This window comes from Ruminococcus sp., assembly GCF_019423705.1.
Classification (GTDB): domain Bacteria; phylum Bacillota; class Clostridia; order Oscillospirales; family Ruminococcaceae; genus Hominimerdicola.
Genome location: NZ_JAHZAX010000002.1, coordinates 230,685 through 284,164 on the forward strand (window position 1 = coordinate 230,685; position 53,480 = coordinate 284,164).

A 53,480-nucleotide genomic window follows, 5' to 3' on the forward strand; every position below is an offset into this window, starting at 1 on the left:
TACAGCCGGCAGCATTTACCTCGCCCAGCGCCTTGAGCATATCCTTTTCATTCTCAACAACTGTTGGACATTCGTAAATTTCGCCGTAATTCTTTGTATACTCCTGACAGACTTTGATACGTCTAGACTCAGAAAGAGACATTGGGAAACAGTCTCTTGAAACGGCAACGATGCCCAGTTTTACACTTGGTATATTTTTCACATTTCTAACCTCCGATTTTCATATTTTTATATCAACGATTATAACACATTCAAAGCAAATTTTCAATATCTTTTTGTGCAAATTTCGGGCGATATCCGCACAATTTGTGCAAACATCGCCCGATAAAAATATCAATTGCCGAAAACAAAGAAATGGGTCAGCCCCAGCCATTCCCTCACCCAATAGGTGAAAAGATATCGTGGTTCAGTATAAGCCGAATAGGCTGTGATATTCTCTACACCCTGCGCCTTTGCGATAAGGCTTGCACGATACTGGTGAAAGCCGTCGGTGACAATGGTCATATCGTGGCTCATTCCACGCTGGTCGAGGATATCAAGAGTGTGCTTTATGTTCTCATAAGTAGAGGTAGACTTGTCCTCCATAATTATCCTGTCGCTGTCAATGCCCTTGTCCACAAGATAAGTGTACATAGCCTGCGCTTCGCTTATCTTTTCGTTGCTTCCCTGCCCGCCCGAAACAATACACAAAGTTTCGGGATTTTCGTTGAGAGCTTCATATGCAGCGTCAAGACGTCTGCGCAGCATTCTTGACGGCCTTTCACCATTGACCTTGCAGCCCAGCACAACGATAACATTAGGCTTTTCGGGACGATTTTCCTGCGCTTTATACATCAATATCGAAAGTGTGGTGACATAAGCTATGCCTGCGACGATGATCGCACCAACGGCTATAAGTCCTACTTTGCCTGCACCGTGGCTCCATATCGCCGAAATTATACTACAAAACTTGCCCCAGTTTGCGGTTATTATCATAAGTATTAGCGAAACGATAATGCCGAACAGGTTGCCAGAACATATTATAGGAAGCGGCACAAGAAACAGAAAAAGCAGCAGCGTTTCCAGCGCCAGCAGAATTATCCGTCCATTCATCTTTATATCTCCTTGTTTTTTCTACATTATAACACATCTTAGTGATAGGCACAAGTGAAAATTTTCTTAATGTTTCTTAATATTATCGACACAAAGAAAAATGCACCGAGGGAGAACCCTTCGGTGCTGTCTTTTAAATCCTTAAACAAATAAAAGTAAAATATAACCTCAAAAGAATACTATAAAACCTCTAATCTAACTGATCTTCTTTAAGCAATGAAATCACCGAACTTTTCGAGGAAAATCTTCTTGTCCCCGTTTTTTGTAACAAGTGCCGCTGTTTTCTTTGTGCCTATGCCGAAAATGCCAAGCAATGACTTTGGATCGACCCTTATCGCACCCGATTCGAGCACCAGGTCAAACTGGCAGTCCTTTGCAGCATTATGCAGTCTGCTTATGTCATCAAGCGTATCAAGTCTGATATATGCTTTTACCATAACGATCCCTCCGTTTAATCCATTTTAAATATCTATTGTCTTAAACAAAGTACACCTTATAGTATTCTTAAATACATTGTACAATTAATATTCTATTCAATATACAGAAAATGTGTTACGTTCTCAGAAAAATTTCGTTAATTTAATTAAGTTTTCTGAGTGAAACAATCTTTGTTAATACATTATACATTTGATAAGTAAAATATGCACAAATACACAGTCACACTCTTGTGCAAAAGCACACAAAAAAGGCACAGAGCCCGAAGCTCTATGCCTTTCACCCGATAGATCGGAGTTTGAATCAATATTAGTCAACAATAAATTCTTTGATCTCGTCAAGGAACTTGTCTGCGTCATCTGTATGTGCGACCAGCTGGATAGGACTTGAAAGATCAAGGCTGAAAATACCCATAATCGACTTAGCGTCAACTGCGTATCTGCCCGACGCAAGATCCACATCAAAGTCGTACATTGATACAACGCTTACAAACTTCTTTACTGCTGCGATTGAGTCAAGCTGAATTTTTACCTTTTTCATAGTAATTCCTCCTTACGGAACAGTCGGCTGATCTTACATTCTCTTCCCGACTTCTTCCCCACTATAATATATATTGTAGATCTTTTTCTCTACAACTTATATTATATACGTTTTTTCGCATTTGTCAATGGATATTTGCAAAAAAAAATAAAATATGATACAATAATCAAGAGTGACAGATAAGGAAGCTGAAATTTGTGCATATTTAACACAATATATAATTTCTTTTGTACAATATAAACATTTAAGTAATGAAAGGAAATCAATTATGAAATCGTTTTATTATACATTTGGCTGCAAAGTCAATCAGTATGAAACTGAAAATATAAAGGAAGCTATGCTCTCACAAGGCTATGAAGCGACCGACGATCACGCCGAAGCAGAGGTCTGTATAATAAACACCTGCACGGTGACGGCTCAGTCCGACTCAAAGTGCCGCCAGCTTATCCACAAGATTCGCAAGGACAATCCCGAATGTCTTATCGTCCTAGCTGGTTGCTTTCCTCAGGCTTTTGAAAAGCAGGCGACGGAAATGAGTGAATGTGATATAATCGTCGGAACGGGTGCAAAGAAAGAGATACCCCAGCTTATCAAAGAATACATAACTCACGGTGAGCGGATAGTCAAGATCGTGCCGAGAGAAAAGGGCAAAGCCTTCGAGAAGATGACTAACTCAGGCGCCGACAGCAAGACCCGTGCTTACATAAAGATACAGGACGGCTGCGATCAATACTGCACTTACTGCATTATCCCGAGAGCAAGGGGGCATATCTGCTCAAAGCCGCTGGAAGATATCGCTCCCGAAGTGCAGCAGCTTGTCGATTCGGGTCACAAGGAGATAATCCTAACGGGGATAAATCTTTGCTGTTATGGTCGTGACTTCAAGGACGGCATAAGGCTTATCGACGCCATCGAAAGAGCTTGCAGCTGTGAGGGCGATTTCAGAGTGCGCATTGGTTCTATTGAGCCAGAGCTTATTTCTGACAGCGATATCCAGCGAATGGCGAAGCTTAAAAAGCTTTGTCCTCACTTTCATCTTTCCCTGCAAAGCGGCTGCGACGAAACTTTGAAGCGTATGAATCGCCATTACGATACGTCAGAATATGAAACGCTTTGCAAAAAACTTCGTGAAAATTTTCCGAATTGCGCCATAACGACGGACATAATGGTGGGCTTTGCGCAGGAGACTGAGGAAGAGTTCCAGCAGTCTCTTGATTTTGCAAAGAGGATAGCCTTTGCGGAGGCGCATATTTTCCCATATTCACGCCGACCCGGGACAGTCGCCGACAGAATGAGCGGTCAGCTTGACAGAAAGACTAAACACCGCCGTGCAGCTCAAATGGCTGAGGTCTGCAATGAGACAAAAGCGGCTTATCTGCAAAGCCTTGTGGGAACTGTACAGGAGGTGCTCTTTGAAAAGGAGACATCACCCAAGTATCATCAAGGTCACGCACCAAATTATGTTACAGTAAAGATACCGAGAGAAAGCGAAAATATTTCGCTGCGCAGACAGCTTATCAAGGTAAAAATTACATCTGCGGACGACGAATTTTGCTATGGCGATACCATCATATAATGTATAACGTGAGGACGGCAAAAGCTGTCCCCTTTTTGCTTGCACCAGCGCATTTCGATAAAATAATAAAAATTTTCACAAAGTCAGACAATATAAACTCGCTTTAAATTATATGCCCTGCCAAATAATAAGAATTATATTGACAAATAAGCGAGAAATGTTGTATAATAAGACTATCTATTATAAGGAGATGTAGCTATGTCTGTTTACCGTATTTACGTTGAAAAAAAGCCTGAATTTGCCGTTGAAGCAAATTCTCTTATCAGCGGTATCAAATCAGCCCTTGGTCTTGAGAACCTTGCAGGTCTGAGAGTTATAAACCGCTATGACGCAGAGGGTCTCTCAAGAGAGGATTTTGACCTTGCAACACCTGTTGTATTCTCAGAGCCTGCCGTTGATGTGACCTACGATCACCTTCCTGCAGTTAAAGTTGACGAGTTCGTTTTCGCTGTTGAGTATCTTCCAGGTCAGTTCGATCAGAGAGCCGACTCCTGCGCACAATGTATCTCCCTTCTCACAGGTGGAAAGAGACCTACTATCAAGTCCGCAAGAATCTACATTGTTTCTGGCAAGCTGACTGATGAAGAGCTTGTACAGATCAAGCACTATATGATAAACCCTGTTGAGTCAAGAGAGGCTTCATTTGACTGCTTCGATACTCTTGATATCAAGTACACTATTCCAACAACTGTAAACACAGTCGAGGGCTTTATCTATTCCACAGACGACGATCTGAAATTTATGCTCACAGACCTTGGTCTTGCAATGGACTTTGACGATATCAAGTTCTGTCAGGATTATTTCAAGAACGTTGAAAAGAGAAACCCAACTATCACAGAGATCAGAATGATCGACACATACTGGTCAGATCATTGCCGTCACACTACATTCTCCACTATAGTTGATAATGTAAACATAGATTCTGATTATATCGCTGCAACATTTGCAGATTACATCAACACAAGAAAAGACCTTTATGCAGGCAGAACTGACAAGCCTGTCACACTTATGGATCTTGCTTGTATCGGCGCAAAGCAGCTTAAAAAGGCAGGTCTGCTCAAGGATCTTGACGAGAGCGAGGAGATCAACGCTTGCTCTGTAAAGATCACAGTTGACGTTGACGGCAATCCTGAGGACTGGCTGCTTATGTTCAAGAACGAGACACACAATCACCCTACTGAGATCGAACCATTCGGCGGTGCGGCAACTTGTCTCGGCGGCGCTATCAGAGACCCTCTGTCGGGACGTTCTTACGTTTATCAGGCAATGAGAGTTACCGGCGCCGGCAATCCTCTCGTTCCGGTCGAGGACACTATCACGGGCAAGCTTCCACAGAGAAAGATCGTTGTGGGCGCTGCAAACGGCTATTCATCATACGGCAATCAGATCGGACTTGCAACAGGTCACGTTCACGAAATTTATCACCCTGGCTATGTTGCAAAGAGAATGGAGATCGGCGCTGTTGTTGGTGCTGCTCCTGCTTCAAATGTTAGACGTGAAAGACCTGAGCCTGAGGATATCGTAATTCTTCTCGGCGGCAGAACTGGCCGTGACGGCTGCGGCGGTGCAACAGGTTCTTCAAAGTCACACACGCTCCACTCTCTCGAGAGCTGCGGTGCTGAAGTTCAGAAGGGTAATGCGCCTGAGGAAAGAAAGCTTCAGAGACTGTTCAGAAATCCTGAAGTCACATCAATGATCAAGCGCTGCAACGACTTTGGCGCAGGCGGTGTTTCCGTTGCTATCGGCGAGCTTGCTGACGGACTTTCTATCAACCTTGACGCTGTTACAAAGAAGTATGACGGCCTTGACGGCACAGAGCTTGCTATATCTGAGTCACAGGAGAGAATGGCCGTTGTTATCGCAAAGAGCGATCTTGAAAAGTTTATGGCTGAGGCTGCAAAAGAAAACCTTGAAGCAACAATGGTGGCAAGAGTTACAGCTGAACCAAGACTCAAGATGAACTGGTGCGGCAACACTATCGTTGATCTTACAAGAGAGTTCCTTAATTCAAACGGCGCTGAAAAGCATACTGACATCGTTATCCCTGCACCTGTTTTCGCAAATGACGACAGCAACGAAGATACTGCTGACCGCTGGGAAGCTATGATCTCAAACCTCAACATCTGCTCACAGAAGGGTCTTGTTGAGAGATTTGACTCAACTATCGGCGCAGGCACAGTTCTTATGCCTTACGGCGGTAAATATCAGAACACACCAACACAGGCAATGGCTGCAAAGATACCTGTACTTCACGGAAATACAAAGACAACATCTATTATGGGCTGGGGTTATGATCCTTTCCTTTCATCCATCAGCCCATATCACGGCGCAATGAGCGCAGTTGTTGAGTCTATCGCAAAGGTAGTGGCAACAGGCGGTACATATGAAAAGTGCTGGCTCACATTCCAAGAATATTTTGAGAGAACTCAGAACAATCCTGAGCGTTGGGGCAAGCCAATGGCTGCTTTACTGGGTGCTTACAAGGCACAGATCGCACTTGGCTGCGGTTCTATCGGCGGCAAGGACTCAATGTCGGGTACATTTGAGGAGATCGACGTTCCGCCGACACTTGTTTCATTCGCTGTTTCAGTCGGCGAGTCTGACAAGATAATCTCACAGGAATTTAAGAAGACCGGTTCAAAGGTAATTCTTATCAAGCCTGCATATGACGACAACAAGCTTGTTGATTTCGATTCACTCAAGGCTGTATTTGAAAAGGTCGAAAATCTTATCGCCGAGGGCAAGGTTCTTTCCTGCTGGGCCGTTTCATACGGCGGCGTTTCGGAAGCTGTTGCAAAAATGGCATTCGGTAACAAGATCGGCTTTAAGTTCACAGACAAGCTTACCGCTGAGGAGCTTTACAGAGCTTGCTATGGCGCATTTGTTATCGAACTTGCAGAGGGCGTTGAGACTGACGAGAGAGTTATCGGTGAAACAACTGAAAGCTATGAGATCGAGTCCGACAGCTATACAATAAGCCTTGACAAGCTCCAGTCACTTTGGGAGGGCAAGCTTGAGCCTGTATATCCTGTTCACGTTAACGAGCCTGCTGAAAAGCCTGAAAAATACAGCTTTAAGGCAGAAAAAAGAGTTGCACCTGCTATCAAGGTGGCAAAGCCAAAGATACTTATCCCTGTATTCCCCGGCACGAACTGCGAATATGATACAGCAAGAGCATTTGAAAAGGCTGGCGCTGAGGCTGACATTTTCGTTGTAAGAAACCTTACCGAAACAGCTATCAAGGAATCCGTTGACGCAATGGAAAAGAAGATCAAGGAATCACAGATCGTAATGCTTCCGGGCGGATTCAGCGGCGGTGACGAGCCTGACGGTTCGGGCAAGTTCATCGTTTCGTTCCTCAGAAACCCAAGACTTACAGACGCTATCCACGATCTGCTCAAGAACAGAGACGGACTTATGCTTGGTATCTGCAACGGCTTTCAAGCTCTTATCAAGCTGGGTCTTGTACCATACGGCGAGATCAGAGATATGAGAGACGATTCACCTACACTTACATTCAACACCATTGCAAGACACCAGTCCAAGATGGTAAATACAAGGATCGCTTCAAACAAGTCGCCTTGGCTTGCAGGCTGCGAAGTTGGCGATGTCCACAATGTTGCGATTTCACACGGTGAAGGCCGTTTCGTTGCAACAGCTGAAGAGATCGCACAGCTTGCTGCAAACGGACAGATCGCTACGCAATACGTTGACTTTGACGGCGAGCCTACATTCGATATCCAATGCAACCCGAACACATCGTTCCAAGCTATCGAGGGTATCACATCACCTGACGGCCGTGTATTCGGTAAAATGGGTCACTCAGAGCGTAAGGGCTGCTGCATTTCAAAGAACGTTCCCGGTGAAAAGGATCAGAAGATATTTGAAAGCGGCGTAGCTTACTTCAAGTAATCAAAGCAAAATACTTAAAGGGCGGAAAAATCTCCGCCCTTTGTTATATCAAAATGGTGAAACTATGCAGAACATAAAATATGTTATCATCTACCTTGCGGCGATGAGCCTTGTGACATTCATACTTTTCGGCGCAGACAAGCACAAGGCTAAAGCCCACAAGTGGCGTATCCCCGAGAAAACGCTCCTTGGTATCAGTTTGCTGGGTGGATTTGTTGGCGGCTTTATAGGAATGGAATTTTTCCGCCACAAGACAAAGCATTGGTATTTTTACGCCGTAATGCTTGTCTCCCTTATCCTATGGGCGTTTGTTTTATACAAGCTTATCAGGGCATAAAATTAGGAGAGTATCTTGATTGATACTCTCCTTTTTGTTTACTTATTCTTCCGCTGCGATAAGACCCATAATATCGCCGATCATTGACTGCGGCAGCTGATATCTTTCTCTTTCGCCGTCCTCATTTGCTACAACGAAATTGTGGACTTCTCTGCCGTCGGCACTTTCCCAGCCGTACTGTGTAATGTCTATTATACAGATAGGTTCGGCATTTTCATTATCGTCCCACTTTTCTTTATAAATCTCGTAAGCGTTTCCACCGCCATATTCTAAGCCATCAATGTATGGATAGTCCTTGTAAACTGCCATTGCATTGTCTATCCATTGATCTATTAGGTCGATCGTCTCAGGGTCTGTTATCTCAACAGGCTCTTGATTATCATACTCAGTTGGTGATTGACCATAATAATGATAAATATAATATGGCTGAACGTCAGTTTCGATCGCTGTATCGCCACTTGAAACATCATCGACCGCAGAGCTATTATTGTCCACAGGGCTGATATTCAAATTGTATAGCACGATATTCTTAACGTTGTTATAGTCGATAGGAAATTGCGCCGTGTCATAATATGCCGTGTATGAACCATCATCGTTGGCTTTGAGATTGAATCTAGTGAAATTAATAGCTTTCTCCGTGCCGTCTGACATTATCAGCTTGATAGGATCATAATTCTTGTTAGGGTCATAATCATCAAATTCTTTTTTTCGAGTCTCTTCATCTAAAATTATAACAGACGGGTCAATGGCTTCTCTCAATGTGTCGATATCGGCGTCTGAGGTAAAAGTAACGTCCAGACCGGAAGCATTAAAGCTTACGTTTTGGATATCCAGCTTAAATGGGTCAACGCCGCAGGTATACCATTGTGTCTCGCCGTTTTCGACTGATATTCCCGTATATTCACCATCTGTCCATAAAGTCATCATAGCGGTATAATTAAGCTCATATGCTGTTTGGCCAATATGAAAACTTGAAACATAGACGTCGTAATTTGTATTTGCAACATAGCGATCTATTGCGGTGCCGTCATCAGCTACGGTGAGAAATGAACAGCTCAGAAAAGCGACGGCATAATCGCCGCAATTATAAGCGTAGCTCCAAGCCATATCGTAGGGATTTGAATAATAATCCGGCATATCAGTATAGCCCGGTTCGAAATTTACAGTCAGATCTTCATTTTCCGCACCGTCAAGCTCGCCGTTTTTCGGGATAAACACAAACGCCACGGTCGCATATGGGTCGTGGTCGATAACGCCTGCCACACGGACTTCAAAATTATCGTTCTCGTCATAGTTGCCGACTTTTTTATCAAGTATCGTCAACTGGCTTCCCAGCGTGGAGATATCGTATCCCTTGTCATCGTAGACTTTTTTGAGATACTGATAATTCTCTTCATAAACCTCAGTATGCACGGGCTCGACCTGTGGATCTGCACCTTCTGATTTTGCTTCTGTATTTGATTCTGAATTTGCAGCCGAACCTGTTTCAATATTATTGCCCTGCCCATAAAGAAACGCTCCGCCGCCGATACAGATAGCAAGCGCCGCCGCAGCCGCAATAAATCCGCCACGCTTTTTCACCTTTGCAGGCTTCACGTTCGCCACGATCTTTTCTTCTCTTTTGTCCTCGATAATTGCGTTATTGTTTTTCATATTCTCCGCCCCCTTCAAAGCGTCAAAAATGCGTTTCTTTCCAACGTCGGAGCATTTCACAGCACTGAATTTTTCTTTTATGATATTCTCAAATTCTCTGTCAGTCATAGCTGTTCCTCCAATCGCTTTTTAAGCCTCTTTCGTCCTCTGTGAAGATATGAAAATACCGTTGACTCCCTGCACTTTAAAAGCCTCGCTATCTCAGCCCCCGAGTAGCCCTCATAATAATGAAGATATATGGCTGTTTTCTCTTTTTCGGGCAGCTTCATAATCTCCTCCATTATGCTGTCGGGCTTGTCCTCTGCGGCGATGTTTTCTGCTTCTGACAAGCTCAGATGTTTGCGATAGACACGGCGCAGCATACTTTTGCATACGTTCTGTGCCGTGATGATGAGCCAAGCTTTTTCGTGCTGGGCGCTGTCAAATTCGCCGCCAAACTCTATGTACTTCAAAAACACTTGTTGGCAGGCGTCCTCGCTGTCCGCCCTGTTACCATTAAAATACAGATAGCAAATGCGATAGACCATATCGAAATACGCCTCATAAACCGCAGAAATATTCTTCTCCTTCACTAAACCACCCCTTATGAAGTGCCGCCGAAGGGGACGGCGACGCTTTTATTTGGTTTCATATATAAAACGCATCACAGCCCCAAAACCTTGCAGCCGCCACATATTTTTTCACATCTTATAACTTTTTGTCGTAATACTCCTGCGACCCTTTAAGAAATTTCTCCGCCTGCCGCCTTGAATTAAAGCGTATCACCTTTACATGAGGGTATTTCTCAAGAAGTTTTTCAGTCCTCTCTGCATTATCATTTTCAAAGCCTGCTATAAACCTTACAAAGTCCAAATCAAATCTCTCGCTGCACCCCTCTGCCATATCAATGCGTTTCTTTCCCAATTTGCCCTTTATCAAACGTGAAAAATATCCGTATAAACAAGCTGCTGTACTGAGCCTAAATCTGAAAACGACTTGAGCCTTTTCCAAACGTTTCTCCATTGTCCTTGAATAATTTCCGTCAATTATCCAGCTATCCTTTTTAAGCACCTCGTCAAGCTGTCTGTCAAATTCATTGCGGCTGACCTCTTTCCAGCCTGCTCTCCAATTAAGCCTATCAAGGTGTGTGACTTCTATTCCTGTTATTCTCGCAAGTTCTAACGCAAAAGTTGATTTTCCCGACCCCGAGCAGCCTATTACCATTATTCTTTTCATTCTTCCTCCAATTCCTGATCTCATATAAGCAACGCAGACCTAAAGTATACCACAATTTGCAAACCAAAACAACCCTGTCGTTCAAATTTGTTGATATGCCTAATCTGAGCCAATGCCATTTGTATATTCTGACAGAACGATATTACACAGTTCTTACACCCGATACTTGCGTTTTTGACGGTGTTGTGCTATAATATATTATGTATATGTATGATTCGATGACCAAAGGAGGCTATTTTATGGATCAGCTTATCAAATTACTGAAAAATAACGCAAGGATCACAAACAGCGAGCTTGCCGTGCTTCTTGACAAATCAGAAGAGCAGGTCGCCGCTGATATCGCTAAGCTTGAAGCAGAAGGCGTTATAAAGGGCTATTCCGCTATCGTTGACGAAAGCGCTTATGACCCCAATTCGGTCTTTGCACTTATAGAACTTAAAGTCACACCGCAATCACAGTCAGGCTTTGATGAGATCGCTAATCAGATTGCAAGCTATGAACAGGTGGAATCAGTCCGCCTTATGTCGGGCGCTTATGACATAATCGTTGCCGTGAATGGCGCAAATATCAGAGATATCTCGCAGTTCGTTTCACAAAGACTTGCGACTATCGACGCCGTTCAGTCCACCGCAACACATTTCGTGCTCAAGGTCTACAAGGACAACGGCATTATGATAAGTACAGACGATAAAGATGAAAGAGGTTTGATCTCACCGTGATAGATTATAATAAAGTGCTCACCCCTGCTATCAAAGAAATGAAGCCGTCGGGCATACGAAAGTTTTTCGATATCGCTCAGCAGCTTGACGATGTTATTTCTCTTGGCGTTGGCGAGCCGGATTTCAAAACGCCCTGGCTTATCCGTCAGGAAGCTATCTCAACTCTCGAGAAAGGCAAGACCTGTTACACGGCTAATGCCGGTCTTATGACCCTCAGAGAAGAGATTGCAAAATATTTTCAGCGCACTATCCACACAAGCTATGACCCTAACAAGGAGATAATCGTGACAGTCGGCGGCTCTGAGGCTATCGACCTTACTATCAGATGTCTCGTTCAGCCGGGCGATGAAGTGCTCATCGTTGAGCCGTCATTCGTCTGTTATCGTCCGATCGTTTCACTTTGCGGCGGCGTACCTGTCGTTATCGAAACTAGGGAAGAGAACGAGTTCAGACTTACGGCTGAGGAACTTCGTGAAAAGATAACCGACAAGACAAAGCTTCTTGTACTGCCATATCCTAACAATCCAACAGGTGCAATAATGCGCCGTGAAGATCTTGAAGCTATCGCACAGGTGCTCAAGGACACGAACATTGTTGTGGCTTCGGACGAGATATATTCCGAGCTTACATATTCGGGCAAGCATTGCTCTATCGCCGAGATCGAGGGTATGCGTGAGCGCACAATTGTCATAAACGGCTTCTCAAAAAGCTTTGCAATGACAGGCTGGCGGCTTGGCTTCCTTGGCGGACCAAAAGAGCTTGTTTCGCAAATGCTCAAACTCCACCAGTATGCGATTATGTCATCGCCGACGGTCAGCCAGTACGCTGCTATCGTGGCAATGCAAAGCTGCGAGAAGGACATTGAAAAAATGCGCAACGAATACAACATCCGCCGCCGTTTCGTGGTGGATTCCTTCAACAAGCTGGGGCTGAAATGCTTCGCTCCCCAGGGCGCATTTTACGTTTTCCCCTGTATCAAGCAGACAGGTATGACCAGCGCTGATTTCTGCGAAAAGCTTGTTTATACAAAGAAAGTTGCAGTTGTTCCCGGCGACGCTTTCGGCGAATGCGGCGAGGGCTATATTCGTGTTTCATACGCTTATTCACTCAATCATCTTCGTGAAGCTATCAAACGTATCGGCGAATTTTTAGAGGATATCAAAAATGGTAACGTGCAATAATTTGAAGATAAAGGCATACGGCAAGCTCAATCTCGCCCTTGACATTGTTGGCAGGCGTGATGACGGCTATCATATGCTCAACACCATTATGCAGTCGGTGAGCTGCTATGATCTTATCGACATAACGCTTGCCGAGGGTGAGGGCATTGAGATACGCTGTGATCTCGAGTTTTTTCCCACAGGCGAGGACAATATTATGACAAAGGCGGTTCACGCTTTCAAGGCTTACACAGGCATTGACTACGGCTGCAAGATCATTTTCACCGTGGAGAAAAATCTTCCCTCACAGGCAGGAATGGGCGGCGGAAGCGCTGACTGCGCCGCAGTTTTGCAGGGGCTCAACTTCATTTTCGATACAAAGCTCACAGACGAACAGCTCTGCGAGATCGGTGTTAAGCTGGGCGCTGACGTACCTTTCTGCATTGTTGGCGGAACGCAGCTTTGCCAAGGTGTTGGCGAGATACTCAGCCGACTTCCCTCACCCGATTGCTGGTTCGTTGTCGTTAAGCCCGATGTTGGCATTTCAACGCCTGAGGCTTTCAAAAAATACGACAGTATCGTCAACCCCAAGCGCTGCAATATGGACGTTATGCTTAGGGCGCTGGGCGAGAAAAATCTGCTTAGAATGTGTCCAAATATGTTCAACGTGCTTGAATACGCCGCTGAGTGCGATGAGATATCCAAAGCAGAGGCTGAGCTTAAAAGCGTTGGCGCACTTTCCGCAATGATGACAGGCAGCGGCTCGGCAATCTATGGCGTTTTCTTTGACGAGCAGAGCGCACAGACAGCATTTGAAAAGCTTTCAGACTGGAAGTACAAATGCGTTTGCAAGCCTGTCAAGCAGGGTTATGAGTTTGTTTATTGACAAAATTATCAAGGGGTATGATTATGAGAAACAAAAATAAGTGCAGGATATGCGGATATCGCTTCAAAAGTCCTGACGAAATTATCTGTCCTGAGTGCTTCACAGCCCGTGACGATGACGTGAGCTGTTCAAACTATTCGGACGATCTTCACAGCCACGACCTCCGTGACAACAATTATTTCGGCTCGCCCGAGAACGACACTTTCAAAGAAAAGAAAAACGACTTTGTCGCCGAAGAGCGCAAAGAAGAGGCCGCCGACAAAAATTTCCGCAGCCAAAATAACGGCAGCGCAAACACTTTCAATTCGCCTTTCGGACAGCAGAGCGGCTACAACTCCACCCGAGAGCAGAAGCTTGCAGCCATACGATCCAACGCTTCAAATTATCAGAGCACGTTCAACAGCAACATCGCTTCAAACCCGATCGTGAACAGGCAATTCAACAGCGCCTCACCAAAAAAGCAAAACAGAGGTTGTCTTGTTGCGGTGGTGATCTTCTTTATTGCGGTGTTTATCGTGCCATTTGCTGTGGCGCTGATCGAGGCGTTTTCATCGGAAAACAGCTATAATTACGATGATGACTATGATTATTCCTATGTTGAAGATGAATACACGGCGTCCCATGACAAGATCGGCTCTTCCCTGCCCTCAGATTATGGCGATTATACTGTGACATATTCGGGGCTTTCAACAACGACTATCAACAAGAGCGACCTCACCGCCGAACAGCAGAACACTATCACCGAGGGTTTGGACGAGAACGACACCTTCAAGGCCGTGACTGTGACACTTTATGTTGAGCCGGAAGACGATGACACACAGGTCAAGCTTTCAAGCGCTTTCACATATTCCACCAGCGACGACGGAACAGGCTATGTTTCGGCAAATGGCATTGCCGCAGAGGGCGATATGGACACATATTATGACGATCATTACTACACCATAACTTTCTACACTTTGCCAGACGCAACCGAGCTTAACATTTACGCCATTTTTCAGGACAGCGATTTTATGTCAAACAGCTTCACTTTCAGCATTGACCTTTCAGACGCCGACAATTCAGCCGACCTTTCAAACATCAGCGGAGTTAAAACGGCGGTATGAGCGATATTCTAAAAAGCTGCGCCCTTTGCCCGAGAGAGTGCAAGGTCAACAGATATGAGCGCAAGGGCTTTTGCGGAGAAGACGCAACCGTGCGCATTGCCCGTGCGGAGCTCCATCAATGGGAAGAGCCGTGCATTAGCGGCAAAAATGGTTCGGGAACTGTGTTCTTTTCGGGGTGCTGCCTCAAATGCTGCTTCTGTCAGAATTACGAAATATCCGCAGAGGGCAAGGGCTTTGAGCTCACCGAGCAGGAGCTTGCGGAGACTTTTCTGCGGCTGCAAGATATGGGTGCGCACAACATCAACCTTGTGAACCCGACTCACTTTGTTCCGCAGATAATTACAGCGCTGGATATCTGCAAGGATAGTCTGCATATCCCAGTTGTTTACAATACAGGTGGTTATGATAAGCCCGAAACGCTGGAGCTTTTAGGCGACAGGGTGAAGATTTTTCTGCCCGATCTGAAATATTCTGACCCACAGCTTTCGGCGGATTATTCCAAAGCTTCCGATTATTTTGAAGCTACGGCAAAAGCTATCCGCAAAATGGTGGATATTGCGGGCAAACCTGTTTTTGATGAAAACGGGATAATGCAAAGAGGCGTTATCGTGCGGCATTTGGTGCTTCCAACGCACCGCAAGGATTCTATCAAGCTTATGGAATGGCTGGGAGAAAACTTCGCAAAAGATGAAATTATGGTCAGCCTTATGAGCCAGTTCACGCCCGTTTACAAGGCATTCGATCACAAAGAGCTTTGCCGAAAGACTGCGACTTTTGAATACAATTCAGTTATCGACGTGGTGAACAAGTACGGCTTTAACGGATTTATTCAGAGCAGAACTTCCGCAAACGCTGACTTTATCCCCCAATTTTATGATGAAAAATATTATTGATCGCATTTCCGTCAAGTGACCCTTGGCGGAATTTTTTTGTAATAAAATTGTTATACAATCACTATTGACTTTTTGCACAAAAAAGTTTATAATATAAACATAGAGTTTGGATCAACAAACTTTATCATTCATCATTCGCCAACAGTTTTGACAGGTTAATTTTGAAAAGAGGTTATGCCAATGTCAAAGGCTTTCGGTTCAAGATACTCTATTGAAAAATCTGAGCAAGCCAAAGAGTATTTTGAGTTTGTAAAGGACCTGCTTGACAGCGATGTTGTAAACGAAATGAAGAATTTTCGACATCATTACAGTACCACCTGCTATCAGCATTGTCTGAATGTTTCTTATTATAATTATCTTGTGTGCAGAAAGCTGGGGCTAAATTCCCGTTCGGCCGCAAGAGCCGGGCTTCTCCACGATCTGTTTTTGTACGATTGGAGAGAGCGTGAAAAGAAAAAAGGCGAAATGCCTCACGGAATGACCCACCCAAAGGTCGCCCTCAACAATGCAAAGCAGCATTTTGAGATCGGCAAGCGAGAGGAAGATATGATCGTCAAGCATATGTGGCCGCTGACGCTGAAATTCCCAAAGTACGCTGAGTCTTATGTTATCGTGTGTATCGACAAGTACGCAGCTATGCTGGAGATCGGTTCATACTGGGGTCAGAAAATGAAAGAAAAAGCTAGAAGCTTGAAACAGCACTAATGCAAACGGGACAGGATATTGCCTGCCCCGTTTTTTGATGTTCATATCATAATAATTTAAACAATACAAAAAGGCGCCCTGCTGAGATTTACCCCAGCAAGGCGCTTTTCCCGTCTGTCAGGCAAAACAAACGGTTATTGGTGTTAGTGAATATCGTTATAAAGTGCGATGTATGCCTTAGCAGATTTTTCCCAGCTAAAGTCCTGCTTGAGCGCTGTATTCACAAGTCTGCCCCATTTCATCTTGTCGTCGTAATAAGCTCTCGCTCTAACGACTGCGTCAAGCATATCGTGGGCGTTGTATGACTTGAATGTGAAGCCGTTTCCGCCCTTGTCACCGGCGTCGTGGATACTGTCTCTCAGTCCGCCCGTCTCTCTTACGATCGGGATAGTGCCGTACCTAAGGGAGATCATCTGAGCCAAGCCGCAAGGCTCGCTCTGGGAAGGCATAAGGAACATATCAGCGCCTGCGTAAATTTTCTTTGAAAGTTCAGGAACGAAACCGATAGTCAGACCAACTCTGTCAGGATAGCGATAGTGCATTTCGCTGAAAAAGTCCTCGTATATCTTCTCGCCCGAACCGAGAATGGCAAATTTGCAGCCAAGTCTGATGATATCCTCGAAAACGTACTTGATAAGGTCGAGACCCTTATGAGAAACAAACCTTGTAACGATTCCGATAACAGGCTCTTTGCCGTGCGACATACCCATTTCACTGAGCAAAGCGTGCTTGCAGACAGCCTTGCCCGTTTTGTCGTTAAGACTATAATTCTTTGCTATAACAGGGTCTTTTGCAGGATCGTAGATATTCTGATCTATTCCGTTGAGAATGCCGCAAAGCTTGTACTGCTTGCCGACAAGCTCTCTGTCAAGGCCGTGCGAATACCAAGGATCGAGAATTTCCCAAGCATAGCTAGGTGAAACTGTTGTCACCTTATCAGCTGTTTCAATGGCAGCTTTCATAAAGTTTACATCGCCGTCATATGTGAGCAGATCGGTGTGATAAAGAGGGATACCCATAATATCGTTGATAAGCTCAAGACCATACTGACCCTGATACTGGATATTGTGGATCGTAAACACCGTCTTGATATCCTCATAGCCCTGCTGATAGCGATAGAAAATATCGTAATAAACAGGCACGAGCGCCGTCTGCCAGTCATTGGCGTTAATGATGTTCGGCTTGAAATCAATGTAACGGATAAGCTCCAGCACCGCTCTCGAGAAGAAAATAAATCTCTCAGCGTCGTCATAGAAGCCGTAAAGACCGTTTCGCTGGAAATAGTATTCGTTATCCAGCAGATAGTAGGTCACGCCGTTCACAACACCTGTGAACACGCCGCAATACTGATTTCTCCAGGCAACAGGCACGGTGAAATTGGTCATATAAGTAAGCTTGTCCCTTAGCTCTTGCTTAATGGAGCTGTAATACGGAATTACGACACGACAGTCGTTTCCCTCCGCATTGATCGCCGCAGGCAGAGAGCCTGCAACATCAGCAAGTCCGCCGGAAGCGATGAAAGGCAGAGCCTCACTTGCCGTATATAGTATGTTCATATCCGAACCCCTCTTTCATAATGAGATAATTCCAAAGTTATACAGAAGCGCCCTTTCCAACATACATTGGATACTGTGGCGAGCTTGTAAGGATATGATTATCGCATATTGTTACATTCTTGTCTGTGATGAGATAGTTGAGCTCAGCATTGTCGCCGACAGTTGTTCCCTGCATAAGGATACAGTTCTTGACCTTTGCGCCCTTGCCGACCTTTACGCCTCTGAACAGTACAGAGTTCTCAACTTCGCCCTCGATGATACAGCCGTCAGCGATAAGTGAATTTGTCACCTTGCTGTCGAGATCATACTTAACAGGAGCGTTGTCGCTTACCTTTGTGTAGATCGAACGCTTTGGAACGAAAAGCTGTCTAGCATTAACAGGATCAAGCAGAGCCATATTCGACTTGAAATAGCTTGCAGGGCTGTTGAGCTTGCTGAAATAGTTGCTGTATTCATAAACCTTGATCTTGAGGTCTCTGCACTTTTCCTGAAGAATGTTTCTTTCAAAGCTTACGTTGCCTCTTGCATAAGCGTCGTTGACCATATCAATAAGGAAGTCCATTGACATAACGAAAATGTTAAGGCTCGTTGTGCAAGTGCCGCTGAGTTCAGGGTTGATGAGAACGGAAGTTACGTTCTTGCCATCGTCAACGTTGAAAACTGTTGAAGTCTTGATATCGTCAGAGCTGTAAACGCCTGTGTGAGCAACGGCTGTGATATCAGCGCCGCTTTCGATGTGTGCTTCAACGATAGGCTTATAGTCGATATTTGTTACAACATCACAGTCAGAAAGGACCACATACTTAGCCATTGAATGCTTGATAAAGCTCATTGCGCCGTAAAGTGCTTCGATCCTGCCTCTGTAAAGTGTGCTGTCAACATTACCGAAAGGTGGCAGGATATAAAGTCCGCCCTTCTTTCTTGCAAGGTCCCACTCTCTTGCTGAGCCAAGGTGATCCAGCAAGGACTGATAGTTAGACTTTGTGATAACACCGACCTCACTAATGCCGCTGTTTACCATATTTGAAAGTGGGAAGTCGATAAGACGGTATCTGCCGCCGAACATTATCGAACCCATTGTTCTGTTTTTTGTCATATCGCCAAGAGTCGTGTCGTGCATATTTGCGAAAACAAGACCCAGTACATTACCCATATTTACATCCATTTTTACTCGGTCCTTTCTTAGATATTCTCATAAATTATCGCCTTAGGTGCAACAACGCTTCCCTCAGCTACTGTAAGATTGTTACCAACGACTGCAACGCCCCAAGAGTCTTTGTCCTCGATAGTTTCAGGTCTTGCGCCGATCTGAGAATTTTCTCCGATGACCGTGTTCTCGCCAACGATAGCATACTCTACCTTTGCGCCCTTCTTTACTACTGCGCCAGGCATAAGGATAGAGTCATAAATAACTGCGCCCTCTTCAACAGTAACGCCGTCAGAGATCATTGAGAACTCAACTGAGCCGTCGATAACGCAGCCCTCTGTTATCATTGAGTTCTGTACTTGTGCGTTCTTGCCGATGCTCTGAGGTGGCATAACAGGGTTTCTTGAATAGATCTTCCAGCTCGGATCGTAAAGGTCTATAGGGATATTAGGATTGATAAGATCCATATTTGCTTCCCAAAGCGAGTCGATAGTTCCAACGTCCTTCCAGTATCCGTCGAAACGATAAGCAACGAGCTTCTCGCCTGCTTCTCTCATATCAGGGATAATGTTCTTACCAAAGTCCTTAGAAGCGTCCTTATCGTTCTCGTTTGCGATAAGATAAGCTTTCAGCTTCTTCCAAGTGAATATGTAGATACCCATTGAAGCAAGTGTTGAACGTGGGTTCTTTGGCTTCTCCTCGAAGTCGATGATATTGTCATCGTCATCAGTTATCATAATGCCGAAACGTGAAGCTTCTTCCTTTGGAACGTCCAAAACTGCGATAGTAGCGTCAGCGTTCTTTGCCTTATGATAGTTGAGCATTTTGTTATAATCCATTTTGTAGATGTGGTCGCCAGAGAGAACTACAACGTACTCAGGGTCGTATCTGTCTACAAATCCGATGTTCTGATAGATAGCGTTTGCAGTACCTGAATACCAGTCAGCGCCCGAAGCGGTCTGATATGGAGGAAGCACGTGAACGCCGCCGTGAATCCTGTCGAGGTCCCAAGGCTGACCATTTCCGATGTACTCGTTGAGCACCAACGGCTGATACTGCGTCAGCACGCCGACTGTATCAATACCCGAATTAATACAGTTTGAAAGCGGAAAATCAATGATACGATACTTTGCGCCGAATGGCACGGCTGGTTTTGCAACGTTCTGTGTCAGGGCATAAAGTCTGCTGCCCTGGCCGCCTGCCAGCAACATTGCAACACATTCTTTTTTGTTGAACATAATTAATTCACCCACCAATTTTAATTTAAGTCTATTTTTCATCAGCCTTTTTGGCTGTTGACTTCTTTATTGTTTTTGCCTTTGAAGATTTCTTCACGGCTGTTTTCTTTGCCGGTGTCTTTTCCTTTGCGGCTGATTTTTTCTTAGGCTTTGGCCTTTTCTCTTTCTTAATCGTAAAATACATACAGGAGAAAGCAGGGATATCAATGCAAACAGACTGATCGAAGCCGTGCATTTTCTCGTCAACGGCCTTTACTGTGCCATTCGTGCAAGGCGAACCGTCAACTGATGAAGAGTTGAACACCTCAGTATAGCTGCCCCAATAAGGAACGCCGAAGCAATAAGATTTTCTCTCAACAGGCACGAAGTTGCAAACGATGATAAGCTCTCCGCCGCTGTTGTCGAAACGTCTGAAAATAATGATGCTCTGTCTGAAATCGTCGTTGGATATCCAGCTAAAGCCCTCCCAAGAGAAATCTCTCTCCCAAAGCTGAGGGTGGTCAAGATAGAAATGATTGAGATTTTTGGAATAGTTAAGATAATTCCTGTGGTTCTCATACTCATCGACCAAGAACCATTCAAGACCGTTCTCATAATCCCACTCTCTGAACTGGGCAAAGTCAGCGCCCATAAAGAGCAGCTTTTTGCCGGGGTGCGCCATCATATAAGCCATAAACAGCTTTGACTGCTTGAACTTATTATCGACGTCAGAGCCAAACATTTTATTGACCAGCGAAGCCTTTCCGTGAACGACCTCGTCGTGAGATATCGGAAGGATAAAGTTTTCCGAGAAAGCATAGAAGAAGGAGAACGTCAGCATATCGTGGTGGAACGCCCTATTGATAGGGTCAAGTGCCATATACTTTAGCATATCGTTCATCCAGCCCATATTCCACTTGAAGTTGAAGCCAAGTCCTCCGTCGCTGGCAGGTTTTGTTACCATTGGCCAAGATGTAGATTCCTCGGCGATCATAAGTGTGTTAGGGTTTCTGCCGAAAACTGCTGTGTTAAGGTCTTTGAAGAACTGAACTGCCTCAAGGTTTTCCTTTCCGCCGTACTTATTCGGCGTCCATTCGCCGTCTCTTCTGTCATAATCGAGGTAGAGCATTGAAGCCACGGCGTCAACTCTCAGTCCGTCGATATGATACTTTTCTATCCAGTAAAGAGCGTTTGAGATAAGGAAAGATTTAACTTCTCCCTTTGAATAGTCAAATACTCTTGTACCCCAAGTTAAGTGATCCGCCTTTTTCGGGTCGGAATATTCGTAAGCAGGGCCGCCGTCAAATTCAAAGAGTCCTGCCTCGTCTCTCGGAAAATGCGCAGGAACCCAGTCAAGGATAACGCCAATGCCTGCCAAATGAAACAAATCGACCATTTTCATAAATTCATAAGGCGTGCCGAAACGTGATGTCGGTGCAAAATAGCCAATGCCCTGATAGCCCCAGCTTCCGTCAAATGGAAACTCAGCCAGCGGCATAAGCTCGATATGGGTATAACCCATTTCCTTTATATAAGGAATGATAGTGTCAGCAAATCCGACATAAGAAAAATACTTGCCGTCTGTGCAGGTCTTCCAAGAATTGAGGTGGACTTCATAGATGTTCATAGGGGCATTATAAATGTCCTTAGACTTCTTTTCCGTCATCCACTTCTTATCGCTCCAAAGATATCCATCGATATCAAAGACCTTTGAACCTGTGTTAGGTGCGACTTCCATATGTGTGCCATAAGGGTCAGCCTTGTAATGCTTCTTATCATCGCAGCCATAAACGCAATATTTATATGTATCATAAGTCTCAAGCCCAGTCACGAAAGTTTCCCATATCTCGGAGCTGTCAAGCAGCTCCATAGGGTTTGCATTTTCGTCCCAGTTATTGAAATCGCCGATAACCGAAACAGCCTTTGCGTGTGCAGCCCAAACTCTGAAATAATAACCTTTTACGCCGTCTTTCTCGCCCTTATGGCAGCCAAGAAACTTATATGTTTCGCAGTTTGTGCCATTGTGGAAAAGATAGAGCGGGAGCTCATATTCCTTTGGAATATTATCTATCATAAATCAGCCTCCCTTGATTTTGTGAAAACCGCTGATATTTCGCAGTATCCCATATTTATATTTTAACCTTTTTTGAACATTTTTGCAATAGCTTTAGTTGTTATTCTCATATTGTCACAGATTTCAACACATCTATTTATATATTTTGCACAATAGAGTTAATTTAATAACTAAACTATTTTACGAAAATCCGAATTTGTCTCGAAAATTATACGAAAAGCTGATATATTCAACATATACATAGAATTTATTTACATATTTCAGCTATCATTTTCGTCATTGCGCAGAGATATCTTTGCCAAAATTATGGTGATATCGTCCTGCTTGCCGTTGTTATTTTGTGACAAAGCCTTTGCCCCAAGCTTGTTGACCATATCGGCGACTGAAAGCTTTGCGCTGCCGTTTGTATAAGTCGAAAGCTCACGGGCTGTGGCGTCCTCAACGCCGTCTGAGGTCATAAGTATCATATCGCCGTCAAAAAGCTTGACCTCTGTGATATCAGGCGAACAATCGGGCAAGATACCCGCAGGGAACGCTTGACCGCCTATGGACTTTATTCCGCCGTCACGGCAGAGATAGCTTTGCACCGCACCCGATTTAAGAAAATGCGCAGTCGCACCGTTAAGGTCAAGGCGCATAATATCAAGGGTTGCGAAAGACTCTTCCCAGCCCTTGACACGGAGCATTGAATTGATGAGCTTGTGGGCAGTTTCCATTGACATTCCTGACTGTATCAGCCGTGTCACAAGACTTACGGAGAACATTGAATCAAGCCGTGCCCTCTTCCCTGTTCCCATTCCGTCAGACAAGACGATGTATTTTTCATTGACGCTGGTGTCGAATATCTCAAAGCTGTCCCCAGAATATTCGCCGCTTGATGAAGCAGTGAAGCTTTTTATCTCAACGGAGAATTTCGGTATCTCCGCAAATGACATTCGGGTCATATTATCCACCCTGACGATGACGGGTATATCAAGGTCTATCTCGATCATTTCAGAAAGCGCCGCCGTCAGCCGAACAAGGTCGCCCTTGAACTCCGCCGTGATGAACACATCAACACGCTGGCAAAGGTTCTCGTCAACATACACGCAGGCCTTGACATTTGGATAGCCAAGATTTGAGAAATGCTCCCTTACCCGTGCGGAAAGCTGAGAATCAATGCTGCGCACCTGCCCTGTTCTGAATGACAGGTCGGAAAGGATATCCTCCATTGCGGAAAGCTGCTCGCTGAGAAATTCACGCATTTCACGAACACGCATTCCGTCAGCTCGCTGAGCAAGATGATCGGCGTAAAGCTCATTGAAAGTGTGGCAAAGCAGCGCTTTTCTTGAGCAGCCCCCAAGGTGCTTCTCAACGTCCCCAAGGCTGAGATTATTGTATGTGCAGACCGTTTCCTCAAGCTGGGAAAAGGCATAATCAAGGCGAGTGCTGTTCTTATGACACAAGCCATACATCTCGCAATCGCAGCAGACAGCGGACTGAACTTTCTTTGAGAGCGTCTGCTCTTTGGTGCGCTTGTCTATGGCCGCCGTGACCATTGTCAGCTGGCTTCTTATGCCGCCGAGGGTCTTTGAAGCCATATTGAGCTTTGACGAAGTTGTCTGCCCTACTAGATCAATTGAGTTTTTCACGCCCACGACTCTTTTCGCCGCCTTTTTGATAAGGGGCATTGGCACGGCAATGAACAGCAGCGAACCTATGAGCAGGTCGGTAAACATCGGGAAAGTGTCGGCATTGACACCCATTGCCACAAGGCTCACAAGAGACGTTACAAGAAATACCAGCACCATTAACAGCGTACCGAACTGCAAGAAAGCTCCGCAGATAAGCCCCGAAGTGGCCAACAGAAGAGTGTTTCTCGCAAGGCTTGGTTCACAAAGAAGTACGCCGCAGGTGGTCAGCGCACCGACGACTGCTCCGCCGATATTGCGATATCTCCTCACCGCCATAAGCATACACATCGTACCGATTATCCTGCCCACATTGACGATATGCAAAGGCAAAGCTGTGAGGGTGGACACCAGCATTATATAAAGTATGCCTGTGAACACGCCGTTTATGCCCGAAAGGTCGAACACGCCGCTGCGGCTTCTGTGGCGCTTGATAGTCAGCGCAATGAACACAATGCAGCCGCACATAAGGGAGTTTATCATTCTGAGCGAGGCGGTATATGTATCAGCAGGCAGCGCAACAGACATCACGCAGCCAAACAACATCATAGCGCCAGTCGTGAGCAGCGAGACGAACAGAGGGTCGTCCCTATGGTCGGCAGAGGGGAAAATGAGCTGCACCGCCGCCGTTACCAAAATAGCGCAGAGCTGGACAATGCCCTCGGTGAAAGTGCCGCTGACAAGATACCCCAACGCTGAGCCAAGAAAGGCAGGTATGACGTTCGCACCCGATAAAGCCGCCAGCGCCACGTTCATTGACGAGGGAAAGCCGAGTATCTTCCCGAAAGTTGCGCCGAAAGCCGCCGCCATTGTGAGCAGAGCTGTCAGCCAAGTCATACTGCCGAAAGTGTGAGTTTTTGCTGTTTGTCGAATTTTTTCCATTCCTATCACCACGTCCTGTAATTTTACCAAAATGTAATAATTACATTCTAGCAGGAATATTCAGCGAAAGGTGTCGGAATTAGGCAGGTCTATCTAAAAGCTGACCAAAATTACGGACAGCTTATTTTGCGCTTGAAAGCTCTTTGAGCTTCTCGGAAAATCTTATGAACTCTTCCATTGAAAGCGCCTCTGGGCGGACAGATGCAGGCAGGCCGCTTTCCTCGATAGCATTATTGACTGTCGCCTTATCAATGCCCATAGATGAAGAAACGGAATTTGAAAGGGTCTTTCTGCGCTGGGAGAATGCGCCTCTTGCGGTCTTGAAGAAGAACGCCTCGTCAGTCACGCCCTCGGGTGTTTTGTCCTTGACGTCAAATCTAACAACGCAGCTGTCAACATTCGGCGAGGGCATAAAGCTTCCTCTCGAGACATTGAAAAGTATTTTCGGCTGAGAGAAATAATTTATCGCCACAGTAACAGCGCCCATATCACGAGTGCCCATAGGAGCGCACAGGCGAGTGCCTGCCTCTTTCTGAACCATAACCGTGATAGACTTGATAGGCAGTCTTTCCTCCAACAACATCATCAATATCGGCGAGGTTATATAATAAGGAAGATTGGCGCAGACAGCGACTTCCATTCCCTGAAACTCCTCAGCGATAAGCTTATGCAGGTCAACTTCCATAACGTCCGCATTGATTATCTTGACGTTGTCATACTCAGCAAGGGTCTCTTCAAGGACAGGCAGCAGGCGGCTGTCTATCTCGATAGCGACCACCTTATCGGCACGCTTAGCAAGCTCATTAGTGAGCACGCCGATACCCGTACCGATCTCGATAACGCCGAAGCCCTTCTTAGCATTTCCCATTTCTGCTATCTTAGGACAGACAGTCGGATTGACAAGGAAGTTCTGTCCCAACGCTTTAGAAAAGGTAAAATTATGACGATCAAGCAAATCTTTTATTACGCCAATGTTAGATAAATTCTCCATATATGATAAAACACCTCAATATTTGTGGTAAACCGACAAAATGTTAACAAAAATATTATACCATATTAACAGACGTCTGTCAACCAAAACAAAGTGGTCAAATGAGGAATTAGGAATGTTTGGCAGGGCGCCGTCCCTTACAAGAAAATCATCGCCGCTAGACGATACCACAATTCCTCATTCCTAATTCAAACAAAGCCCGTGAACGACCCGAACAAAGCAAATTTTCCGTTATATCATCTGCAAACGCCAAATTTACGTCTTTTGCGAAGCTATTTTTTATAATAACAATACACATCGTTTTCCTATATATTTATATATTATATATTCTCTATATAGATATGGTTGTTATATTGTATATATAGGGTAAGAAAAGGGCGTATCTAAGCGGTTTGAGGGGTGTTCAACAGTGGCGTTTTTGGTTGTCCTTTGTTGTTTTGCCGTACACTTTTTGCCTCTAATATTTGCTATTTCCCAGGAAATAATATTAGCGGAGGTGATATAAAGTTATGAAAAACCAATCTTTCGCACACGGACAGGAGCTGCCTTTAGGGCTTTCTATGGCGCTGGCTCAGAACCCTGTGGCTTATGGCTATTTCGCTAAGCTCAGCCCAGAACAGAAACAGCAGATAATCGACTCTGTCCACGGCGTGCGCTCTAAAAGCGAAATGCGCCAGTTCGTTGACGGCCTCGCTGACGGCAACAGCCTTAATACGGGACTTTTCTGAAAAAGTTGGTGTAGTTAAATTTCACAATAAATCCATTATTAATACACTTAAATTTTATATAAATGTGAGTTGAAATTTATCTGCAAATATTGTACAATATTATTGTAAGGTCTTGTCCGATGATACGGAGAAATTTTAGTAAATTCGGTCTTTACCTTCGGGCAATGTCAAGCTTCTTTCGGCGTTGCCTGTGATATTGTGCAGTTTTATGTTCAGGAGAGATTTATGGCTGAGTTGCTGTGTTTTTCACCAATTACATATTCTTTCAACGGCGGATCGTCACGAATTTTCGGGTCTTGCTTTAGTTTTTCTGCACTTTTACACAAGATAATTATGCAATAACCGAACTGCAACACTAAAGTTGCAGTTTTTTGTTTACCCAAACTTTGGTTAAATATTCTGCATTGTAGAAATAAATCGCAGGATAAAAACAAAAAAGTATTTTATTTATTGGAGGTATAAAGTATGAAAAAAGTTGCAGTCATTATGGGTTCTGACAGCGATTTTCCTGTTGTAAGCAAGGCTGTTGCCGAGCTTAAAGCATACGGCGTTCCTTATGAGTGCCACGTTATGTCAGCCCACAGAACTCCTGCTCTTGCAAGCGATTTCGCTGACAAGGCCAAGGAAAACGGCTTCGGCGTAATCATTTGTGCGGCAGGTATGGCGGCTCATCTTGCAGGCGTTATCGCAGGTCACACAACTCTGCCTGTTATCGGTATCCCTTGCAAGGGTGCTAACTTCGATGGTATGGACGCTCTGCTGGCAACAGTTCAAATGCCAAGCGGTATCCCTGTTGCTACTGTTGCAGTTGACGGCGCAAAGAACGCTGCTATCCTTGCTATCCAAATGCTGGCGCTTTCTGACGAAGGTCTTGCCGAGAAGCTTGAAAAGGCTAAGCAGGATATGATCGACGGCGTTGTCGCAAAGGATAAGGCTTTGCAGGACAAGCTTGCAGCTCTTTGATCTAAGCTATATATAATAATGTAAATAATTTTATGGAGGAATAAACTTATGGAAAACATCGTAAAGACAGAACAGCTCTATGAGGGCAAGGCTAAGAAAGTATTCGCTACAAACGACCCAGACCTCGTTATCGTTGATTACAAGGACGACGCTACAGCATTCAACGGCGAAAAGAAAGGCACTATCGTTGGCAAAGGCGCTATCAACAACAAGATGACAAACTATATGTTCAAGCTTCTTGAAAAGGAAGGCGTTCCAACTCACCTCGTAGAGGAAATTTCCGACAGAGAAACTATCGTTAAGAAGGTAGAGATCGTTCCTCTGGAAGTTATCGTAAGAAACGTTGCAGCAGGCAGCTTCTCAAAGAAGCTCGGCATCGAGGAAGGCACTCCACTCAAGCAGCCAACGCTTGAATTCAGCTACAAGTGCGACGAGCTGGGCGACCCATTCATCAACAAGTATTATGCACTCGGTCTCGGTCTTGCAACTGAGGAAGAGATCGCTGATATCACAAAGTACGCTTTCAAGGTAAACGAATTTATGCTCGGCTTCTTCAAGAATATCGGTATCGACCTTATCGACTTCAAGATCGAGTTCGGCAGATTCCACGGAAAGATCCTTCTTGCAGACGAGATCTCACCTGATACTTGCCGTTTCTGGGATTCAAAGACCCACGAAAAGCTTGATAAGGACAGATTCAGAAGAGATATGGGCGGCGTAGAAGAAGCTTACCAGGAAATGATAAAGAGAGTTATGGGAGAATAGATTTATGGGCGGTTTTTTCGGAGCTGTTTCAGCTAATGACTGTATTCAGGATGTTTTCTTCGGGACCGACTACCATTCACACTTAGGCACCAGAAGGGGCGGTATGACTTCATACTCCCCCGAGCTGGGCTTTCAGAGAAATATACACAGCATTGAAAACTCACCATTTAGAACTAAATTTGAAAAAGACGTAGATAGAATGAGAGGAAATATCTGTATCGGCTGCATAAGCGACACAGACCCTCAGCCGATCATGGTCCGCTCCAAGCTTGGACTTTATGCGGTATGTTCTATCGGTATAATCACAAACGCCAACATTTTGGCGCAGGAACTTCTTGAGAAAGGCTGCGCAAACTTCGAGACAATGAGCAGCGGTGCGATCAATTCCGCAGGACTTATCGGCGCTCTTATCGCTCAGAAGGACAATTTTGTTGACGGCATTAGATATGCGCAAAGCAAGATACAAGGCACTATGTCATTGGTGCTTATGACGGAAAATTCTATCATTGCGGCAAGGGACAAGGACGGCAGACTGCCTATCATACTGGGCAAGCGTTCCGACGGCTTCTGCTTCTCGTTTGAATCTTTCGCATATCAAAAGCTTGGATATCAGACCTGTCACGAACTAAAGGCAGGCGAGATAACGAAAATAACTAAAGACGGATATGAGATACTCAGCGAGGGCACGGACAAGATGAAGATATGTACCTTCCTGTGGACTTATTACGGCTACCCGACCGCCTGCTATGAGGGCGTCAACGTTGAGCTTATGCGAACACGCAACGGCGAGATCATGGCAGAGAACGATATGAAAAACGGCAAACTGCCTGACGTTGACTTTGTGTGCGGTATCCCTGATTCGGGCGTACCTCACGCTATCGGTTATGCCAATAAGAGCGGTATCCCCTTTGCGAGACCTTTTATAAAGTACACTCCGACTTGGCCGAGAAGCTTTATGCCGACGAGCCAGTCAATGAGAAACAGAGTGGCTAAGATGAAGCTTATCCCTGTCCACGAACTTATCGAGGGCAAGAAACTGCTGTTCGTTGACGACAGTATCGTAAGAGGTACTCAGATGAGAGAAACAGTTGAATTTCTCTATGAGAACGGCGCAAAGGAAGTACATATGAGATCAGCCTGTCCGCCTATTATGTATGGCTGCAAGTATCTTAACTTCTCAAGAAGCACTTCTGAGCTCGAACTTATCGCTAGACAGATAATCGACGAGAACGAAGGTATCGAGGGAGTAAAATACATTGAAGAATACAGCAACTCAAGCACGGAGAGAGGAAAGCTCCTGCGTGACGAGATATGCAGAAGGCTGAAACTCACCTCCTTGGAGTTCCAGTCGCTTGAGGGCACGGTAAAGGCAGTTGGCAAGCCCGAATGTGAGCTTTGCAGCTACTGCTGGAACGGAAGGGAATGATTTTAAATTGGTAACAGGTATCCACGAAGAATGCGGCGTTTTCGGCATTTACACTAACCACACAAGCGATGTTGCGGCACAGACTTATGTTTCGCTCTATGCGCTACAGCACAGAGGACAGGAGAGCTGCGGCATTGTTGTAAACGACGACGGCGTGTTCAGCTATCATAAAGATGTCGGTCTTGTCAATCAAGTATTTGACAAGGAAACTCTCGGCAGGCTGGGCGAAGGCAATATCGCTATCGGTCACGTCAGATATTCCACAACAGGCAACTGCAACGCTTCAAACGCTCAGCCACTTGTTGTAAGGCATATCAAAGGACCTATGTCTATCGCCCACAATGGCAATCTCACCAATGCGAGAGAGCTGAGAGAACAGTTTGAAAACAAGGGTATGATATTCCACAGCACAAACGATACGGAAGTCATTTCCTATACTATCACCGAAGAGCGTCTCAGACAGCCGTCCATACAGGCAGCCGTCGAGAAGGCAATGTACAAGATCAAGGGCGCTTATTCCCTGCTGGTAATGTCACCGACAAAGCTTATCGCCGCAAGAGACCCCGACGGCTTCAGACCGCTGTGTCTCGGCAAGATAGACGACGGCTATGTGGTAGCTTCGGAGACCTGCGCTTTCGATAGTATCGGCGCTGAATATATCAGAGACTTAAAGCCGGGCGAGATAATCGTCATCGACAAAAACGGCCTCAACTCTATCACCACACATTGCGGCAAAAAAGGCACTATCTGCGTGTTCGAGTATGTTTATTTCGCAAGACCCGATTCTGTTATCGAGGGTTCAAGCGTGCATATGGCAAGGCTCAGAGCAGGCAAATATCTTTGGAGAGAGCACCCTGTTGACGCTGATATCGTAATAGGCGTACCAGATTCGGGACTTGACGCCGCACTTGGTTTTTCACAAGAGAGCGGAATCCCTTATGGTATCGGCTTTATAAAGAACAGATACATCGGAAGAACATTCATACAACCTAGTCAGACGGAGAGAACAAATTCCGTCAAGATAAAGCTCAACGCTATCTCAAGCACGGTCAAGGGCAAGAGGGTCGTTATGATAGACGACAGTATCGTCAGAGGCACAACTTCGGGACGTATCGTCAAGCTGCTTAGAGACGCAGGAGCAACAGAGGTACACGTTCGTATCTCATCACCTGCATTCATTGCCCCCTGCTATTTCGGAACGGATATCGACAGCAAGGAAAATCTTATCGCCTGCAAGATGTCCAACGAAGAGATATGCAAATTCATCGGCGCTGACAGCTTAGGCTATCTGAGCGTTGAAAGCGTAAAGAAGCTTGCGGGAAACTCTGATTGTGATTTCTGCGTGGGCTGCTTTACTGAAAAATATCCTATCGACGTACCGAAGGATATGCCAAAGGATAAATTTGAATCGAAGATCTCTGAAAAGAAATAATGACTGAGAGGATATAAATTATGAATACAAACAGTTTTTCAAACAGCTATAAGGAAGCAGGCGTTGACGTTACCGCAGGCTACAAGGCAGTTGAACTTATGAAGCAGCACGTTGCAAAGACGATGACAAGCGGCGTTCTCAGCGGTATCGGCGGCTTTGGCGGACTTTTTGAGCTTGATATGACAGGTATCACAAAGCCGGTTCTCGTTTCGGGCACAGACGGCGTTGGCACGAAGCTCAAGATCGCTTTCCTTATGGACAAGCACGACACAGTTGGTATCGACTGCGTTGCAATGTGTGTAAACGACATTATCTGCTGCGGCGCAAAGCCACAGTTCTTCCTTGATTATATCGCAGTTGGCAAGAACTATCCTGAGAAGATCGCTCAGATCGTTTCGGGCGTTGCAGAGGGCTGCGTGCAGTCAGGCTGCGCACTTATCGGCGGCGAAACTGCTGAAATGCCGGGCTTCTATCCTGTTGACGAGTATGACCTTGCAGGATTCTCTGTTGGCATTGTTGACAAGGACAAGATACTTGACCCTGCAACTCAGAAGGCTGGCGACGTTATGATCGCTATCAAGTCAAGCGGCGTTCACTCAAACGGATTCTCACTCGTTAGAAAGGTGTTCAATGTTGACGCAAAGACACTTTCCACTCATTATGACGAGCTTGGCAAGACACTTGGCGAGACACTTCTTACACCAACAAAGATCTATGTAAAGGCTGTTATGAGCCTGCTTGACGCTGTTAAGGTAAAGGCTATCTCACACATCACAGGCGGCGGCTTCTATGAGAATATCCCACGTTCACTTCCAAAGGGTCTTTCCGTTAAGATCGCAAGAAGCGACGTACAAGTTCTTCCTATTTTTGACGTTATTGCTAAGACAGGCAATATCCCTGAGAGAGATATGTTCAACACATTCAATATGGGCGTTGGTATGACGGTTGTTGTTGACAAGTCTGACGCTGATAAGGCTATCGAAGCTATCAAGGCGGCAGGCGAGGAAGCTTATGTCCTCGGCGAGCTTGTTGACTCCGATATGGGCGTTATCATCTGCTAAGGGTAAAGGAATATGAAAAAGATTTGCGTTCTTGTTTCGGGTGGCGGAACAAATTTGCAGGCGCTTATTGACGCTGAAAAAAGCGGCATTATAAAAAACGGCAAGATAACCTGCGTTATATCTTCAAAAGAGGGCGCTTATGCCCTTGAAAGAGCCCAAAACTCAGGCATTGACACCGTTGTTATCCCCAGAAAAGAATATGCCGACAACAAGTCTTACAGCGAGGCTATCCTTGCAGAGCTTAACAAGCAGCAGGCTGACCTTATCGTGCTGGCAGGATTTATGGTGATACTTGACGAATGCGTCACAAAGGCTTATCCGTACAGGATAATAAACGTTCACCCTGCCCTTATACCTTCATTCTGCGGCGAGGGCTTTTACGGACTGAAAGTTCACGAAAAGGCGCTTGAATACGGCGTGAAAGTTTCGGGAGCGACGATACATTTTGTCAACGAAGAGGCCGACGCAGGTGCGATAATCCTGCAAGGCGCTGTTGACGTTGCCAATGATGAAACGGCTGAGAGCCTGCAAAAGAAGATAATGGAAAACGTTGAATGGAAGCTTCTGCCGAAGGCTGTTTCCCTATTCTGCGAGGACAGGATAACCATTAAGGACGGCAAGGCTTACGTTGACCTTAAAGATTAAATGCTTATTATGGAGGAGAAAAATATGAAGACCCTTAATATTTATGACGAGCTTAAAAGCAACTCATATCCGGGCAGAGGTATCGTTATAGGCAAATCTGCTGACGGAAAGAGTGCTGTGACTGCTTATTTTATCATGGGCAGAAGCGTGAACTCAAGAAACAGAGTTTTCACAGAAACTGAGGACGGTATCAAGACTGAGGCCGCTGACCCTAGCAAGCTTTCCGACCCACACCTTATTATATACTCCCCTGTTCGTGTGCTGGGCAACAAGACTATCGTTACAAACGGCGATCAGACTGACACGATCTATGAACTTATGGACAAGCAGCAGACTTTTGAGCAGTCGCTGAGAACAAGAGAGTATGAGGACGACGCTCCGAATTACACACCTCGTATCTCTGGCATTATGCACGTTGAAAACGGCACTTATAACTATGCGATGAGCATATTAAAGTCCGCTGACGGCAACCCTGATTGCTGCGAGAGATTTACTTATTCCTACACAAACCCACTTGACGGCGTTGGCCACTTTATCCACACATATATGGGCGACAGCAATCCTCTGCCAAGCTTTGAGGGCGAGCCTAAGAAGGTGGAGATACCTAACGATATCGAAGAGTTCACGGGCAAGCTTTGGGAGGCTCTAAACGAGGACAACAAGGTATCGCTGTTTGTGAGATACATCGATATCGCAAGCGGCAAGGCTGTTTCTAAGGTTGTAAACAAATACAGCAAGTAAGCAAAGGATCATAGACAGGGAGTTTGAAAAATGGAGTTAGTTGCTCTAAGATGTCCCAAATGCAACGGTGAGCTTGAGGTCCACGAGGGACAAAAGCGGACGTTTTGCAAATACTGCGGCTCACAGATACTTCTTGATGACGGCAACAGGATAATCAACGTTATCGACGAGGCAAAACTCAAAGAAATAAAGCTCAACAAAGAGGTCTCAGACTTTGACAGAAAGCTCCAAAACGAAGAGGACAGGGGCAGATACAAGTCTGCATCACAAAGACAGGGCTGGATAATTCTTTCCATTGTTTTGCACGTTGTTTTTACACTGCTGTTCAGCGGTGCTGTTATGTATCAGTCGGTATTCGCCATAATTGCGGCAATATGCGTTTGGATAGGCTTTCCGATACTTTTGGCGGTGGTCAAGCCGAGAAACGCAGGAGGGCTGAGCAGAATAAAGACTGCGGTACTGTTTTACATAACGTTCACGGTGATTTTCTTCGCTGTGGGTAAAATTTACTTGAAGTATTTGAAATAGTCGGGGGGGAAGTAATTTGGAGCTTATCGCACTTAAATGCAAACACTGCGGCGGCGAGATAACCATTGAGGAGGATAAAAAGATCGTCTACTGCCCTTACTGCGGCACTCAGAACTACATTGATGACGGCACTAGAACTGTCAAGATAGTTGACGAGGCAAAGCTTGAAGAGGTAAGGCTGCGGCAGGAGGAGTTCCTTAAAAGAAAAGCCTCGGAGGAGGCACTCAACAGCGTAAGGGACAGAAAGCTAAAGCAGCGGAGGATATGGCGTATATTTATGTCGGTCGCCCACGCTGAACTTGTGATACCTGTTTTTATGCTTATGAAAAATCAAGACGAAACGCCAAGCATAAACCTTATTCTCTTTACACTGGGATATATGCTCATTGTACCGATAATACTGGGCGTTACAAGACCTACTATTCCGTCAAAAAAGTGGGACGTAAAAGAGAAAGGCAAAGGCAGGCTGATACTGCTTTTCTATATGTCATTTATTGCGGTGCTTATTGTGGCGGTAATGGCAGGAGTGGCATTATTTGCGATGGACTGACGCAAAGGGACTATTCATAAAAAATAACGGAGGTAAAAATTATGGCAAATGAAATGCTTTTAAAATACGGCTGCAACCCTAACCAGAAGCCGTCAAGAGTATTTATGGAGGAGGGCAAGGATCTTCCTATCGAGGTGCTCAACGGCAAGCCGGGTTACATCAATCTGCTTGACGCATTCAACGGCTGGCAGCTGGTAAGAGAGCTTAAAAAGGCAACTGGTATGTGTGCTGCGACTTCTTTCAAGCACGTTTCACCTGCCGGTGCTGCTATCGGCAAGCCTTTGAGCGACATTGAAAAGAAGATATATTTTGTTGACGATCTGGGCGAGCTCACTCCCCTTGCAAGTGCTTATGCAAGAGCAAGAGGCGCTGACAGAATGTCATCATACGGCGATTTCATTGCACTTTCTGACGAGTGCGACGCCTGCACAGCAAAGATGATCCAGAGAGAAGTTTCTGACGGTATCATCGCACCGGGCTACACAGATGAAGCTCTTGAGATACTCAAGTCAAAGAGAAAGGGCACATATAACATCATCAAGATCGACGAGAACTATGTTCCTGCGCCAATTGAGAGAAAGCAGGTATTCGGCGTAACTTTTGAGCAGGGACGCAACGAGCTCAAGATCGACAATGATATGCTGACAAACATCGTAACAGACAACAAGGAGATACCTGAGGACAAGAAAACTGATCTTGTTATCTCACTCATCACTTTGAAATACACACAGTCAAACAGCGTTTGCTATGTAAAGGACGGACAGGCTATCGGTATCGGAGCAGGTCAGCAGTCAAGAATACACTGCACAAGACTGGCAGGAAACAAGGCTGACATTTGGTGGCTGAGACAGCACCCAAAGGTTCTGGGACTTCAGTTCGTTGACAACATCAGACGTCCTGACAGAGACAACGCTATCGACGTTTATATTTCTGACGAGCACGACGACGTTCTTGCAGATGGCGTATGGCAGAACACATTCAAGGTAAAGCCGGAAGTTCTCACAGAGGCAGAAAAGAAGGAATGGCTTGCAAAGAACACAGACGTTTGTCTTGGTTCAGACGCATTCTTCCCATTCGGCGACAACATCGAGAGAGCTCACAAGAGCGGTGTTGCATACATTGCAGAGCCGGGCGGATCTATCAGAGATGATCACGTTATTATGACCTGCAACAAGTACAATATGGCAATGGCATTCACAGGCATAAGACTCTTCCACCATTGATTTAATTCGCATAAACTGTACTGCTTGGTGACTTTACACAGTAGCCCGAGGATAGGGTTGATAAGGAAAAGACGGTTGCATTGAGCTCTTAACTTTGGTGGGGAGCTTATGTGGTCACTAACTTTTCTGCATTACTTCCCTGCTATACGGATATTTGCATTTCACTTGGTATATGGCATTGCGTGATGTTGCTTTGCATATAGATATAACAAAACAATAAATGAAGGAGAAATTAGTATGAAAAAAATTCTTGCGTCGATTATGGCACTTTCTATGGTATTTGCAGTAACAGGCTGCTCTGAGAAGGAAGAAGATTCTTCAAACAAGGCTGTGGCTACCACAACTACAACAACAGCCGCTGCTGCTGAGGACGATACAACAACTACAACGACAACTGCTGCTGAGGCTGATTCTGTCGCTGATACTAAGACTGAGACAGAAGCTCCTGCTGACGATTCAACAGCTGATGAGGCTGAGGGTACATATGAGAACAACGTTTATGACAGCTCCCTCTACTCATTCACAATTGATTCTTCAAAGTGGGCAATAAGCGAGACTTCCGGCGTTGACTGTATGTTCACATACGCTGATTCCGCTGACGACGCTAACCTTGCTTCCGCTTCTATCAACGTTATCTCAATGTCTGACGAGCTTCTCAATGGTCTTACCGCTGCTGACTATGCAGATCAGATCAAGGCTACATATGACGCAATGGACGGTTACACAGTAACAAACGACAAGGAAGACAAGTTTGCAGGCAAGGACGCTTACATCGTTGACGTAACAGGCGAGATCGGTTCTGTAACAGTTTACCTAAATCAGATCATCGTTTCTGACAACGGCAACCTTATCGTTGTAACATACGGCGCAAACGATTCTGCTTATGACAAGCTTCAGGACGAGTTCAAAACTATCCTTGACAGTTTTGAGATCAAGTGATCGGACGATATTTAAAACAAATCAATACCGCACAGCTTTTTGTGCGGTATTGTTATAATAAGGCAATGCAAATAATTTTACAGGAGGTCTAACTATGGATATATTGGTTGTAGGCGGCGGCGGACGTGAACACGCTATCGTTATGAAGCTGGCTGAATCGCCAAGAGTTGACAAGCTTTACTGCACACCGGGAAACGGCGGTATCTCACGATATGCTGAGTGCTTTGACGTTGCGGCTACTGATATCGAGGGCGTTGTTGCGCTGGCAAAGAAGCTCAAGGTTGATATGGTGGCAGTTGCGCCGGACGATCCGCTGGTACTGGGAATGGTGGACGCTTTGCAGGCTGAGGGCTTCAAGACTTTCGGTCCTAAAAAGAATGCAGCTATCATCGAGGGTTCAAAGGTCTTTTCAAAGGATCTTATGAAGAAATACAACGTACCTACTGCAAAATACGAAGTTTTCACAAACAGCGAGGAAGCTATCAAGTATGTCAAGGAGCAGAACACATACCCTGCTGTTATTAAGGCTGACGGACTTGCTTTGGGCAAGGGAGTAATTCTTGCAGAAAGTGAAAAGGAAGCTGTTGAAGCTATCCACTCTATGATCGACGACAAGCAGTTCGGCGAAAGCAGTTCAACTATCGTTGTTGAGGAATACCTCACAGGCCCTGAGGTTTCTGTACTTTCATTTACAGACGGCAAGACAGTCGTTCCGATGATCTCGTCAATGGATCACAAGAGAGCGCTTGACGGCGACAAGGGTCTTAACACAGGCGGAATGGGCACAGTCGCTCCAAACCCATATTACACAGAGGACATTGCAAAGGAATGTATGGAAAAGATTTTCCTGCCGACTATCAACGCAATGAACGCTGAGGGCAGAACATTTGAGGGCTGTCTCTATTTCGGACTTATGCTCACGCCAAATGGTCCTAAGGTCATCGAATACAACTGTCGTTTTGGCGATCCTGAGACGCAGGTAGTGCTTCCAATGCTTGAGGGCGATCTCTGCGAGATATTTGAAGCTATCTACGATCATAAGCTTGCTGACGTAAAGATCGGCTGGAAGTCGGGCTACTGCACCTGCGTTGTGATGGCAAGCGGCGGATATCCTGTCAAGTACAAGAAGGGTATCGAAATGAGCGGTATGGACGACAAGGGACAGGTAGACGGTGCGTTTATTTATCACGCAGGAACAAAGTACGAGAACGGCAAGTTCTACACAAACGGCGGACGTGTTCTCGGCGTTACCTGCAATGCGTTCACTCTCCAGGGTGCTTTGGACAAGTCATACGAGGCTGTTTCAAAGATCAAGTTCGAGGGAGAGCATTACAGAAAGGATATCGGACAGAGAGCGCTGAAAGCTATCCCGAGCGATCCTCTTGATCTTGAATACAAGCAGGATATGGAAGATTACATTGAGGAAAACGGCGTTTATCTGAGACAGTAAATTTCCAATAATGCACAATGTTGAAGTGGGGCGTCGGGGGCGCCATCCAAGGGGACGTCGAGGACGCCATCCAAGGGGACGTCGAGGACGCCGTCCCCTACATTACAAATAGGTTTATAACACAAAAGCGGACGAATTTGTTTTCGTCCGCTTTTTATATGCAAAATTGATTCAATTACTGCCCTTCTTTTGCCGAGCCGATATGTGTGTCGATGATGTTGTTTATACATTTATAAAGGTAGGGCTTGAAAGTCTCAAGCTCAACAGGCTCGCTGTAAAGTATGGCAGAATAGCAGGTGGAGCTTACCAACTCGACGATCATAAATATCATGATCTCGGGCTGCTCAATATTATAAGGTGCGTCCTCCAGCATTGCGTCATAGATGTTTCTAAAGTCGATATCGTCCTTGATAGGCGTTGTGAGGGCGTGCTTGAAAACGCCCCAGCTTAGATTTTTCGCAATGAATGTCAGCAGCGATTTGTTTTCGTTGAGCTGATTTATGATATTATCGACAATGAACACGATACGCTCATTGAACGTGAATTTCTTATCGCTTGCGCTGAGTGCCTCGATAGCGTTTTGAAAAAGCTGGGAAGATTTGTGTGAGACCAGCTTGTTGCGGATATCGTACTTGTCCTTGAAATAGAGATAGAACGTTCCCTTTGCCACGCCTGCATTGTTTACAATGTCAGAGATCGAGGTCTTGCTCACGCCCTTGGTAGTAAAAAGACTGAAAGCCGTGTTAAGCAGAGAGTCTTCTTTTACCTTCTTATTGGTATCAAGCTTGCCCATTTTCAACACGTCCTTTCAAAATCGACTGCCTTTATTTTTCCCATTATTTATAGTGTTTAGGCAGTTAAACTTACTAGTTATAATTATAATACATAATACCTGTAAAGTCAACTAAAAAAAATGACTAATAGTCAGTAGTGACCGTTGGTCATTTTGTGCAATTCTACAAAATGATTGACCAATGGTCATTTTACTATTGACTGTTGGTCAGTTTTGTAGTATACTTTCAGATAGTGAAAGACTTTAAGGTAATTTTAAAGCATAGCTTAAAGTCTAATTTATGTGAAGGGAATGACTTTTGATGCAGAAATTTGGCAGAGGGGTTGTAAAACTCCGTATACCGATACTCATAGTCAGCATCGTGCTTCTCGTTCCGGCAATATTCGGATTTTTGAACACGAGAATAAACTATGATATCCTTTCTTATCTTCCGTCAGATATCGAGACGATGAAAGGCCAAGACATTATGCTGGATGATTTCGGCAAGGGCGGTTTTTCTCTCGTAATGCTGGAGGGTATGGACGATAAGGACGTTGAGAAGGTAAAGGAAAAGATCGAGAACGTTGACCACGTTTGCGACGTGCTTTGGTACGATTCACTTGCAGACGTTTCACTTCCAAAGGAAGTTCTTCCGGACGATATCTACGACTTCTTCAACACCGATAATTCCACAATGATGGCTGTTTTCTTCGATGAAGCAACATCAGCCGACGGTTCACTTGACGCCGTTGTTCAGATCAGAAAGATCGCAGGCGAGCAATGCTTCGTAAGCGGTATGTCCTCAGTCGTTGAGGATATCAAGGACTTGACAATGCAGGAAGCTCCGATATACGTTGTTATCGCAGTTATCCTCACAAGTATAATCCTTGCGCTTACAATGGACTCTTTCCTTATCCCAGTATTCTTTATGCTCAGTGTTGGTATGGCGATCATATACAATATGGGCACCAACTTCATACAAGGCGAGATATCCTTTATCACAGAAGCCCTTGCGGCGGTGCTCCAGCTGGCGGTAACGATTGACTATTCCATCTTCTTGTGGCACAGCTATAAGGAACAAAAAGAGCTTCACCCAGATGATAAGAAAGAAGCGATGGCTATTGCGATCAGCAAGACCATCAGCTCAGTCGTATCAAGCTCCATAACAACAGTTGCAGGCTTCCTTGCACTTTGCTTTATGACTTATAGGCTCGGTATGGATATGGGTATCGTAATGGCAAAGGGCGTTGTTATCGGCGTTATCTGCTGTATCACAGTCCTCCCTTCAATGATACTTGTATTCGACAAAGCGCTTGAAAAGACAATGCACAAGGATCTCGTCCCTAGTCTTGAAAAGCCTGCAAAGTTCATCATCAAGCACCACGTTGCATTTATCATCGCATTCATCGTTGTCCTTATCCCAGCGGTTTACGGACAGATCAATACTAACGTTTATTACAACCTGACAGACACTCTTCCAAAGGAGCTCAACAGCGTTATCGCTAACAGCAAGCTCGATGAAGAGTATCATATGGCGACAACACATATGCTTCTCGTTGACGCTGATATGAAGCCAAAGGAAGTCAACTCAATGCTCAAGGAAATGGGCGATGTTGACGGCGTAAGCTTCTCACTTGCACTCGACACTCTTATCGGACCGTCTATCCCACAGGAAGCTGTTCCGGAATCAGTAACGAGCATACTCAAGAGCGAGAATTGGCAGCTTATGCTGGTGGGTTCTGAATACAAGGTGGCTTCCGATGAGGAAAACGCTCAGATCGACGAGCTCAGCAAGATACTTAAATCCTATGACAAGAACGGAATGCTTATCGGTGAGGCTGCAGCAACGAAGGACCTTATCGACATCACAGACCACGATTTTAAGGTAGTAAACATTGTTTCCATCGCAGCTATCTTCATCATCATTCTGATAGCTCTCCGATCGATCTCACTGCCTATCATTCTTGTGGCAGTCATCGAATTTGCTATCACAGTAAATATGGCGTTCCCTTGCTTCACCAATACGACGATACCGTTTATCGCCTCGGTAGTTATCGGAACGATTCAGCTGGGTGCAACTGTTGACTACGCTATCCTTATGACAACAAGATATAAGATCGAACGTAACGCAGGCAAGGATAAGCATGAAGCTGTTTCAATAGCACTCAGCACTTCAATGAAGTCTATTATGGTCAGCGCTCTTGGCTTCTTCGCTTCAACATTCGGCGTTGGCGTTTACTCAAGCGTAGATATGATCTCACAGCTCTGCACACTGATGTCAAGAGGTGCGATCGTAAGTATGATAACAGTTATCTGCATACTTCCTTCAATGCTTATGCTCTTTGACAAGGTCATCATCAACACAACTATGGGTATGAAAAAGAAAGAGGATAAGCTTTATAAGCTTCCCGAAATCCACTAACTGAAAAGGAGATCTTACATATGAAAAAGTATTCAAGAGTTCTTGCAGGCGTTCTCGCCGTACTTCTCTCAGCAGGCTGCACAGGTCTTTACGCTTTCGCACAGTCGGACAGCAGCACAGACAGCAAGACTTCAACAACTTCAACAGATAAAAAGGACACAGATACAAAAGACAAGAAAACTTCTTCAAAGTCTGACAGCGATGAGGAAAAGCAGGCTAAGGACGAGACAGTTTACGTTGTGACCGACGCTTCTGGCAACAAGACAAAGACTATCGTTTCCAACTGGCTGAAAAATCCTGATGGTGTAAAGAAGCTCGCCGATATTTCCGAGCTTACTGATATCGAGAACGTCAAGACAGACGAGGGCTTCTCTGCTAACGGCACCAACCTCACTTGGGACACAGAGGGCGGCGACATTTACTACAAGGGCTACACCGACAAGGAGCTTCCTGTTGACATCAAGGTAACATACACTCTTGACGGCAAGGAAATGACGCCGGATCAGCTGGCTGGCAAGAGCGGTAAACTCACAGTAAGATATGATTATACAAACAATGCAAAGAAAACCGTAAAGATCGGCAAGAAGGACACAGAGATCTTCGTTCCTTACCTTATGGCTACAACGGCTATCCTCGACACAGACGTTTATTCAAACGTTGAGGTAACAAATGGTAAGCTTATCTCTGACGGCAGCAGACAAATTCTTATCGGCGTTGCTCTTCCGGGTCTCACAAAGAGTCTTGATCTTGAGGACAACGAGGATATCGAGATACCTGAGTATGTTGAATACACAGCTGACGTTAAGGATTTCGAGGCAACAACAGCCCTCACAGTCGCAACATCTGATATCTTCTCAAAGCTTAGTCTTGACGATATCGAGAACGCTGACGAACTTGAAGAAAAGCTTGACGAGCTTGCAGATGCAACTGACGAACTTGTAGACGGCACAGCAGAGCTTTACGCCGGTATCAAGAAGCTTTCTGATTCTTCCGGAACGCTTATCACAGGTATCGACAAGCTTTACTCGGGCGCTAAGAGCCTCGACGACGGCGCTAAGACGCTTAACAGCGGTGCTGCACAGCTCCGTGACGGCGCTAAGACGCTTGATTCTTCAACAGGCGAACTTCAGAGAGGTATCTCCACAGCTCACAGCGGTTCGACTGCCCTGCTCGGCGGCTTCAATCAGGTAAACAGCGGTATGTCAACCCTCAAAAACGGTACTTCCGCACTTTCAAGTGGACTTTCATCAGCTTCAAGCGGTGCAAAGCAGGTAAACGCAGGCGCAGCTTCCCTTGCAGCAGGCACAGGCAAGCTTGTTACAGGAGTTGGCGATCTTCAGAAGGGTTCTTCCGCACTTGCAGCAGGCACACAGTCCACATATGACGGCTCAACAGCCCTCAAGACTGGTATCACACAGCTCAACGCAGGTATCAATCAGCTTTCCGAAGGCGTTAAAGACCTCCCTGCAAGCGTTCAGCTTCTCGAGGACGGCGTAAACGGAATAAGCGGTGCGCTTTCACAGTCTATCGCATACGATCAGCAGGTACTTGCAGGACTTCAGCAGCTTCTTGCTCACTATGAAGAGGGCTCGGCTGAATACACAAGCATTAGCAATATGATCGCAGCCCTTAGCGGTTCTATCCAGTATCAGCAGGGTGCGGCTGACGGCGCAGCACAGGTAAGCGGCGGCCTCGGCACGATGAAGGAAGGCGCAACAACCCTCAAAGGCGGCGTTGCACAGCTTTCAGCCGGTATGACTGGCACAGACAAGCAGACAGGTCTTGTTGACGGTATCGACAGCCTTAACAAGGGCCTCAAGAGCGTAAACGACGGCGCTGCTTCACTTAACGCTGGTATCGACACACTTGCTAAGTCCAGCAAGGAGCTCAACAACGGTGCGGCTTCACTTTCAAAGGGCACAAAGGATCTCTCCGCAGGCGTAAGCTCAGCACAGGCAGGCGCAAGTCAGCTTGACAAGGGCGTTGACACACTCAACAGCGGTGTATCACAGCTTTCAAACGGCGCAAAGAGCCTTGACAGCGGTCTTGGTAAGCTTGACAGCGGCAGCAAGCAGCTCAAGGCTGGTACAGCAACACTTTACTCCTCACTTGTTGAGCTTGCACAGGGCACAACAACACTTTCAAGCGGCAGCGCAGAGCTGTTTAGCGGTGTTGGTCAGCTCAAGGACGGCAGCACACAGCTCGTTGACGGCGTTAAGAAGCTGGAAGACGGCGCTAAGACATTGAAGGACGGTATGGCAAAGTACAAAGAAGAAGGCATTGGCAAGCTTCTTGACATATACAACGATGACCTCAAGGGTCTTATCGACAGACTTGACGCACTCAAGTCCGCAGCAGATGAGTCAACAAACTTCTCTGGCGTTGCAGACGGCGTTGAGAGCTCAGTTAAGTACATTTACGAGACTGAGGCTATTAAAAAAGCTGACGAGTAATTTTTACTTCCCACACATAGTGAAAGCCCCCGAATGCGCAATGCTTCGGGGGCTTTTGCTATCCTCTTATAATTTCAGCGCACAAAAAAAGACGCCCTTAAATGGACGTCTTTTCAATTTATGCAAGTAATTACTTAGCCTTAACAGCGTCTCTTGCCTTTGCGATGATGTTCTCAGCGCAGAGACCGTATTCTTTGAGAAGGTCAACGGCTGGGCCCGAATGACCGAACTCATCGTTCACGCCGATCTTAACAAGCTTTGCAGGATACTTCTCAGCAAGAACGTCAGCAACAGCAGAGCCAAGTCCGCCAATAACACTGTGCTCTTCAACTGTGAGGAGAAGCTTTGTGTTCTTTGCAGCTTCAACGATGATGTCCTCGTCGATAGGCTTAATAGTGTGGATATTGATAACAGTTGCCTCGATACCCTCAGCGGCAAGCGCCTTTGCGGCCTCGACAGCTTCGTAAACCATAAGACCTGTTGCAACGATAGCGATGTCCTTGCCGTCACGGAGCTTAACGCCCTTGCCAAGCTCGAACTTGTATGTCTCAGGGTCGTTAAAGATAGGAGCGGCAAGTCTGCCGAAACGCATATAAACAGGGCCATTGTGGAGGATAGCTGCCTCAACGGCTGCCTTTGCTTCAACATCGTCAGCAGGGTTTATTACCACCATGCCCGGGATAGTTCTCATAAGAGCGATATCCTCGTTGCATTGATGTGTTGCGCCGTCCTCGCCGACGGAAATGCCTGCGTGTGTTGCGCCGATCTTAACGTTGAGGTGAGGATAACCGATAGAGTTTCTCACCTGCTCAAATGCTCTGCCAGCGGCGAACATTGCAAATGTTGACGCAAATGGTATCTTGCCTGTTGCAGCCATACCAGCGGCAACGCCCATCATATTTGACTCTGCGATACCGCAGTCAAAAAATCTATCAGGAAACTTCTTCTTGAATATACCGGTTTTTGTTGCCGCAGCAAGGTCAGCGTCAAAAACATAAAGGTTCTCGTACTTATCACCAAGCTCTGCCAAGGCCTCGCCGTAGCTTTCTCTTGTAGCTTTTTTCTTCAATTCTGCCATTGCTTAACCCTCCAGACTTTTAAGCTGTTCGTTTATTTCTGCCACAGCCTGCTCATACTGCTCCTTATTAGGTGCAGAACCGTGCCAAGACACGTTGTTTTCCATAAATGAAACGCCCTTGCCCTTGATACTCTTCATTACGATAACGCAAGGCTGACCGCAGACTGTTTCTGCTTCGTCAAATGCTTTCTCGAGAGAATCGAAATCGTGAGCGTCGGCTGTTATAACGTGCCAGCCGAATGCTGCGAACTTGTCAACGATCGGATATGGTGACATTACGTCTTCGATCTTGCCGTCAATCTGAAGTCCGTTGTTATCAACAACAGCAACGAGGTTGTCAAGCTTATAATGAGCGGCGAACATAGCAGCCTCCCATACCTGACCCTCTTCGATCTCACCGTCGCCAAGGATAGTGTATACCTTGTATGTGTCGCTTGTGAGCTTGCCGGAGAGCGCCATACCGCAGGCAACTGAAATGCCCTGTCCAAGTGAACCAGATGACATATCAACACCAGGGATTGTAATGCAAGGGTGACCCTGGAGCATTGCGCCGATGTGTCTCAGTGACTTGAGCTCTTCCTTAGGGAAAAAGCCTTTCTCGGCAAGTGTTGCATAAAGCGCTGGGGCTGTGTGACCCTTTGAGAGCACAAGTCTGTCTCTCTGCGGCTCTTCGGGCTTGTCGGGATAAACGTTCATCTTTGCAAAATAAAGATAAGTCATAAGGTCGGCGATAGAAAGCGAGCCGCCTGGGTGACCGGATCTTGCATTGAACACTCCCTCAAGGATTCCGAGACGAACCTTGCAGGCTGTGATCTCAAGCTGTTTTTTCAATGTTTCGTCCATACTGTTTGACCTCCAAATATAATTATTTCTTCAATTCTTCGTATATGTGATCTATTACCGCCGCAATAAAGTCCTCTTCGCAAGACTGCTCAAAGACGATATCAGCGACTTTCTTGACATCTTCTGCCGCATTTGACGGGCAAACTGCCACGTCAGCCGCCTGCAAAAGCTCAATATCATTATTATAATCTCCAGCCGCAACAAAGGTATACCCTTCCATATGGCAGGCTTTTCTCAGTTCATCAAGAGCCGTGCCCTTTGAAATGTTCTGGGGAAGTATCTCGTAATACTCAATGCTGGAACGGACAAAATCAACGCCTGTGTAGCCCTTTTTCTCAACATAGCTTATAAGCTCGTACATACGCTCAGGCTCAACGGCAAAAAGCACCTTATACCAGTTCTTGTCTGGAATATCGTCCACGCCGCAGATAACAGGTATCAGCTGACATATCTCGTTGTGGCGCCTCTCCATTGGCGTCATATTAGGCACATAGACCTCGTTGACGGTCAGCACCTCGCAGCCAACATATGGGTTATCGTGAAGAATCTCCTTGACGACTTCCCTCACCGACTGAGGCAGAAAAACGTCATATATCTGCTCTTTTTTGTATATGTCATAGACCATTCCGCCGTTTGACATTATTATGGGGCAATTGACTTTCACCATATCGAAATAAGGTCTTGCCGCCTGTATCGCTCTTCCTGTGGCGATAGAAAATCTGCCGCCGTCTGCCTCGAAACGCTGAACAGCGTCAAGGCATTTTTTAGTAGGTATCTTACTTGCAGGCAGGAATGTTCCGTCCATATCCGTTACAAGCACTACCTTGGATATATCTTCAAACATAATATCTCTCCCTGTATAATGGGCGAATTAGCGCCCTAAATGTTTCCTCTGAGCTTTTTAAGCACTGCCTGAAAATAATCGGGCAGTTCGCTGTCAAATTCCATATATTCGCCGCTTTTCGGGTGGATAAAGCCTATCTTCTTTGCGTGAAGGCATTGACCTTCCAGCCCTTTGACAGCCTTTCCGTAAACGTCATCGCCATAGACCGGGTGGCCGATATACGCCGAATGTACTCTTATCTGATGAGTTCTGCCTGTTTCAAGCTTGAACTTCACCAGCGAATACTGTCCCAGCTCTTCGAGAACTTCATAATGTGTAACAGCGTGCTTTGAATTAAGCTCGGTCACGCACATTTTTTTGCGGTCATACTTGCTCCTGCCGATAGGTGCGTCAACTGTGCCCGTGTGGGTTTTGAGACGTCCGCCTGTCAGCACCGCCTCATACTCTCTTGTAAAGCTATGCTCTTTTATCTGAGCCGCCAAGAAATTATGTGCGCTGTCGGTCTTGGCAACTATTAGCAGGCCGCTGGTATTCTTGTCTATCCTATGGACGATACCCGGTCGGATAACGCCGTTTATTGACGAAAGTCTGCCCTTGCAATGATAAAGCAGAGCATTCACAAGGGTTCCGTCGGGATTGCCTGCGGCAGGGTGGACGACCATACCTTTTGGTTTGTTCACCACAAGCAGCTCACTGTCCTCATAAACTATCTCAACAGGGATATCCTGCGGTTTAACATCAAGCTCAACAGGGTCGGGAATTATCATCGTGACGCTGTCGCCCTCACGGAGCTTATAATTCTTCGCAACGCTCTTGCCCAAGACAGTCACGCCGCCGTCCTCGATAAGCTTTTGAACAGCAGACCGTGTAAGCCCTGTTTCCTGCGCCGACAAAAATCTGTCGATACGCTCGCCGACCTGCGCCTCTTCAACTATCAGATCAAGCCTGTTCATCTGCACCACTTTCCGCCTTTTGCTTCTTGTCCTTATGAGCCTTATTATCGTCCATAAAGCAGAAGCAAAGCACAAAGAGTATTCCGCCGATAACGATACAGATATCCGCAAAGTTGAAAATAGGGAAATTTATGGGTTCAAACTTGATATAGTCAACGACTTCTTTAAGCCTTATCCTGTCGATAAGATTACCGATACCGCCTGCAAGCACCATTGCGAGAGAGATCATCTCAAGCTTTGAGCCCTTGCGTATCTTGTACATATAGACGATCGCCGCAATGCACACTATTATCGGCAGGCCGACGAGAAACCAGGTCTTGCCCGACATCATACTCCAAGCAGCACCGCTGTTTCTGATATGCGTAAGGCTGAAAACCTTGAAGCTGCCGAACTTTATCACCTCAAGTGGCTGGCCGTTCAGCGGAAGCTTATCCACCACCGCCAGCTTTATGAGCTGATCCGCAGCCACAAGAGCCGCCATTATCAAAAGTGAAATTACAAACATACTTTTCTCCAAACCTTGAAAAGGCTCTGCGTTTGAACAGAGCCTATGGTTTTAGTTATTCTTTCCGAATTTAAGATCAGACGGTGCTGTCTTTGGGATAACAGGGTCAAATGAACCTGTGTTGAGCACCTTTTCAACGTGCTCCTTCTCAGCCTGTGCAGCTTCGTCAGTCTCCTCTGCGGCAACCTCTTCGATAGCTTCCTCAGTCTGCTCGGCTGTTTCTTCCTCGGCATAATCTTCCTGAGCTGCGTCAAGCTCCTCCTCAGATACTGTCGGGATCTCCATAATAAGTCTGATCTGCTTATTGTAAAGCTCAGTCAGATTAGCCTTGAAGTATGTTACCTCAGCCTTGAGATTTTCATACTTTGCAAGCTCGTCGTCATAAGCGGCTCTTACTTCGTTTATCTTCTTTTCTGTGATCTCGGTATTTGTCTTGATGAGCTCTGCGCACTTTTCTTTGTGCTCCTTAACGATCCTCTCGCACTCGGAAGCGCTCTGCTCAGCAAGTCTTACCTGCTCGGTCTTTGCAGACTCGATCATATCGTGAGCCAGTGTTTTAGCCTCTGTGAGTATCTTATTGGCTTCCTTCTGGGCAACGATGAGCGCCTGCTGGATAGCCTCTTCGTCCTCTCTGTACTCGTTGATCTTCTCGACCAGCTTGATTATCTTGGCCTCAGTTTCCTGATTAGCCTTAACGACCTCAGCATAATCTGCTGCGACCTGTGAAAGATACTCGTTTACATCGTCCTTACTGTAACCATTCTTTTCTGTCTCAAAGGTCTTGCCCTTGATACTGTTTGGACTCAACATAATAGAACCTCCTGATTTTTACACAAATTTCTGCAATGTTATATGTATTCTGTCCTTTTTAGTAACGCCGTCAACGGACACAAGCTTGAACTTGCCGTGACCTCTCACCGAGAACACGCAGCCCTCTTCAAGAAGCGCTTTCGGCGCATTTTTCAAAAAGTGATCTATCTCTATTCCTGTATTCTTAATAAGCTGTGCGGACTTTTCTCTTGAAGCCCTTATAGCAAGGCTCAGCACGCAGTCGGCTCTTAATGAAGCCACCGTGCCGCCTATCTCCTGCATTTTCACCTGCGGCGTGAAGCCTTCTTCAAAGCCTTCCTGCGCCTTAACGCCTATCCTGCCGATCTTACTGATCAGCATCACGTCGTCGACAACGCTGTCACGGACAAATACAACAGTCTGCCCTTCGTTCACAAGTATATCGCCCACGCTGTCACGAGTTATCCTCTGTCCCATAAGCGACCCTAAAAAGTCCCTATGAGTAAGCTTATCGCCGTTTCTGTATGTAAATGTTACGGCTTTAAGTGGGAAATCTTCTCTTGCAGGCTGGGCATAATCGGAATAAACGCAGACCATTTTCCGCTGCGCATTTTCATAACCGCCCCACAACTCATAGTTTTCATATTTCATCGAGGACATAAGTTTCTCGCAAAGCAGACATTGCCTTTCGTCAAGAAAAGCTGAAAACCTTGAAAAATACCTATCCTGTGCGCTCCTCGCCCAATCGCTGAGCTTATCGAGCAGCACCTTGTCCTCATTGCTCAGATCGGGTAGAAAATGATATTTGCCCTCTGCCATACCTTAGAAGCTGTAACCGTTGTTCTCAAGCTCGCTCATAAGGTCAACGCCGCTGAAGCCAACGTTTCTTGGCATAATGGCAAAAGTTTTCTGCGCCATCATCTTGATATCTGCGCCGTTTGCATAAGCAACGCCTGAGATAAAGTCGAGGATTCTCTTAGCGTCCTCGCTCTTAACTGTTTCGAGGTTGAGCAAAACTGTCTTGCCCTCGTTTATATCACCGCCGATAGACTTGACCTCAGAAAAATCGTTTGGTCTTGCAAGAACTATCTGCAAAGTAGTTGTCTGTTCCATTCTCATTGGACGTGGAGCCTCATAGCCTGCTGTCTTAGGCTTTTCGCTGTATTCAGCCTTGCTCTCATATGTTGGCTGCTGATACATATTATCCTCCTGCTCAAGTTCGTCCTCGCCAACGAACAAATTTTTAAAACCCTGTAAAACGCCCATTTTTAACCCTCCAAATAATTTCTAGCTCCGAAAAGCTTTGTTCCGATTCTCACCAAAGTTGAGCCGTGCTTGATAGCCATCTCATAGTCGCCCGACATCCCCATTGAAAGTATATCCATAGAAACGTTCGGGATAGATCTTTCCTTTACACGCAGAAAGATCCCGTGCATTTTGTCGAAAACGTCCTCACCAGAGCCAACAGGCGGTATCGCCATAAGACCCTTTACCGAAATGTTCGGCAGTTCGGCGGCCTGTCTCACAAGCTCCTCCGCCATATCGGCAGGAACGCCGCTCTTTGTGGCTTCATCACCGATATTTATTTCGATAAGGACATTCATCACCTTATTGTTCTTAGCCGCCAGCCTGTTTATCTCCTGCGCAAGCTTGAGATCATCCACCGACTGGATCAGCGTTACGTCATTTATTATATATTTCACCTTGTTGGTCTGCAAGTGCCCGATAAACTGCACCTCTGCGCTTTTATCGTAAAAGTCCTTCTTAGAAAGATACTCCTGCACTCTGTTCTCACCAAGGAGCGTAAAGCCCTGTTTAACGGCAAAATTGACCTTTTCGGGCGAAACGGTCTTTGTGACCGCCATTGCCTTTATGATCTCGTCGCTTTTGCGCCATTTTGCCTTAGCGTTCTCTATATTATAACATATCTCTTTACAGTTTTCAAGAACCTCGGGGAAATAATTATCCTGAGCTGACATCTTTGCTGTCTGATTTGCTTCGCTGCACATCTTCATCTGAAACCACCTCTAACAAAATTTGATCGTAAAGCAGCAGGTAATCCTCATCTGAGGTATTCTTCGAGAGCACATAATCATCGCCCTCATAGATAACGTCGATCTTCTTGAATGTTATATCCTTGCCGAGGATAACGTAAACGCCCTTTTGGTCGCCCTGAAAGCGGATTGCGCTTCTTGGCACTTTAAGTCCCTGATACTCGTCGAAAATAAGCTCTGCCGACTGCACTCTTGATTCCACCAGCGCTTCGTCAAGTCTGTCGCAGCTAAGGGTCACAACGATCTTATCCTCATCGTCCTCGCAAGGCTTGACTGAATCCACCTGAACGTCGTAAACGTTTTTGGTGGTGCTCAGCGTCATTTGCAGCCACGAACCCTCGGTTATTCTCTTATCATTGTCAAAAACGCCAACGATCTTGCAGGAATAATCCGTGAACATCTTTCCGACTGCATTGTCAACACTCTTTGCAGGGTTGTCAATTATATCCTGTATCTGCTTTTCGGTAAGATCGGCTGCGTTCTCCGTGGTGAGCTCGCTCTCATAGCCATCAGCATAGGAAACGAAATAGCCCGTTTCATCGGCGGTTATCTTCTTGCTCGAATCGGCGGTCTGGCTTTCAAGATCGTTCACCTTCTGTTGGAGCTCGTTTATCTTGTCATCATAGCTCTGCTCAGTTTTTGTGACGATATTATAAATATTCATCACCAGGGACAAGTCCTCTCTGACCTTTGCAAAGTCGGAGAAATTATCCTGTACCGAATAAGCCAGCAGCTCTTTATACTCGCCGTCGATCTTGCTCTTGATAGTCTCCGGCTGGACGTAATTTGTCGTGCCGGGGTTTTGTGCTCGCTCAAGGGCGTTTATCTCCTCTTCGAGCAGCTTTATCTTGTTCTTTGCCGTGACGGCGCCCTCAGAGGAATAAACTGTGGCGATAGTGTTGCCGACAGATATCTTGCTGCCGTCGGAATAGGTATAGTCAAGGACACCGCCGCCGTCATATGTGATGACTTTTTCGTCTCTGACGATAACGCCTTGGAAAGGTATATCCTCATTTATAGTGGTGAGGACAGCCTCTTCGGTATCGTGACGGTCGGTGAGATTATAATATATCTGACTGCCGATAGTGGTAAGAATGAGTACGGAAAGCAGACCGGTAAGGATCTTAACGGTCAATGAATTCATACTTTTCTACCTCTTATGCCTCAGAACTGCCTGCTGCGTCAAGGATATTGATATACTTTGAAGGCACGATAGTTGAGATTGCGTGCTTATAAACAACGTTCTGCTTGCCCTCGCAGTCAAGAACTACAACATAGCTGTCAAAGCCCTTAACGATACCCTTGAACTGATAGCCGTTCATAAGGATAAATGTTGAAGTTATCTTGTCCTTTCTGATCTGATTGAGAACAACGTCCTGAAGATTAAGATTCTTATTCATAAAAAAACACTCCTAAATAGTTTTCGAGCAATAATTTGCACTTTAATGGCGGAATTTCCGCCACGTCATATATGCTCAACTTATATTATATCACATAATTTCGGATTTGGCTATAATATTTTGAATATTTTCGATAATTTTTTTCAAATTATCAAATTTGTCCGTTTCCACCCACTTAATTCCGTCAACTCTTCTAAACCAAGTGAGCTGTCTTTTGGCATAATGGCGGCTTTCCTGCTTTATTTTGTCGAGACAGTCCCCAAGCTCTGCCCTGCCCTCAAAGTAAGGCACAAGTTCTTTATAGCCTATCGCTTGATATGCCGTTGCAGGGGTGAAGCTTTCATAAAACTGTCTGCATTCCTCGATAAGGCCGTTTTCCACCATTATATCCACACGGCGGTTAATGCGGTCGTAAATGAACTGCCTGTCAGAAGCCGTCAGACCGATCATACAGGCGTTATAAGGCGATTGTTCACGGCGGCTGTTTATCTTGTGCTGAGAAAGCGGCACGCCTGTGGTCTCAAAGACCTCCAGCCCTCTTATAACTCGGGGCAGATTATTTTCGTGGACTTTTTCGGCTGTGGCAGGGTCAACTTCTTTGAGCCTTAGCCAAAGTTCGTGATTGCCTATCTCTTTCGCTTCGGCTTCAAGGCGCTTTCGCACGCTGCCGTCCGTTTCGGTGTCGTCAAAGATTATATTATCCACCAGCGAACTTATATAAAGCCCCGTCCCGCCGCAGACGATAGGCAGCTTTCCACGGCTGTGTATATCCCGTATACGCTCTCCAGCAAGCTTCACATAATCAGCCACGGAAAAAGACTTATCGGGTTCAAGAAAGTCAACAAGATAATGTGGCACGCCCTGCATTTCCTCTTTAGTGGGCTTTGCCGTTGCGATACTCAGACCTTTATAGATCTGCATTGAGTCCGCCGAGATCACTTCGCCGTCATAAATTTTCGCAAGCTCCACCGCTGTGGCAGTTTTTCCGCTGGCGGTCGGCCCTGCAATGACCAGCAGGGGTATCTTCTTGTCCGTAAGTCTCACCTCCGTTACATTTTAAGGCAACACCGCACAAGGATTGTGCGTAAGATGCGCAGCCAGATTTTTCGTCAGATTGTATAGAAATTTTGCAGGCATACTGTCGTATGTCAAG

General features: G+C 45.7%; 50 protein-coding genes (1 of these 50 only partly in view). 24 read left to right on the forward strand and 26 right to left on the reverse strand.

Annotated features, from left to right (window positions below; all coding sequences use genetic code 11):
• The 4 genes from QZ371_RS02705 to QZ371_RS02720 form a co-directional block, all read right to left on the reverse strand.
• On the reverse strand, window positions 1-202 hold the 5' portion of the coding sequence (locus tag QZ371_RS02705) for an L-fucose/L-arabinose isomerase family protein (RefSeq protein WP_295209020.1). It extends 1,286 nt beyond the left edge of the window; only the first 202 of its 1,488 coding nucleotides appear in the window; the start codon lies at window positions 200-202; its stop codon lies off the left edge, out of view.
• 131 nt (window positions 203-333) lie between these two features.
• Window positions 334-1,092: a YdcF family protein gene (locus QZ371_RS02710; protein ID WP_295209027.1), complete on the reverse strand. Its 759-nt coding sequence runs from the start codon at window positions 1,090-1,092 to the stop codon at window positions 334-336.
• A gap of 209 nt (window positions 1,093-1,301) precedes the next feature.
• On the reverse strand, window positions 1,302-1,529 hold the full coding sequence (locus tag QZ371_RS02715; RefSeq protein ID WP_295209030.1) for a hypothetical protein: 228 nt from the start codon (window positions 1,527-1,529) through the stop codon (window positions 1,302-1,304).
• Window positions 1,530-1,836: 307 nt separating this feature from the next.
• Window positions 1,837-2,067: an HPr family phosphocarrier protein gene (locus QZ371_RS02720; protein ID WP_295209033.1), complete on the reverse strand. Its 231-nt coding sequence runs from the start codon at window positions 2,065-2,067 to the stop codon at window positions 1,837-1,839.
• Window positions 2,068-2,335: 268 nt separating this feature from the next.
• Here QZ371_RS02720 and mtaB point away from each other — a divergent pair, with 268 nt between their 5' ends.
• The 3 genes from mtaB (at window position 2,336) to QZ371_RS02735 (ending at window position 7,892) form a co-directional block, all read left to right on the forward strand.
• Window positions 2,336-3,643 carry a tRNA (N(6)-L-threonylcarbamoyladenosine(37)-C(2))-methylthiotransferase MtaB gene (gene mtaB / locus QZ371_RS02725; RefSeq protein WP_295209040.1) on the forward strand — a complete coding sequence of 436 codons (1,308 nt, stop codon included), beginning with the start codon at window positions 2,336-2,338 and terminating at the stop codon, window positions 3,641-3,643.
• Window positions 3,644-3,841: 198 nt separating this feature from the next.
• On the forward strand, window positions 3,842-7,555 hold the full coding sequence (locus QZ371_RS02730; RefSeq protein WP_295209048.1) for a phosphoribosylformylglycinamidine synthase: 3,714 nt from the start codon (window positions 3,842-3,844) through the stop codon (window positions 7,553-7,555).
• 64 nt (window positions 7,556-7,619) lie between these two features.
• Window positions 7,620-7,892, forward strand: coding sequence for a DUF1294 domain-containing protein (locus QZ371_RS02735; protein ID WP_295209050.1), 273 nt, complete (start codon window positions 7,620-7,622; stop codon window positions 7,890-7,892).
• Window positions 7,893-7,934: 42 nt separating this feature from the next.
• On the opposite strand, the gene QZ371_RS02740 is transcribed toward QZ371_RS02735, so the two are convergent.
• The 3 genes from QZ371_RS02740 to QZ371_RS02750 all read right to left on the reverse strand — a co-directional run bounded on the left by QZ371_RS02740 (window position 7,935) and on the right by QZ371_RS02750 (window position 10,760).
• A complete protein-coding gene (locus QZ371_RS02740) occupies window positions 7,935-9,653 on the reverse strand; it encodes a hypothetical protein (protein ID WP_295209053.1) in 1,719 nt (572 codons plus the stop codon).
• On the reverse strand, window positions 9,650-10,117 hold the full coding sequence (locus QZ371_RS02745; RefSeq protein WP_295209056.1) for an RNA polymerase sigma factor: 468 nt from the start codon (window positions 10,115-10,117) through the stop codon (window positions 9,650-9,652). Before QZ371_RS02745 ends, QZ371_RS02740 begins: the two co-directional genes overlap by 4 nt.
• Window positions 10,118-10,232: 115 nt before the next feature.
• Window positions 10,233-10,760, reverse strand: coding sequence for a topology modulation protein (locus QZ371_RS02750; protein ID WP_295209058.1), 528 nt, complete (start codon window positions 10,758-10,760; stop codon window positions 10,233-10,235).
• A 239-nt stretch (window positions 10,761-10,999) separates the two neighbouring features.
• Here QZ371_RS02750 and QZ371_RS02755 point away from each other — a divergent pair, with 239 nt between their 5' ends.
• The 6 genes from QZ371_RS02755 to QZ371_RS02780 all read left to right on the forward strand — a co-directional run bounded on the left by QZ371_RS02755 (window position 11,000) and on the right by QZ371_RS02780 (window position 16,226).
• Window positions 11,000-11,479: an Lrp/AsnC family transcriptional regulator gene (locus QZ371_RS02755; protein ID WP_295209060.1), complete on the forward strand. Its 480-nt coding sequence runs from the start codon at window positions 11,000-11,002 to the stop codon at window positions 11,477-11,479.
• Window positions 11,479-12,660, forward strand: a complete 1,182-nt coding sequence (locus QZ371_RS02760; protein ID WP_295209171.1) for an aminotransferase class I/II-fold pyridoxal phosphate-dependent enzyme — start codon at window positions 11,479-11,481, stop codon at window positions 12,658-12,660. Before QZ371_RS02755 ends, QZ371_RS02760 begins: the two co-directional genes overlap by 1 nt.
• Window positions 12,644-13,525, forward strand: a complete 882-nt coding sequence (ispE, locus tag QZ371_RS02765) for a 4-(cytidine 5'-diphospho)-2-C-methyl-D-erythritol kinase (protein ID WP_295209063.1) — start codon at window positions 12,644-12,646, stop codon at window positions 13,523-13,525. The genes QZ371_RS02760 and ispE overlap by 17 nt, the downstream gene beginning before the upstream one ends.
• 23 nt (window positions 13,526-13,548) lie before the next feature.
• Window positions 13,549-14,628, forward strand: a complete 1,080-nt coding sequence (locus tag QZ371_RS02770) for a hypothetical protein (protein WP_295209065.1) — start codon at window positions 13,549-13,551, stop codon at window positions 14,626-14,628.
• Window positions 14,625-15,521, forward strand: a complete 897-nt coding sequence (locus tag QZ371_RS02775) for a radical SAM protein (protein WP_295209067.1) — start codon at window positions 14,625-14,627, stop codon at window positions 15,519-15,521. Before QZ371_RS02770 ends, QZ371_RS02775 begins: the two co-directional genes overlap by 4 nt.
• A 180-nt stretch (window positions 15,522-15,701) precedes the next feature.
• Window positions 15,702-16,226 carry an HDIG domain-containing metalloprotein gene (locus QZ371_RS02780; protein ID WP_295209069.1) on the forward strand — a complete coding sequence of 175 codons (525 nt, stop codon included), beginning with the start codon at window positions 15,702-15,704 and terminating at the stop codon, window positions 16,224-16,226.
• Between the two features lie 143 nt (window positions 16,227-16,369).
• Here QZ371_RS02780 and QZ371_RS02785 read toward each other — a convergent pair whose 3' ends face one another.
• The 6 genes from QZ371_RS02785 to rsmA form a co-directional block, all read right to left on the reverse strand.
• Window positions 16,370-17,782 carry a glycogen/starch synthase gene (locus QZ371_RS02785; RefSeq protein WP_295209072.1) on the reverse strand — a complete coding sequence of 471 codons (1,413 nt, stop codon included), beginning with the start codon at window positions 17,780-17,782 and terminating at the stop codon, window positions 16,370-16,372.
• 37 nt (window positions 17,783-17,819) lie between these two features.
• Window positions 17,820-18,947, reverse strand: a complete 1,128-nt coding sequence (glgD, locus tag QZ371_RS02790) for a glucose-1-phosphate adenylyltransferase subunit GlgD (RefSeq protein WP_295209075.1) — start codon at window positions 18,945-18,947, stop codon at window positions 17,820-17,822.
• A 17-nt stretch (window positions 18,948-18,964) separates the two neighbouring features.
• A complete protein-coding gene (locus tag QZ371_RS02795; protein WP_295209078.1) occupies window positions 18,965-20,167 on the reverse strand; it encodes a glucose-1-phosphate adenylyltransferase in 1,203 nt (400 codons plus the stop codon).
• Window positions 20,168-20,198: 31 nt separating this feature from the next.
• A complete protein-coding gene (gene glgB / locus QZ371_RS02800) occupies window positions 20,199-22,220 on the reverse strand; it encodes a 1,4-alpha-glucan branching protein GlgB (RefSeq protein ID WP_295209080.1) in 2,022 nt (673 codons plus the stop codon).
• A gap of 260 nt (window positions 22,221-22,480) precedes the next feature.
• On the reverse strand, window positions 22,481-24,772 hold the full coding sequence (locus tag QZ371_RS02805; protein ID WP_295209083.1) for a SpoIIE family protein phosphatase: 2,292 nt from the start codon (window positions 24,770-24,772) through the stop codon (window positions 22,481-22,483).
• A gap of 121 nt (window positions 24,773-24,893) precedes the next feature.
• On the reverse strand, window positions 24,894-25,763 hold the full coding sequence (gene rsmA / locus QZ371_RS02810; protein ID WP_295209086.1) for a 16S rRNA (adenine(1518)-N(6)/adenine(1519)-N(6))-dimethyltransferase RsmA: 870 nt from the start codon (window positions 25,761-25,763) through the stop codon (window positions 24,894-24,896).
• 509 nt (window positions 25,764-26,272) lie between these two features.
• Here rsmA and QZ371_RS02815 point away from each other — a divergent pair.
• From QZ371_RS02815 to purD, 13 genes are all read left to right on the forward strand, one after another.
• Window positions 26,273-26,491 (forward strand): YdeI/OmpD-associated family protein, encoded by a 219-nt coding sequence (locus tag QZ371_RS02815; RefSeq protein ID WP_295209089.1) that lies wholly within the window; start codon window positions 26,273-26,275, stop codon window positions 26,489-26,491.
• A 465-nt stretch (window positions 26,492-26,956) separates the two neighbouring features.
• Window positions 26,957-27,454, forward strand: coding sequence for a 5-(carboxyamino)imidazole ribonucleotide mutase (gene purE, locus QZ371_RS02820; protein WP_041337200.1), 498 nt, complete (start codon window positions 26,957-26,959; stop codon window positions 27,452-27,454).
• A gap of 48 nt (window positions 27,455-27,502) precedes the next feature.
• The gene (gene purC, locus QZ371_RS02825; RefSeq protein WP_295209094.1) at window positions 27,503-28,219 is read left to right on the forward strand and encodes a phosphoribosylaminoimidazolesuccinocarboxamide synthase; all 717 of its coding nucleotides are present in this window, start codon (window positions 27,503-27,505) and stop codon (window positions 28,217-28,219) included.
• A gap of 4 nt (window positions 28,220-28,223) precedes the next feature.
• Window positions 28,224-29,645, forward strand: a complete 1,422-nt coding sequence (locus QZ371_RS02830; protein WP_295209097.1) for an amidophosphoribosyltransferase — start codon at window positions 28,224-28,226, stop codon at window positions 29,643-29,645.
• A 7-nt stretch (window positions 29,646-29,652) separates the two neighbouring features.
• On the forward strand, window positions 29,653-31,077 hold the full coding sequence (gene purF / locus QZ371_RS02835; RefSeq protein ID WP_295209100.1) for an amidophosphoribosyltransferase: 1,425 nt from the start codon (window positions 29,653-29,655) through the stop codon (window positions 31,075-31,077).
• Window positions 31,078-31,097: 20 nt separating this feature from the next.
• A complete protein-coding gene (gene purM, locus QZ371_RS02840) occupies window positions 31,098-32,138 on the forward strand; it encodes a phosphoribosylformylglycinamidine cyclo-ligase (protein WP_295209103.1) in 1,041 nt (346 codons plus the stop codon).
• Between the two features lie 12 nt (window positions 32,139-32,150).
• Window positions 32,151-32,783 (forward strand): phosphoribosylglycinamide formyltransferase, encoded by a 633-nt coding sequence (purN, locus tag QZ371_RS02845; RefSeq protein WP_295209106.1) that lies wholly within the window; start codon window positions 32,151-32,153, stop codon window positions 32,781-32,783.
• Between the two features lie 24 nt (window positions 32,784-32,807).
• Window positions 32,808-33,524 (forward strand): IMP cyclohydrolase, encoded by a 717-nt coding sequence (locus QZ371_RS02850; protein ID WP_295209114.1) that lies wholly within the window; start codon window positions 32,808-32,810, stop codon window positions 33,522-33,524.
• Window positions 33,525-33,554: 30 nt separating this feature from the next.
• A complete protein-coding gene (locus QZ371_RS02855; RefSeq protein WP_295209117.1) occupies window positions 33,555-34,052 on the forward strand; it encodes a hypothetical protein in 498 nt (165 codons plus the stop codon).
• Window positions 34,053-34,068: 16 nt separating this feature from the next.
• On the forward strand, window positions 34,069-34,602 hold the full coding sequence (locus tag QZ371_RS02860) for a hypothetical protein (RefSeq protein WP_117876437.1): 534 nt from the start codon (window positions 34,069-34,071) through the stop codon (window positions 34,600-34,602).
• Window positions 34,603-34,643: 41 nt separating this feature from the next.
• Window positions 34,644-35,825 (forward strand): phosphoribosylaminoimidazolecarboxamide formyltransferase, encoded by a 1,182-nt coding sequence (locus QZ371_RS02865; RefSeq protein WP_295209122.1) that lies wholly within the window; start codon window positions 34,644-34,646, stop codon window positions 35,823-35,825.
• A gap of 237 nt (window positions 35,826-36,062) precedes the next feature.
• The gene (locus QZ371_RS02870; RefSeq protein ID WP_295209125.1) at window positions 36,063-36,764 is read left to right on the forward strand and encodes a PsbP-related protein; all 702 of its coding nucleotides are present in this window, start codon (window positions 36,063-36,065) and stop codon (window positions 36,762-36,764) included.
• 94 nt (window positions 36,765-36,858) lie between these two features.
• Window positions 36,859-38,214: a phosphoribosylamine--glycine ligase gene (gene purD, locus QZ371_RS02875; protein ID WP_295209127.1), complete on the forward strand. Its 1,356-nt coding sequence runs from the start codon at window positions 36,859-36,861 to the stop codon at window positions 38,212-38,214.
• Between the two features lie 175 nt (window positions 38,215-38,389).
• Here the strand turns inward: purD and QZ371_RS02880 are convergent, their stop codons facing one another.
• On the reverse strand, window positions 38,390-39,007 hold the full coding sequence (locus QZ371_RS02880; protein ID WP_295209130.1) for a TetR/AcrR family transcriptional regulator: 618 nt from the start codon (window positions 39,005-39,007) through the stop codon (window positions 38,390-38,392).
• Between the two features lie 301 nt (window positions 39,008-39,308).
• Here QZ371_RS02880 and QZ371_RS02885 point away from each other — a divergent pair, with 301 nt between their 5' ends.
• Both QZ371_RS02885 and QZ371_RS02890 read left to right on the forward strand, forming a co-directional pair.
• Window positions 39,309-41,408: an MMPL family transporter gene (locus QZ371_RS02885; RefSeq protein ID WP_295209174.1), complete on the forward strand. Its 2,100-nt coding sequence runs from the start codon at window positions 39,309-39,311 to the stop codon at window positions 41,406-41,408.
• 20 nt (window positions 41,409-41,428) lie between these two features.
• On the forward strand, window positions 41,429-43,861 hold the full coding sequence (locus QZ371_RS02890) for a hypothetical protein (protein ID WP_295209131.1): 2,433 nt from the start codon (window positions 41,429-41,431) through the stop codon (window positions 43,859-43,861).
• A gap of 130 nt (window positions 43,862-43,991) precedes the next feature.
• Here QZ371_RS02890 and QZ371_RS02895 read toward each other — a convergent pair whose 3' ends face one another.
• From QZ371_RS02895 to miaA, 12 genes are all read right to left on the reverse strand, one after another.
• Entirely contained in the window at window positions 43,992-44,939 is a 948-nt protein-coding gene (locus QZ371_RS02895; RefSeq protein ID WP_295209132.1) for a transketolase family protein, read from the reverse strand.
• A 3-nt stretch (window positions 44,940-44,942) separates the two neighbouring features.
• On the reverse strand, window positions 44,943-45,782 hold the full coding sequence (locus QZ371_RS02900) for a transketolase (protein WP_295209134.1): 840 nt from the start codon (window positions 45,780-45,782) through the stop codon (window positions 44,943-44,945).
• Window positions 45,783-45,804: 22 nt separating this feature from the next.
• Window positions 45,805-46,626, reverse strand: a complete 822-nt coding sequence (locus QZ371_RS02905) for a Cof-type HAD-IIB family hydrolase (protein WP_295209137.1) — start codon at window positions 46,624-46,626, stop codon at window positions 45,805-45,807.
• A gap of 35 nt (window positions 46,627-46,661) precedes the next feature.
• Window positions 46,662-47,579, reverse strand: a complete 918-nt coding sequence (locus tag QZ371_RS02910; RefSeq protein ID WP_295209140.1) for an RluA family pseudouridine synthase — start codon at window positions 47,577-47,579, stop codon at window positions 46,662-46,664.
• Window positions 47,566-48,084, reverse strand: a complete 519-nt coding sequence (lspA, locus tag QZ371_RS02915) for a signal peptidase II (protein WP_295209141.1) — start codon at window positions 48,082-48,084, stop codon at window positions 47,566-47,568. The genes QZ371_RS02910 and lspA overlap by 14 nt, the downstream gene beginning before the upstream one ends.
• A gap of 51 nt (window positions 48,085-48,135) precedes the next feature.
• Window positions 48,136-48,894, reverse strand: coding sequence for a DivIVA domain-containing protein (locus QZ371_RS02920; RefSeq protein WP_295209143.1), 759 nt, complete (start codon window positions 48,892-48,894; stop codon window positions 48,136-48,138).
• Window positions 48,895-48,912: 18 nt separating this feature from the next.
• Window positions 48,913-49,692 carry a YlmH/Sll1252 family protein gene (locus QZ371_RS02925; protein ID WP_295209146.1) on the reverse strand — a complete coding sequence of 260 codons (780 nt, stop codon included), beginning with the start codon at window positions 49,690-49,692 and terminating at the stop codon, window positions 48,913-48,915.
• A 3-nt stretch (window positions 49,693-49,695) separates the two neighbouring features.
• On the reverse strand, window positions 49,696-50,139 hold the full coding sequence (locus tag QZ371_RS02930; RefSeq protein ID WP_295209149.1) for a cell division protein SepF: 444 nt from the start codon (window positions 50,137-50,139) through the stop codon (window positions 49,696-49,698).
• 2 nt (window positions 50,140-50,141) lie between these two features.
• Window positions 50,142-50,888, reverse strand: coding sequence for a YggS family pyridoxal phosphate-dependent enzyme (locus QZ371_RS02935; protein WP_295209152.1), 747 nt, complete (start codon window positions 50,886-50,888; stop codon window positions 50,142-50,144).
• Entirely contained in the window at window positions 50,836-52,071 is a 1,236-nt protein-coding gene (locus QZ371_RS02940; protein ID WP_295209155.1) for an HlyD family efflux transporter periplasmic adaptor subunit, read from the reverse strand. The genes QZ371_RS02935 and QZ371_RS02940 overlap by 53 nt, the downstream gene beginning before the upstream one ends.
• A 13-nt stretch (window positions 52,072-52,084) precedes the next feature.
• Window positions 52,085-52,327: an RNA chaperone Hfq gene (hfq, locus tag QZ371_RS02945; RefSeq protein ID WP_295209157.1), complete on the reverse strand. Its 243-nt coding sequence runs from the start codon at window positions 52,325-52,327 to the stop codon at window positions 52,085-52,087.
• A 90-nt stretch (window positions 52,328-52,417) separates the two neighbouring features.
• Window positions 52,418-53,371 (reverse strand): tRNA (adenosine(37)-N6)-dimethylallyltransferase MiaA, encoded by a 954-nt coding sequence (gene miaA / locus QZ371_RS02950; RefSeq protein ID WP_295209160.1) that lies wholly within the window; start codon window positions 53,369-53,371, stop codon window positions 52,418-52,420.
• Window positions 53,372-53,480 lie beyond the last annotated feature (109 nt).

What these genes read in the sequence shown, in the direction of transcription:
- QZ371_RS02710 (WP_295209027.1), bottom strand. Translation starts at nt 1,092, where the DNA reads ATGAATGGACGGATAATTCTGCTGGCGCTGGAAACGCTGCTGCTTTTT.
- QZ371_RS02715 (WP_295209030.1), bottom strand. Translation starts at nt 1,529, where the DNA reads ATGGTAAAAGCATATATCAGACTTGATACGCTTGATGACATAAGCAGA.
- QZ371_RS02720 (WP_295209033.1), bottom strand. Translation starts at nt 2,067, where the DNA reads ATGAAAAAGGTAAAAATTCAGCTTGACTCAATCGCAGCAGTAAAGAAG.
- mtaB (WP_295209040.1), top strand. Translation starts at nt 2,336, where the DNA reads ATGAAATCGTTTTATTATACATTTGGCTGCAAAGTCAATCAGTATGAA.
- QZ371_RS02730 (WP_295209048.1), top strand. Translation starts at nt 3,842, where the DNA reads ATGTCTGTTTACCGTATTTACGTTGAAAAAAAGCCTGAATTTGCCGTT.
- QZ371_RS02735 (WP_295209050.1), top strand. Translation starts at nt 7,620, where the DNA reads ATGCAGAACATAAAATATGTTATCATCTACCTTGCGGCGATGAGCCTT.
- QZ371_RS02740 (WP_295209053.1), bottom strand. Translation starts at nt 9,653, where the DNA reads ATGACTGACAGAGAATTTGAGAATATCATAAAAGAAAAATTCAGTGCT.
- QZ371_RS02750 (WP_295209058.1), bottom strand. Translation starts at nt 10,760, where the DNA reads ATGAAAAGAATAATGGTAATAGGCTGCTCGGGGTCGGGAAAATCAACT.
- QZ371_RS02755 (WP_295209060.1), top strand. Translation starts at nt 11,000, where the DNA reads ATGGATCAGCTTATCAAATTACTGAAAAATAACGCAAGGATCACAAAC.
- ispE (WP_295209063.1), top strand. Translation starts at nt 12,644, where the DNA reads ATGGTAACGTGCAATAATTTGAAGATAAAGGCATACGGCAAGCTCAAT.
- QZ371_RS02770 (WP_295209065.1), top strand. Translation starts at nt 13,549, where the DNA reads ATGAGAAACAAAAATAAGTGCAGGATATGCGGATATCGCTTCAAAAGT.
- QZ371_RS02775 (WP_295209067.1), top strand. Translation starts at nt 14,625, where the DNA reads ATGAGCGATATTCTAAAAAGCTGCGCCCTTTGCCCGAGAGAGTGCAAG.
- QZ371_RS02780 (WP_295209069.1), top strand. Translation starts at nt 15,702, where the DNA reads ATGTCAAAGGCTTTCGGTTCAAGATACTCTATTGAAAAATCTGAGCAA.
- QZ371_RS02785 (WP_295209072.1), bottom strand. Translation starts at nt 17,782, where the DNA reads ATGAACATACTATATACGGCAAGTGAGGCTCTGCCTTTCATCGCTTCC.
- glgD (WP_295209075.1), bottom strand. Translation starts at nt 18,947, where the DNA reads ATGGATGTAAATATGGGTAATGTACTGGGTCTTGTTTTCGCAAATATG.
- QZ371_RS02795 (WP_295209078.1), bottom strand. Translation starts at nt 20,167, where the DNA reads ATGTTCAACAAAAAAGAATGTGTTGCAATGTTGCTGGCAGGCGGCCAG.
- glgB (WP_295209080.1), bottom strand. Translation starts at nt 22,220, where the DNA reads ATGATAGATAATATTCCAAAGGAATATGAGCTCCCGCTCTATCTTTTC.
- QZ371_RS02805 (WP_295209083.1), bottom strand. Translation starts at nt 24,772, where the DNA reads ATGGAAAAAATTCGACAAACAGCAAAAACTCACACTTTCGGCAGTATG.
- rsmA (WP_295209086.1), bottom strand. Translation starts at nt 25,763, where the DNA reads ATGGAGAATTTATCTAACATTGGCGTAATAAAAGATTTGCTTGATCGT.
- QZ371_RS02815 (WP_295209089.1), top strand. Translation starts at nt 26,273, where the DNA reads ATGAAAAACCAATCTTTCGCACACGGACAGGAGCTGCCTTTAGGGCTT.
- purE (WP_041337200.1), top strand. Translation starts at nt 26,957, where the DNA reads ATGAAAAAAGTTGCAGTCATTATGGGTTCTGACAGCGATTTTCCTGTT.
- purC (WP_295209094.1), top strand. Translation starts at nt 27,503, where the DNA reads ATGGAAAACATCGTAAAGACAGAACAGCTCTATGAGGGCAAGGCTAAG.
- QZ371_RS02830 (WP_295209097.1), top strand. Translation starts at nt 28,224, where the DNA reads ATGGGCGGTTTTTTCGGAGCTGTTTCAGCTAATGACTGTATTCAGGAT.
- purM (WP_295209103.1), top strand. Translation starts at nt 31,098, where the DNA reads ATGAATACAAACAGTTTTTCAAACAGCTATAAGGAAGCAGGCGTTGAC.
- purN (WP_295209106.1), top strand. Translation starts at nt 32,151, where the DNA reads ATGAAAAAGATTTGCGTTCTTGTTTCGGGTGGCGGAACAAATTTGCAG.
- QZ371_RS02850 (WP_295209114.1), top strand. Translation starts at nt 32,808, where the DNA reads ATGAAGACCCTTAATATTTATGACGAGCTTAAAAGCAACTCATATCCG.
- QZ371_RS02855 (WP_295209117.1), top strand. Translation starts at nt 33,555, where the DNA reads ATGGAGTTAGTTGCTCTAAGATGTCCCAAATGCAACGGTGAGCTTGAG.
- QZ371_RS02865 (WP_295209122.1), top strand. Translation starts at nt 34,644, where the DNA reads ATGGCAAATGAAATGCTTTTAAAATACGGCTGCAACCCTAACCAGAAG.
- QZ371_RS02870 (WP_295209125.1), top strand. Translation starts at nt 36,063, where the DNA reads ATGAAAAAAATTCTTGCGTCGATTATGGCACTTTCTATGGTATTTGCA.
- purD (WP_295209127.1), top strand. Translation starts at nt 36,859, where the DNA reads ATGGATATATTGGTTGTAGGCGGCGGCGGACGTGAACACGCTATCGTT.
- QZ371_RS02880 (WP_295209130.1), bottom strand. Translation starts at nt 39,007, where the DNA reads ATGGGCAAGCTTGATACCAATAAGAAGGTAAAAGAAGACTCTCTGCTT.
- QZ371_RS02885 (WP_295209174.1), top strand. Translation starts at nt 39,309, where the DNA reads ATGCAGAAATTTGGCAGAGGGGTTGTAAAACTCCGTATACCGATACTC.
- QZ371_RS02890 (WP_295209131.1), top strand. Translation starts at nt 41,429, where the DNA reads ATGAAAAAGTATTCAAGAGTTCTTGCAGGCGTTCTCGCCGTACTTCTC.
- QZ371_RS02895 (WP_295209132.1), bottom strand. Translation starts at nt 44,939, where the DNA reads ATGGCAGAATTGAAGAAAAAAGCTACAAGAGAAAGCTACGGCGAGGCC.
- QZ371_RS02900 (WP_295209134.1), bottom strand. Translation starts at nt 45,782, where the DNA reads ATGGACGAAACATTGAAAAAACAGCTTGAGATCACAGCCTGCAAGGTT.
- QZ371_RS02905 (WP_295209137.1), bottom strand. Translation starts at nt 46,626, where the DNA reads ATGTTTGAAGATATATCCAAGGTAGTGCTTGTAACGGATATGGACGGA.
- QZ371_RS02910 (WP_295209140.1), bottom strand. Translation starts at nt 47,579, where the DNA reads ATGAACAGGCTTGATCTGATAGTTGAAGAGGCGCAGGTCGGCGAGCGT.
- lspA (WP_295209141.1), bottom strand. Translation starts at nt 48,084, where the DNA reads ATGTTTGTAATTTCACTTTTGATAATGGCGGCTCTTGTGGCTGCGGAT.
- QZ371_RS02920 (WP_295209143.1), bottom strand. Translation starts at nt 48,894, where the DNA reads ATGTTGAGTCCAAACAGTATCAAGGGCAAGACCTTTGAGACAGAAAAG.
- QZ371_RS02925 (WP_295209146.1), bottom strand. Translation starts at nt 49,692, where the DNA reads ATGGCAGAGGGCAAATATCATTTTCTACCCGATCTGAGCAATGAGGAC.
- QZ371_RS02930 (WP_295209149.1), bottom strand. Translation starts at nt 50,139, where the DNA reads ATGGGCGTTTTACAGGGTTTTAAAAATTTGTTCGTTGGCGAGGACGAA.
- QZ371_RS02935 (WP_295209152.1), bottom strand. Translation starts at nt 50,888, where the DNA reads ATGAAGATGTGCAGCGAAGCAAATCAGACAGCAAAGATGTCAGCTCAG.
- QZ371_RS02940 (WP_295209155.1), bottom strand. Translation starts at nt 52,071, where the DNA reads ATGAATTCATTGACCGTTAAGATCCTTACCGGTCTGCTTTCCGTACTC.
- hfq (WP_295209157.1), bottom strand. Translation starts at nt 52,327, where the DNA reads ATGAATAAGAATCTTAATCTTCAGGACGTTGTTCTCAATCAGATCAGA.